Origin of the sequence: Nonomuraea antimicrobica, assembly GCF_039536965.1 — a bacterium.
Classification (GTDB): Bacteria; Actinomycetota; Actinomycetes; order Streptosporangiales; family Streptosporangiaceae; genus Nonomuraea; species Nonomuraea antimicrobica.
Map to the genome: position 1 here is coordinate 1 of NZ_BAAAZP010000111.1, position 55611 is coordinate 55611.

General features: G+C 72.6%; 56 protein-coding genes. 26 read left to right on the forward strand and 30 right to left on the reverse strand.

Annotated features, from left to right (window positions below):
• A partial coding sequence (locus ABD844_RS31465; RefSeq protein ID WP_344886319.1) for a PucR family transcriptional regulator ligand-binding domain-containing protein occupies positions 1-997 on the reverse strand: 997 nt, incomplete at its 3' end.
• Between the two features lie 95 nt (positions 998-1092).
• Here ABD844_RS31465 and ABD844_RS31470 point away from each other — a divergent pair.
• Positions 1093-3282: a molybdopterin cofactor-binding domain-containing protein gene (locus tag ABD844_RS31470; protein ID WP_344886321.1), complete on the forward strand. Its 2190-nt coding sequence runs from the start codon at positions 1093-1095 to the stop codon at positions 3280-3282.
• Positions 3283-3292: 10 nt separating this feature from the next.
• A complete protein-coding gene (locus ABD844_RS31475) occupies positions 3293-3526 on the forward strand; it encodes an EF-hand domain-containing protein (protein WP_344886323.1) in 234 nt (77 codons plus the stop codon).
• Positions 3527-3627: 101 nt separating this feature from the next.
• On the opposite strand, the gene ABD844_RS31480 is transcribed toward ABD844_RS31475, so the two are convergent.
• Positions 3628-4560: an excalibur calcium-binding domain-containing protein gene (locus ABD844_RS31480; protein WP_344886325.1), complete on the reverse strand. Its 933-nt coding sequence runs from the start codon at positions 4558-4560 to the stop codon at positions 3628-3630.
• Positions 4561-4711: 151 nt separating this feature from the next.
• Here ABD844_RS31480 and ald point away from each other — a divergent pair, with 151 nt between their 5' ends.
• Positions 4712-5827, forward strand: a complete 1116-nt coding sequence (gene ald, locus ABD844_RS31485) for an alanine dehydrogenase (RefSeq protein ID WP_344886327.1) — start codon at positions 4712-4714, stop codon at positions 5825-5827.
• A gap of 197 nt (positions 5828-6024) precedes the next feature.
• Here the strand turns inward: ald and ABD844_RS31490 are convergent, their stop codons facing one another.
• The gene (locus ABD844_RS31490; protein ID WP_344886329.1) at positions 6025-6735 is read right to left on the reverse strand and encodes a thioredoxin-like domain-containing protein; all 711 of its coding nucleotides are present in this window, start codon (positions 6733-6735) and stop codon (positions 6025-6027) included.
• 133 nt (positions 6736-6868) lie between these two features.
• Between ABD844_RS31490 and ABD844_RS31495 the strand changes: the two genes are divergently transcribed.
• The 5 genes from ABD844_RS31495 to ABD844_RS31515 all read left to right on the forward strand — a co-directional run bounded on the left by ABD844_RS31495 (position 6869) and on the right by ABD844_RS31515 (position 10969).
• Positions 6869-7510, forward strand: a complete 642-nt coding sequence (locus ABD844_RS31495) for a DUF305 domain-containing protein (RefSeq protein ID WP_344886331.1) — start codon at positions 6869-6871, stop codon at positions 7508-7510.
• 5 nt (positions 7511-7515) lie between these two features.
• Complete coding sequence (locus tag ABD844_RS31500) at positions 7516-8916, forward strand: phytoene desaturase family protein (protein WP_344886333.1); 1401 nt, start codon at positions 7516-7518, stop codon at positions 8914-8916.
• Positions 8917-9041: 125 nt separating this feature from the next.
• Positions 9042-10151 (forward strand): hypothetical protein, encoded by a 1110-nt coding sequence (locus ABD844_RS31505; RefSeq protein ID WP_344886335.1) that lies wholly within the window; start codon positions 9042-9044, stop codon positions 10149-10151.
• Between the two features lie 170 nt (positions 10152-10321).
• On the forward strand, positions 10322-10660 hold the full coding sequence (locus ABD844_RS31510) for a YbaB/EbfC family nucleoid-associated protein (RefSeq protein WP_344886337.1): 339 nt from the start codon (positions 10322-10324) through the stop codon (positions 10658-10660).
• A gap of 6 nt (positions 10661-10666) precedes the next feature.
• Positions 10667-10969, forward strand: coding sequence for a hypothetical protein (locus tag ABD844_RS31515; RefSeq protein WP_344886339.1), 303 nt, complete (start codon positions 10667-10669; stop codon positions 10967-10969).
• Here the strand turns inward: ABD844_RS31515 and ABD844_RS31520 are convergent, their stop codons facing one another.
• The 5 genes from ABD844_RS31520 to ABD844_RS31540 form a co-directional block, all read right to left on the reverse strand.
• Positions 10970-12028: a threonine aldolase family protein gene (locus tag ABD844_RS31520; RefSeq protein WP_344886340.1), complete on the reverse strand. Its 1059-nt coding sequence runs from the start codon at positions 12026-12028 to the stop codon at positions 10970-10972. It lies immediately after the preceding gene.
• On the reverse strand, positions 12025-12654 hold the full coding sequence (locus ABD844_RS31525; protein WP_344886341.1) for an SDR family NAD(P)-dependent oxidoreductase: 630 nt from the start codon (positions 12652-12654) through the stop codon (positions 12025-12027). Before ABD844_RS31525 ends, ABD844_RS31520 begins: the two co-directional genes overlap by 4 nt.
• Positions 12651-14726, reverse strand: a complete 2076-nt coding sequence (locus tag ABD844_RS31530; RefSeq protein WP_344886343.1) for a DUF6421 family protein — start codon at positions 14724-14726, stop codon at positions 12651-12653. Before ABD844_RS31530 ends, ABD844_RS31525 begins: the two co-directional genes overlap by 4 nt.
• A 142-nt stretch (positions 14727-14868) precedes the next feature.
• A complete protein-coding gene (locus tag ABD844_RS31535; RefSeq protein ID WP_344886345.1) occupies positions 14869-16473 on the reverse strand; it encodes a serine/threonine protein kinase in 1605 nt (534 codons plus the stop codon).
• Positions 16473-17936 (reverse strand): hypothetical protein, encoded by a 1464-nt coding sequence (locus ABD844_RS31540; RefSeq protein WP_344886347.1) that lies wholly within the window; start codon positions 17934-17936, stop codon positions 16473-16475. The genes ABD844_RS31535 and ABD844_RS31540 overlap by 1 nt, the downstream gene beginning before the upstream one ends.
• A 104-nt stretch (positions 17937-18040) precedes the next feature.
• Between ABD844_RS31540 and ABD844_RS31545 the strand changes: the two genes are divergently transcribed.
• Both ABD844_RS31545 and ABD844_RS31550 read left to right on the forward strand, forming a co-directional pair.
• Positions 18041-20068 (forward strand): hydantoinase/oxoprolinase family protein, encoded by a 2028-nt coding sequence (locus ABD844_RS31545; protein ID WP_344886349.1) that lies wholly within the window; start codon positions 18041-18043, stop codon positions 20066-20068.
• Positions 20065-21747, forward strand: coding sequence for a hydantoinase B/oxoprolinase family protein (locus ABD844_RS31550; RefSeq protein WP_344886352.1), 1683 nt, complete (start codon positions 20065-20067; stop codon positions 21745-21747). The genes ABD844_RS31545 and ABD844_RS31550 overlap by 4 nt, the downstream gene beginning before the upstream one ends.
• Here ABD844_RS31550 and ABD844_RS31555 read toward each other — a convergent pair.
• The 9 genes from ABD844_RS31555 to ABD844_RS31595 form a co-directional block, all read right to left on the reverse strand.
• Positions 21713-22318 carry a Uma2 family endonuclease gene (locus ABD844_RS31555; RefSeq protein ID WP_344886354.1) on the reverse strand — a complete coding sequence of 202 codons (606 nt, stop codon included), beginning with the start codon at positions 22316-22318 and terminating at the stop codon, positions 21713-21715. The genes ABD844_RS31550 and ABD844_RS31555 overlap by 35 nt on opposite strands.
• 63 nt (positions 22319-22381) lie before the next feature.
• Positions 22382-23023 carry an adenosylcobinamide amidohydrolase gene (locus tag ABD844_RS31560; protein ID WP_344886355.1) on the reverse strand — a complete coding sequence of 214 codons (642 nt, stop codon included), beginning with the start codon at positions 23021-23023 and terminating at the stop codon, positions 22382-22384.
• The gene (locus ABD844_RS31565; protein WP_344886356.1) at positions 23020-23793 is read right to left on the reverse strand and encodes an ABC transporter ATP-binding protein; all 774 of its coding nucleotides are present in this window, start codon (positions 23791-23793) and stop codon (positions 23020-23022) included. The genes ABD844_RS31560 and ABD844_RS31565 overlap by 4 nt, the downstream gene beginning before the upstream one ends.
• The gene (locus ABD844_RS31570; protein ID WP_425568699.1) at positions 23790-24824 is read right to left on the reverse strand and encodes a FecCD family ABC transporter permease; all 1035 of its coding nucleotides are present in this window, start codon (positions 24822-24824) and stop codon (positions 23790-23792) included. Before ABD844_RS31570 ends, ABD844_RS31565 begins: the two co-directional genes overlap by 4 nt.
• A 1-nt stretch (position 24825) precedes the next feature.
• Positions 24826-25794, reverse strand: a complete 969-nt coding sequence (locus ABD844_RS31575; protein ID WP_344886358.1) for an ABC transporter substrate-binding protein — start codon at positions 25792-25794, stop codon at positions 24826-24828.
• A 204-nt stretch (positions 25795-25998) separates the two neighbouring features.
• Positions 25999-26853, reverse strand: coding sequence for a Gfo/Idh/MocA family protein (locus ABD844_RS31580; RefSeq protein ID WP_344886359.1), 855 nt, complete (start codon positions 26851-26853; stop codon positions 25999-26001).
• Between the two features lie 131 nt (positions 26854-26984).
• A complete protein-coding gene (locus ABD844_RS31585) occupies positions 26985-28178 on the reverse strand; it encodes a cytochrome P450 (protein ID WP_344886360.1) in 1194 nt (397 codons plus the stop codon).
• Positions 28175-29131: a phosphotriesterase family protein gene (locus ABD844_RS31590; RefSeq protein WP_344886361.1), complete on the reverse strand. Its 957-nt coding sequence runs from the start codon at positions 29129-29131 to the stop codon at positions 28175-28177. The genes ABD844_RS31585 and ABD844_RS31590 overlap by 4 nt, the downstream gene beginning before the upstream one ends.
• A complete protein-coding gene (locus ABD844_RS31595) occupies positions 29116-29877 on the reverse strand; it encodes a phytanoyl-CoA dioxygenase family protein (RefSeq protein ID WP_344886362.1) in 762 nt (253 codons plus the stop codon). Before ABD844_RS31595 ends, ABD844_RS31590 begins: the two co-directional genes overlap by 16 nt.
• A gap of 89 nt (positions 29878-29966) precedes the next feature.
• On the opposite strand from ABD844_RS31595, the gene ABD844_RS31600 reads away from it, so the two are divergent.
• Positions 29967-30875, forward strand: coding sequence for a TIGR03621 family F420-dependent LLM class oxidoreductase (locus tag ABD844_RS31600; RefSeq protein WP_344886363.1), 909 nt, complete (start codon positions 29967-29969; stop codon positions 30873-30875).
• A gap of 38 nt (positions 30876-30913) precedes the next feature.
• Complete coding sequence (locus tag ABD844_RS31605) at positions 30914-31495, forward strand: histidine phosphatase family protein (protein ID WP_344886364.1); 582 nt, start codon at positions 30914-30916, stop codon at positions 31493-31495.
• Positions 31496-31528: 33 nt separating this feature from the next.
• Here the strand turns inward: ABD844_RS31605 and ABD844_RS31610 are convergent, their stop codons facing one another.
• The 6 genes from ABD844_RS31610 to ABD844_RS31635 form a co-directional block, all read right to left on the reverse strand.
• Positions 31529-31792: a sigma factor gene (locus ABD844_RS31610; protein ID WP_344886365.1), complete on the reverse strand. Its 264-nt coding sequence runs from the start codon at positions 31790-31792 to the stop codon at positions 31529-31531.
• Entirely contained in the window at positions 31792-32673 is an 882-nt protein-coding gene (locus ABD844_RS31615; protein ID WP_344886366.1) for a maleylpyruvate isomerase family mycothiol-dependent enzyme, read from the reverse strand. Before ABD844_RS31615 ends, ABD844_RS31610 begins: the two co-directional genes overlap by 1 nt.
• Before the next feature lie 20 nt (positions 32674-32693).
• The gene (locus ABD844_RS31620; RefSeq protein WP_344886367.1) at positions 32694-33452 is read right to left on the reverse strand and encodes a hypothetical protein; all 759 of its coding nucleotides are present in this window, start codon (positions 33450-33452) and stop codon (positions 32694-32696) included.
• A gap of 43 nt (positions 33453-33495) precedes the next feature.
• Positions 33496-33753 carry a hypothetical protein gene (locus ABD844_RS31625; protein ID WP_344886368.1) on the reverse strand — a complete coding sequence of 86 codons (258 nt, stop codon included), beginning with the start codon at positions 33751-33753 and terminating at the stop codon, positions 33496-33498.
• A gap of 87 nt (positions 33754-33840) precedes the next feature.
• Positions 33841-34077 carry a DUF397 domain-containing protein gene (locus ABD844_RS31630; RefSeq protein ID WP_344886369.1) on the reverse strand — a complete coding sequence of 79 codons (237 nt, stop codon included), beginning with the start codon at positions 34075-34077 and terminating at the stop codon, positions 33841-33843.
• Entirely contained in the window at positions 34078-34899 is an 822-nt protein-coding gene (locus ABD844_RS31635; protein ID WP_344886420.1) for a helix-turn-helix domain-containing protein, read from the reverse strand. It lies immediately after the preceding gene.
• A 220-nt stretch (positions 34900-35119) separates the two neighbouring features.
• Between ABD844_RS31635 and ABD844_RS31640 the strand changes: the two genes are divergently transcribed.
• Positions 35120-35623, forward strand: coding sequence for an ATP-binding protein (locus ABD844_RS31640; protein ID WP_344886370.1), 504 nt, complete (start codon positions 35120-35122; stop codon positions 35621-35623).
• A gap of 78 nt (positions 35624-35701) precedes the next feature.
• On the forward strand, positions 35702-38122 hold the full coding sequence (locus tag ABD844_RS31645; RefSeq protein WP_344886371.1) for a helicase-associated domain-containing protein: 2421 nt from the start codon (positions 35702-35704) through the stop codon (positions 38120-38122).
• 101 nt (positions 38123-38223) lie between these two features.
• Here ABD844_RS31645 and ABD844_RS31650 read toward each other — a convergent pair whose 3' ends face one another.
• Positions 38224-39480, reverse strand: a complete 1257-nt coding sequence (locus ABD844_RS31650; RefSeq protein WP_344886372.1) for an ArgE/DapE family deacylase — start codon at positions 39478-39480, stop codon at positions 38224-38226.
• Between the two features lie 50 nt (positions 39481-39530).
• Between ABD844_RS31650 and ABD844_RS31655 the strand changes: the two genes are divergently transcribed.
• Entirely contained in the window at positions 39531-40463 is a 933-nt protein-coding gene (locus ABD844_RS31655) for an endonuclease/exonuclease/phosphatase family protein (protein ID WP_344886373.1), read from the forward strand.
• 79 nt (positions 40464-40542) lie between these two features.
• Positions 40543-40863 (forward strand): GroES family chaperonin, encoded by a 321-nt coding sequence (locus ABD844_RS31660; RefSeq protein WP_344886374.1) that lies wholly within the window; start codon positions 40543-40545, stop codon positions 40861-40863.
• 19 nt (positions 40864-40882) lie between these two features.
• Here ABD844_RS31660 and ABD844_RS31665 read toward each other — a convergent pair whose 3' ends face one another.
• Together ABD844_RS31665 and ABD844_RS31670 are read right to left on the reverse strand one after the other, a co-directional pair.
• Positions 40883-41845 (reverse strand): hypothetical protein, encoded by a 963-nt coding sequence (locus tag ABD844_RS31665; protein WP_344886375.1) that lies wholly within the window; start codon positions 41843-41845, stop codon positions 40883-40885.
• 77 nt (positions 41846-41922) lie between these two features.
• On the reverse strand, positions 41923-42357 hold the full coding sequence (locus ABD844_RS31670; RefSeq protein ID WP_344886376.1) for a TIGR02611 family protein: 435 nt from the start codon (positions 42355-42357) through the stop codon (positions 41923-41925).
• Positions 42358-42527: 170 nt separating this feature from the next.
• Between ABD844_RS31670 and ABD844_RS31675 the strand changes: the two genes are divergently transcribed.
• The 4 genes from ABD844_RS31675 (at position 42528) to ABD844_RS31690 (ending at position 46134) form a co-directional block, all read left to right on the forward strand.
• Positions 42528-43439 carry a phosphotriesterase family protein gene (locus ABD844_RS31675; RefSeq protein WP_344886377.1) on the forward strand — a complete coding sequence of 304 codons (912 nt, stop codon included), beginning with the start codon at positions 42528-42530 and terminating at the stop codon, positions 43437-43439.
• Positions 43440-43496: 57 nt separating this feature from the next.
• Positions 43497-43886 carry a PPOX class F420-dependent oxidoreductase gene (locus ABD844_RS31680; RefSeq protein ID WP_344886378.1) on the forward strand — a complete coding sequence of 130 codons (390 nt, stop codon included), beginning with the start codon at positions 43497-43499 and terminating at the stop codon, positions 43884-43886.
• Between the two features lie 159 nt (positions 43887-44045).
• Positions 44046-45368, forward strand: a complete 1323-nt coding sequence (locus ABD844_RS31685) for a sensor histidine kinase (RefSeq protein WP_344886379.1) — start codon at positions 44046-44048, stop codon at positions 45366-45368.
• Positions 45369-45450: 82 nt separating this feature from the next.
• On the forward strand, positions 45451-46134 hold the full coding sequence (locus tag ABD844_RS31690) for a response regulator (protein ID WP_344886380.1): 684 nt from the start codon (positions 45451-45453) through the stop codon (positions 46132-46134).
• A 43-nt stretch (positions 46135-46177) separates the two neighbouring features.
• Here the strand turns inward: ABD844_RS31690 and secY are convergent, their stop codons facing one another.
• Entirely contained in the window at positions 46178-47467 is a 1290-nt protein-coding gene (secY, locus tag ABD844_RS31695; RefSeq protein WP_344886381.1) for a preprotein translocase subunit SecY, read from the reverse strand.
• A 91-nt stretch (positions 47468-47558) separates the two neighbouring features.
• Here secY and ABD844_RS31700 point away from each other — a divergent pair, with 91 nt between their 5' ends.
• Positions 47559-48143 (forward strand): P-loop nucleotide/nucleoside kinase family protein, encoded by a 585-nt coding sequence (locus ABD844_RS31700; protein ID WP_344886382.1) that lies wholly within the window; start codon positions 47559-47561, stop codon positions 48141-48143.
• 10 nt (positions 48144-48153) lie between these two features.
• Here the strand turns inward: ABD844_RS31700 and ABD844_RS31705 are convergent, their stop codons facing one another.
• Entirely contained in the window at positions 48154-48933 is a 780-nt protein-coding gene (locus ABD844_RS31705) for a putative hydro-lyase (RefSeq protein ID WP_344886383.1), read from the reverse strand.
• A gap of 240 nt (positions 48934-49173) precedes the next feature.
• On the opposite strand from ABD844_RS31705, the gene ABD844_RS31710 reads away from it, so the two are divergent.
• The 3 genes from ABD844_RS31710 (at position 49174) to ABD844_RS31720 (ending at position 52405) form a co-directional block, all read left to right on the forward strand.
• Complete coding sequence (locus tag ABD844_RS31710) at positions 49174-50355, forward strand: AAA family ATPase (protein WP_344886384.1); 1182 nt, start codon at positions 49174-49176, stop codon at positions 50353-50355.
• The gene (locus ABD844_RS31715; protein ID WP_344886385.1) at positions 50352-51635 is read left to right on the forward strand and encodes a vWA domain-containing protein; all 1284 of its coding nucleotides are present in this window, start codon (positions 50352-50354) and stop codon (positions 51633-51635) included. The genes ABD844_RS31710 and ABD844_RS31715 overlap by 4 nt, the downstream gene beginning before the upstream one ends.
• 68 nt (positions 51636-51703) lie before the next feature.
• On the forward strand, positions 51704-52405 hold the full coding sequence (locus tag ABD844_RS31720; protein ID WP_344886386.1) for a hypothetical protein: 702 nt from the start codon (positions 51704-51706) through the stop codon (positions 52403-52405).
• A 57-nt stretch (positions 52406-52462) separates the two neighbouring features.
• Here ABD844_RS31720 and ABD844_RS31725 read toward each other — a convergent pair whose 3' ends face one another.
• Positions 52463-52699: a hypothetical protein gene (locus ABD844_RS31725; RefSeq protein ID WP_344886387.1), complete on the reverse strand. Its 237-nt coding sequence runs from the start codon at positions 52697-52699 to the stop codon at positions 52463-52465.
• Complete coding sequence (locus ABD844_RS31730; RefSeq protein WP_344886388.1) at positions 52696-52923, reverse strand: DUF6158 family protein; 228 nt, start codon at positions 52921-52923, stop codon at positions 52696-52698. Before ABD844_RS31730 ends, ABD844_RS31725 begins: the two co-directional genes overlap by 4 nt.
• Positions 52924-53020: 97 nt before the next feature.
• Between ABD844_RS31730 and ABD844_RS31735 the strand changes: the two genes are divergently transcribed.
• Together ABD844_RS31735 and ABD844_RS31740 are read left to right on the forward strand one after the other, a co-directional pair.
• Positions 53021-53953, forward strand: coding sequence for a LysR family transcriptional regulator (locus ABD844_RS31735; RefSeq protein ID WP_344886389.1), 933 nt, complete (start codon positions 53021-53023; stop codon positions 53951-53953).
• A gap of 84 nt (positions 53954-54037) precedes the next feature.
• The gene (locus ABD844_RS31740; RefSeq protein ID WP_344886390.1) at positions 54038-55480 is read left to right on the forward strand and encodes a S1 family peptidase; all 1443 of its coding nucleotides are present in this window, start codon (positions 54038-54040) and stop codon (positions 55478-55480) included.
• Positions 55481-55611: the final 131 nt, after the last annotated feature.

Sequence of the window (55611 nt, forward strand, 5' to 3'; positions counted from 1 at the left end):
CCACTACGCCGTCGTCGCCGGCCGCCGCCACGACCTCGCGGCCGAGCAGCTCCTCCACGACCTGGCCGCCGAGCGTGGCGGGGTCGGGGCCGCGGGTGGCGCCCGGCCGGGGCGCGGTGGCGCTCACCACCGCGTACGGCTCCACCGCGTCGATGCCGCACGTGAGCAGCCGGGCGTTCAGCTCGGCGGCGACGGCCTCGACCAGCGCGGCCACGACGAGCTGCTCGGCCAGGCGGCGCTCGACCCGGCGGCCCTCCTCGATGCGGCTGCGTTCGAGGCCCACGCAGGCGGCCAGCTCGTGGCCGAGGTCGGCCCGGTCGGTGAGGTCGCCGTCGCAGGCCAGTGCCCAGCCCGCGGCCCGGTGGCCGCGCCCGACCGCGAAGACGGTGTGCCCGCCGACGTGCCCGCCGACGTGCCCGCCGACCCTGACCGGCAGCCGGGACGCCGTCAGGTAGGCCGTGGCCAGGCGTACCGGGTCGTCGGCCGCGCCCACGATCACCTCGCCGGAGGCGGACACGACGGCGCCGGTGACGCCCAGCTCGGCGGCGGTCAGCTCGAACAGCTCGCGCAGGTCGGCGCCCTCGGCGATGGCCGAGACCAGCCGGCGGTGGCTGCCGAGCACGTCGCGTACGTCGCCGGACAGCCGCCGCACGACCCGCTCGGCCAGCGTGCTGAAGGAGACCTCGACCGGCACCTCCACCAGCGGCAGGCCCGCGGCCCGGCAGGCGGCCACCAGGTCGGCGGGTACGTGGCCGAGCCGGGCGTGCCCGGCGCCGAGCGCGGCGACCCCCGCCTCGGCCAGCGCGGACACGAACCGGGCCGAGTCGCTGGGCGCCTGCCACCACATCAGCCCGGTCAGCACCAGCTCGCCCCCGCTCAGGTAGCGGCCGGGGTCGGGCAGGTCGGTGACGGTGACCCTGCCGAACTCACGGGCCGGGTCGCCGGTGAGCAGGGTCAGGCGCAGCTCGTCGATGGCCAGCAGGTCGGAAATGCGCACTTGGAGGAATATACAAGCCCGGCAGGGCAACCGCTGACCGGGATTTCACGTCGGGCGCATAGGACGGGCGGTCCGGCCGGTGCTCTACTCGGAAGATGACGCAGACGGCGGACACGATCCTGCACGGGGTCGGGCAGAGCGCGCGGCGGCCCGACGCCACGCTCAAGGTGACCGGCGAGTTCGCCTACGCCTCCGACCTGTGGCTGGACGGCATGGTGTGGGGGGCGACGCTGCGCAGCCCGCATCCGTCGGCGTGGATCCGCTCGATCGACGTCGGCCCCGCGCTGAAGCTGCCGGGCGTGCTGACGGTGCTGACCCACGAGGACGTGCCGGGCACGAAGTTCTACGGCCTGGATCGCCTCGACCAGCCGGTGCTGGCCATCGACGAGGTCCGTTACCAGGGCGAGCCGGTGGCGGTGGTGGCCGCCGACCATCCGGAGACGGCCCGCCGGGCCGCCGCGGCCATCGTGGTCGAGTACGAGCCCCGCCAGGCCGTCACCGACCCCCGCCTGTCGCAGCACTTCGTCCGCCACCAGCCGGTACGCCGCGGCGAGACGTTCGAGGCCGAGGTCGTGGTGCGCGGCGAGTACGAGGTCGGCATGCAGGACCAGGCGTTCCTGGGCCCGGAGTCGGGCCTGGCGGTGCCCGCCGAGGACGGCGGCGTCGACCTGTACATCGCCACCCAGTGGCTGCACGTCGACCGCGACCAGCTCGCGCCCTGCCTGGGCCTGCCACAGGACAAGGTACGCCTGACGCTGTCGGGCGTCGGCGGCGCGTTCGGCGCCAGGGAGGATCTGTCGATGCAGGTCCACGCCTGCATGCTGGCCCTGCGCCTGAACCGTCCCGTCAAGATCGTCTATGGCCGGGAGGAGTCGTTCTTCGGGCACGTGCACCGCCACCCGGCCGTGATGCGCTACGAGCACGGCGCCACCCGCGACGGCCGGCTCGTCTACGTCAAGGCCGACATCCTGCTGGACGGCGGCGCGTACTGCTCCTCCTCCCCCGCCGTCGTGGGCAACGCGGCCTCGCTGGGGGCGGGCCCGTACGAGGTGCCCAACGTGCGTGTGGACGCCATCGGCGTCTACACCAACAACCCGCCCTGCGGCGCGATGCGCGGCTTCGGCGCGGTGCAGGCGTGTTACGCCTACGAGTCGCAGATGGACCGCCTGGCCGAGGCGTGCGGCCTGTCGCCGGTGGAGATCCGGGTACGCAACGCCGTCTCCCAGGGCTCCCGCCTGATCACCGGGCAGGTGATCGACTCCCCTGCCCCGCTGGCCGAGATGTTGCACCGGCTGGAGGCCATGCCGCTGCCCTCCGAGGGCCCAGGCCGCGACCTGCGGGGGCTGCCCGGCGGGGTGTCCCAGACCACGCACGGCGAGTCCGTCCGCCGGGGCGTCGGCTACGGCGTCGGCATCAAGAACATCTGCTACTCCGAGGGGTTCGACGACTACTCCACGGCGCGCGTGCGGGCCGAACTGGTCGGCGGCGAGCCGCACGTGACCGTGCACACGGCGGCGGCCGAGGTGGGCCAGGGCCTGGTGACGCTCCAGGCCCAGATCGCGCGTACGGAGCTGGGCGTCGCCGACGTCACCGTGGCCACCGCCGACACCTCGGTCGGCTCCTCGGGCTCCTCCTCGGCCTCCCGGCAGTCGTACGTGACCGGGGGCGCGGTCAGGGCCGCCTGTGAGGCCGTGCGCGAACGGTTCGAGGGGTTGCCGGTCAGGGAGGCGCTGGAGCGCTTCGGGCCGATCGAGGAGACGCGCGAATACCGGCACCGGCCCACGTACCCGCTCGATCCGCGCACCGGGCAGGGCGACTCGCACACCCAGCTCGCGCTGTGCGTGCACCGCGCCGTCGTGGACGTGGACGTGGAGCTGGGCCTGGTGAAGGTGATCGAGCTGGCGGCGGTGCAGGACGTCGGGCGGATCATGAACCCGCAGGCGCTGGAGGGCCAGATCCACGGCGGCTCCGCCCAGGGGCTCGGGCTGGCGCTGATGGAGGAGATCCAGGTCCGCGACGGCCTGGTGCTGAACCCGTCGTTCACCGACTACCTCATCCCCACCATCCTCGACATGCCGCCCATGAAGCTGGAGATCCTCGAAAATCCGGACCCGGCGGCCCCGTACGGGCTGCGCGGAGCCGGTGAGCCCCCCACGCTCTCCTCCACCCCCGCCATCGCCGCCGCCGTGAGAGCGGCCACCGGGCTTCGGTTGACTCGTGTTCCGATGAGGCCGGAAGATATCGCCTTGTCCGAGACCGGAACGTTCGACGAGAGTTCGACTTAGGGGGCATCCGATGGCAAGCACGCACGAGGCGGCCGAGACGGAGTTCAGGCGCTTCGACACCGACGGCGACGGGCTGCTGACCGCCGACGAGATCAGGAAGGCCAACGAGGCGCTGGGCGGGCAGGGGGCCTCCGAGAGCGAGGTCGAGGCGTTCATCGCGGCGGCCGACAGCGACGGCGACGGGACGATCAAGCTCGAGGAGTTCGTCGCCCTGGTGGGCCGGGGCCGCCACCAGAAGGCGTGAGCCTCACCCCTGCCGGGTAGGCCATCCGGCGTTCCCCCTGGTCACGAGAGGGGAACGCCGGGTTCGCCGGAGCCCGGCCCCATTCCTCGCCCCGATCCCGATCAGCGGATGTCGCCGGGGTTGCAGGCCACGTTGTTGCGGTCGACGTCGGGATACCAGGTGTATTCCTCGTGCGTGCCCTTGTAGTAGGGCCCGTCGCCCGCGTCCACGGCCTCCTTGCAGCTCGCGTACCGCTGGTCGAGGGGCCGCTGCCCGCCGCCCGTCGCGGGGGCCGTGCCGCCCGTCGCGGGGGCCGTGCCCGCGGGGCCGCCGGTCGTGGTCAGGTCTGGCGCGGTGGTCTGGCCGCCCGTCCCAGTGGTGGGCCCAGTGGTGGGCGCAGTGGTGGACCCGGTGGAGGGCTGGGCAGGTGCCCCCGACGCGCCGGGGGTGGCGCCGGGCGGGCTGCCGACCAGGCGCGCCACCAGCGCGTCGGCCTCCTCCTTGGTGAAGCCGGCGATGCTCACGCTGTCGCCGTCCATCGGCTGGGTGACGATGGGCGCGGCCAGCACGGTCTTGGGCTGGTCGGCCTGCTCGGGCGCCAGCACGATCGCCACCGCGCGCCCGTCGGGCGCCATCTCGTCGATCAGGTCGACCAGCCGCTGCTTGAACGCCGGCGCGACCGCGATGCGCACGGAGTATTGCCCGTCGCGCTCGCGCAGCGGCTCGACCTGCTGCACGGCGCCGATCGTGACGCCGTTTTCGAGCAGGTAGCAGGTCGCCTGATCGGCGTCGAGCACGGCCGGGTCACCCGGGCAGGGCGCGGGCTTGGTCTCCTTGACCGGCGCGAAGTGGATCGGCACGTCGAGATAGCGCGGGGGCGGGCCGCCCAGCAGCGGCGCGTCGGGGCTCCTGGTCATCAAGACGGCGACCGTGCCCAGCACACCTGCGACGAGCACGACGAGGACGAGCGAGACGATCAGCACGATGGTGGTGAGTCTGCTGGCCCTCGGCTCCTCCGGGTCCGCCTGCGGCAGCGGCTCTTCCGGCTTGTCCATCGATGATGATCCCATCCTGACGTTCGGACTGCCGGTGAGCCTATCGAGGACAGGCCACGGCGGGGTAATCAGCCGGACAATCCTCACTCAACCGTGAGATGAGAGGAAGAATGAGGTAAGGATCGTCCGTCCGCCGGGAAGAGTTGGCAGCATGGACATCGGTGTGCCCCGCGAGGTCAAGAACAGCGAATACCGGGTCGCGCTGACCCCGGCCGGGGTCCACGAGCTGGTACGCCACGGCCATCGGGTCTTCGTCGAGCGCGACGCGGGCGAGGGCTCCTCGATCCCCGACGCCTACTTCACCGCCGCAGGAGCCGTCATGGTCCCCGCGGCCGACGAGCTGTGGGGCGTGGCCGACCTGGTGATGAAGGTCAAGGAGCCGATGGCGGAGGAGTACCACCGGCTGCGCAAGGGGCTGGTGCTGTTCACGTACCTGCATCTGGCCGCCTCCCGCGCCTGCACGCGGGCGCTGCTCGACTCGGGCTGCACCTCCATCGCGTACGAGACCGTGCAGACCCCCGGCGGCGCGCTGCCCCTGCTCGCCCCCATGTCGGAGGTGGCGGGGCGGCTCGCACCGCAGGTGGGCGCCTACCACCTGATGCGCTCGACGGGCGGCAGGGGCGTCCTGATGGGCGGCGTGCCGGGCGTGTACGCCGCGCACGTCGTCGTGATCGGGGCCGGCGTCTCCGGCATGAACGCCGCCGCCATCGCCCTCGGCATGCAGGCCGAGGTGGTGCTCCTCGACAAGAACATCGACAAGCTGCGCCAGGCGGACCTGATCTACCAGGGGCACTGTCGGACGGTCGCGTCCAACACGCTGGAGATCGAGCGGGCGGTGCTGGCGGCCGACCTGGTCATCGGCGCGGTGCTGGTGCCCGGCGCGCGGGCTCCTGAGCTGGTGAGCAACGACCTGGTCAGCCGCATGAAGCCGGGCTCGGTGCTGGTGGACATCTCGATCGACCAGGGCGGCTGCTTCGAGGACTCCCGGCCGACCACGCACGAGGAGCCGACGTACCGGGTGCACGACTCGGTCTTCTACTGCGTGGCCAACATGCCCGGCGCCGTGCCGCACACCTCGACGTTCGCCCTGACGAACGTGACGCTCCCGTACGCGCTGGCCATCGCCGACCGGGGCTGGCAGCGCGCGATGCGCGAGGACCCGGCCCTGGCGCACGGTCTGAGCACCCATGAGGGCCGGTTGACGAGTGGCCCGGTGGCACAGGCGCACGGCCTGGAGTGGACCCGGCCGCAGGAAGTACTCGGCTGAGCCCGTTGTCGGTTCCCCACCCGCCAAGTTACGGTAAGTAACAGTCAGCTACTTACCGTAGCGATCGGAGGGGTGATGTCGCAGCCGAACTTCCGCGCGAGCGCGGGGCGCAACTTCGACGACCTGGACGCCGACGTCTGAACGACCTTCCGGTAAGTGCCTCAGGGCCCTGCGGGGGCGGGGCCCTGAGGCTCTCATCACTGCTGCTGCTGGCTGGGCGAGGGGGAGGTCGTCTCCATCGGCGCCTGCTGCTGGTCGGTGGGCTCCGGCGGCAGCGGGGCCTGGTCGGCCGTCGTCGTGACCGCCTGCTCGCCGCCACACGTCGCGCCCGGCTCGGGCGTGTCGGCGCCGTTCTGGTAACGCTTGATGAACGCCCCGAGCTTCGGGTCCTGCGGATCGGTCAGCTTGAGCTGGTGGCCCCAGGAGGAGACCACGACTGGCGAGGACAGGTTGGGGAAGGGACTCATCAGCATGTAGTCCTGCTGCCCCGTCGAGCCCGCGACCTCCTTGAGCTGGTCGATCTGGGCCTTGGGCAGGTCGGGCCGGTAGGTGATCCAGACGGCGCCGTGCTCCAGCGAGTGCACGGCGTGCTCACTGTGGATCGGCTTGTCGTAGATCGCGCACTGCTGCCAGTAGTTGTTGTGCTCGCCGCCCACCGGCGGCGACTCCTTGTAGGTGACCGTGTTCCACACGTGCTGGCCCGCGTCGTACTTGACGCTGCTCACCGCGTCGAGCGAGGTCTCCCTGGCCTCCTTGATCAGGTAGAAGCCGACCACGCCGACGAGCACCACGATGATGAGCCCGCCCGTCCCCCACATGAGCAGCGCGGCGCGGCGTTGTTTGCGCCGCTGCTCGGCCCGCATCTTCTGCAGATGCTCGCGCCGCGCCTGCGACTTCTCCTTCGTCATCGTTCCTCCATCGGCGTACCAACTCCGGGTCACCCTATGCCCTACGGGCGTATGCGGAGAATAAGCGCGGCATAAGCGTCGGATCACGGATCACGCCCCAGGTGGGTACGCTGGACGGGCCATGGAAAAACCCGTGAGGAACCCGATTCTGATCGGCTGCGGCGTGCTGGTGCTCGCCGTGGCCGCGTTCCTGTTGTTCGGCCGCGGCGGCACGCCCGGCGACACCTCGCCGGAGGCCGGTTTCGCCCGCGACATGGCCACGCACCACGCGCAGGCCGTCGACATGGCATTCACGATCAGGGACAAAGGCCCCGCCGCTGAGATCAGAAACCTGGCCTTCGACATCATCAACACCCAGGCCAACCAGCGCGGCATGTTCCTGGGCTGGCTGCAGCAGTGGGAGCTGGGCCAGGCGACCGACCAGCCGACGATGGCCTGGATGAGCGGCCACGGCCACGGCGCCGCCGCTCCCGGGCTCGCCGCGGCGGCCGCCACGTCGGGCGCCATGCCCGGCATGGCCACGCCGCAGGAGCTGACCCGGCTCAAGGACGCGCAGGGCGAGCAGGCCGAGGTGCTCTTCCTGCAGCTCATGATCCGCCACCACGAGGGCGGCGTGCAGATGGCCGAGGGGCTGCTCAAGCTGTCCACCCGCCCCGAGGTCGTCAGCATGGCACAGAAGATCGTCAGCGGGCAGAGCGGTGAGATCAAGCTGATGACCGAGTTGCTCAGGCTGCGGGGCGCGCAGCCCTACCCGTCGATCATGAAGAGCCAGTAGGGGCCATGGGCGCCGACGCGGTCGTGGTGGGGTCGGGGCCCAACGGCCTGGTCGCCGCCGTCATGCTGGCCCGCGCCGGGTGCGAGGTGCTGCTGCTGGAGGCGGCCGACGGCTTCGGGGGCGCGCTGAGGTCGGGTGAGCTGACGTTGCCCGGCCGCGTCCACGACCTGGGCGCGACGGTGATGGCGATGGCGCTGGCCTCCCCGGCGTTCCGCGGGCTCGGGCTCAAGGGGGTCGAGTTCGCCCATCCTCCGGTGGCCGCGGCGCATCCGCTCGACGACCGTCCTGCGGTGCTGGTGCACCGCGACGCGGGGCATACCGCGGAGGGGCTCGGGCGTGACGGTGCCGTCTGGCTGGCCACCGCGGGGGCCGCGGCCCGTGCCGGGTTCCCGCTGGTCGACCTGCTGCTCAAGCCGCTGGGGCCGTGGCGGGCGTCACCGCGGGCGTTCGCGCAGGCCGCCAGGTTCGGGGCGGCGGCGGCGCTGCCCGCCACGACGTTCGCCAGGCGGGCGCTGCGCACCGTGGAGGGGCGCGCGCTGATCGCGGGCCTGGCCGCCCACTCGATGCTCGACCTTCGCTCCCCCCTCACGACCGGCTACGGGCTGATGCTGGGGGCGCTGGCCCATCTGGTGGGCTGGCCGCTCGTACGCGGCGGTTCGCAGGTGCTGGCCGACGCGCTCGTGGCCGAGCTGAGGTCGCTGGGCGGGCAGGCGGTGACCGGGCACCGGGTGCGCAGGCTGGCGGAGCTGGACGCGCCGATCGTGGTGCTCGACGTGACGCCCCGGCAGTTGCTCGCGATGGCCGACTGGCCGTCGGGCTACCGGCGAGGGCTCGAGCGTTACCGCTACGGGCCGGGCGTGTTCAAGCTCGACTGGGCGCTCGACGGGCCCGTGCCGTGGCGTGACCCGGCGGTCGCCGGGGCGGGCACGGTGCACCTGGGCGGGACGCTGGAGGAGATCGTGCTCAGCGAGGCCGAGACGACCGCAGGGCGGCACTCGCCCCGCCCGTACGTGCTGCTCGTGCAGCCGTACGCGGCCGACCCGGAGCGGGGCGGGCACACCCTGTGGGCCTACTGCCACGTCCCCAACGGCTCGCCGGTCGACATGACCGACGCCGTCGAGACCCAGATCGAGCGGTACGCCCCCGGGTTCCGCGACCGGGTGCTGGCCAGGCACGCGATGGGGCCGGCCGAGCTGGAGGCGGCCAATCCCAACCTGGTGGGCGGCGACATCGGGGGCGGGCTGACCAGCCTGGGGCAGTTCGTCCGCCGTCCGGTCTGGTCGCCCGCCCCGTGGCGCACGCCGCTGCCGGGGGTGTTCCTCTGCTCGTCCTCGACGCCACCGGGGCCGGGGGCGCACGGCGTGGGCGGCTGGCAGGCGGCCCGCCTCGCGCTGCGCTCCCGCTGACGGCCGGGCGCCGAGCCCCGCGTCCGGGGACAGACCGTGCGACGGTGGTCAGAAGGCGCCGGTCGGCGGTTTAATTGTCCCCGATGTGTCACCCCTGACTTCCGAGACTGGAGCGGTGTACGACCATGACTGCTGAGCTGGAGGCTCTCGGCTTCGGCGCCTTGGGAGTCCCGCGCCCCCCGGAGACGGCGGAGCTCGAACGTCAGTCCGGTGTCCTGGAATGGACGGTGCGCGCGCAGCGGGCGGTGAGCGACGCGGGCACGCAGGCCCACCGGCTCGCCGAGCACAATGCCGGCCGGGCGCAGGACGCGCTGGACGAGCACGTCGCGGGGAAGTCCGGTGTGCTCGTCGGCGCCGCCACCCGTGCGCTCGTCACCTCGGTGGCGGCGAGCGTGCTGCAGGTCACGCAGACCACGATCAAGTGGGCCGGCGGGCTGATCGTCGGGCTGGCCGGCCTCGCGGGCCTGGCGCTCGCCTTCCCACATACCCGGGCCCTCCTGATACCGCGGCTGCGGCAGTTCGGCCAGCGGGCGCAACAGTGGATCCGCACCGCCATGCAGTCCATCGGCCGCCTCTTCACCCAACTGACCGAGCGCTTGCGCGGGACTTCGGCCAGGCAACGCGCCGGCGACGCACTGGCCGCGGAACAACGACGGATCGCGGCCGGATCCCGGCTGAAGACCGAACAGCAGCAGATCAGGCAGCAGGCGTACAACAGCATGGCCGTACACACGAAGGCTGGGCACGCCAGGATCGCGGCGGGCCGCGTCGCCTCGACCCTGAACCGGCACGAGACCACGCTGAAGCAGGTCGAGACGTACGTGGCAGAGGCCAAGCGCAAGATCGCCGCCGCGGCCGACGAAGCCTACGCCCGCGGACGGATCGACGCGGGCACCCGCGCCCGGCTCTTGTCCACCGACCGCGGCCTGGCCAACCACCCCTTGCTGGACGACATGAGCAGATGGCATCTCTCTCAGCAGGCCCAGCGGGTGGAGCAGATCGAGTCGCGCCTCAGCGGACATGTTGTCGTCGGACAACTTCGTGAAGCCGGCCACCGGGTGAACGAAGGGCTGAATCTCGCCGGGACGAGAGGGGTGAGCACCAGAGAGCTGGACGATCTACAAGGCATCCTGAACGAGCAGGCCCTGCGCCGCCGCGAGATGCTGGACCGGGCCTGGCTCGCCCGCCAGGACCTCCGCGGCAACTACGAGATCCTGCCCATGTACCCACTCTGACTCCGGCCTCGGCGGCGGGCGACAGCCGATTCGAGCCCGCCCGGCGCCCCGACGATCCGCCGCCTTCGCCTCGCACGACGCAATCGTCATCATCGGTGGTCAGACCCCGCAAGCCAGCGGTTTAATAGCTCCGATGCGTCACAAGTGACTTTTGGGACTGGAGTGAAGTTATGGCCGCCAACGATCCAGAGCCGACAGGCGACGGAGAGGCCGCCGACGGTCTGGTGCGGGCCAGCGTAGGTGCGGACGGGCTGCTGGCCGGGCTGCGGCTGGACGCGCGGGCGATGCGGTTCGGCTCTCACGACCTGGCGGACCACGTCGTCTCCGCCGTACGGGCGGCGCAGCAGGACCGGCTGAGCAGGCTCGACAAGCCGGCCGAGCCGCCCGAGCCGCCCGATCTGAAGGAGTTCGTGCACCGGCTGGACGACCTGGAGGCGCAGGCGGCCCGCGACTTCGCCCAGTTGACGTCCCGCCTCGATGAGACGCTTCGCCGCCTGGATGAGGGGTGAGCCGCTTTGGCGAACGATGAGATCACCTGGGACGTGGCCGGCCAGCGGGCGTCCGGCCAGAGATTCCGTACGCTGGCCGACGAGCACGGGCAGTCCCACGAGGAGCTGCTGACGCAGTTGGGCGGCGCGAACCCGTTGCCGTATCCGGAGTTCGCCGGTCCCTACCAGGGGTTCGTCGCCGCGCTGGCAGGCGGCTCCGCGGAGACGTACGCCCAGCTCGGCCGGACGGGAGACGGCCAGGCCGCGATGGTGGCCACGAAGGAGCAGGCCGAGGCGGCGAACGAGACGGTCGTCGGCGACGACGGCTGATCAGGGGGACGGCTCGGCCAGTTCCTCGGCCAGGGCGGCGGCGAAGGCGTCGACGTCCTCCTCGGCCGTGTCGAACGCGCACATCCAGCGCACCTCCCCCGTGGCCTCGTTCCAGGTGTAGAACCGGTACCGCTTGCGCAGCCGCTCGGCGACCTCGACCGGCAGGACGACGAAGACGGCGTTGGCCTCGACCGGCCGGACCGGCCGCACGCCTGGGATGTCCCGCAGCGCGTCGGCCAGCCGCCGCGCCATCGCGTTGGCCCGGCGGGCGTTGCGCAGCCACAGGTCGCCCGACAGCAGCGCCTCGAACTGCACCGACACGAAGCGCATCTTCGACGACAACTGCATGAACGTCTTGCGCAGGTACTCGACCCCGGTGGCCGCGTCCGGGTTGAGCACGACGACCGCCTCGCCGTACAGCAGGCCGATCTTCGTGCCGCCGAAGGAGAGCACGTCGACGCCCGCGTCGGTGGTCAGCGCCCGCATCGGGACGTCGAGCGCGGCGGCGGCGTTGGTCAGGCGGGAGCCGTCGACGTGGACGAGCAGGCCCAGCTCGTGGGCGTGCGCGCAGATCGCGGCGACCTCGCCGGGGGTGTAGAGGGTGCCCAGCTCGGTGCTGTTGGAGATCGAGACCACCTTGGGCTGGGCCCGGTGCACGTCGCCGAACCCCCACGCCTGCCGGTCGATCAGCTCGGGCGTGAGCTTGCCGTCGGGCGTGGGGACGGTCAGCAGCTTGATGCCGCCGACCACCTCGGGCGCGCCGCCCTCGTCGGTGTTGATGTGGGCGCTCTCGGCGCAGATGACCGCCTCCCACTGGGCGGTCATGGAACGCAGGGAGACGACGTTGGCGGCGGTGCCGTTGAACACCGGCCACGCCCGCGCCCGCGCGCCGAAGTGCCGCTGGAAGACCTCCTGAAGGGCCTCGGTGTAGACGTCGTCGCCGTAGGGGATCTGGTGGCCCCCGTTGGCGGCGGCGATGGCCTGGAGGATCTCGGGGTGCACGCCGGCGTAGTTGTCGCTGGCGAAGGCCCTGAGCCGGGGGTCGTGCCGGGGAATCAAGAAGTGAGGTCCAATCGCGTGCCGTTGATCTGTGCCGCCGGTCGGTCGTAGAGGCCGCCGATGGCCGCGGCCAGGTCGTTGACGTCGGTGAAGCCGGGGAACCTGGCCTCGGGCCTGTCGGCCCGCATGGCGTCGTTGACCAGGGCCTTGACCACGAGGATGGTCGCCGCGCCGCCGGTGCCGGCGAGCGCGTCGGCCAGGGAGAGCGTCCACGCCTCCGCCGCGGCCTTGGCCGCCGCGTAGGCGGCGCCGCCCGCGGACGGGGACTGGGCCGCCTTGGCCGAGACGATCACGAAGCGGCCGTTCTCGCTGCGGCGCAGCAGCGGCTCGAAGGCCAGCGAGACGTGCTGGAGGGTGCGGATCAACAGGTCGTGCAGGAGGTTCCAGTCGTCGAGGCTGGTCTCGGCGAACGAGCCCGACCCGCGCCAGCCGCCCACCAGGTGCACCACGCCGTCGACGCGGCCGTGCTCGCGATCGATGCGGGCGGCCAGGTCCTGTACGGCGGCGCGGTCGAGCAGGTCGACGTCCTGCTTGTCGACGCCGATCACGGTGTGCCCAAGTTTCCGGAAATATCCGGAGACGGCCTGACCTGTCGGCCCGCCGGCCCCGGTAACCAGAATGATCATGCGCGGAGTCCCCTAGTCGATTCGACGACATCGGCCAGCTTACGGCGCAGCGCCTCGTAGAACATGCTCAGAGGGAACTCGTCCGGCAGCACCGCGTCCACCTTGGCCTTCTGCTCCTCCGGCAGCGCCTGGATCCCCTTGGCCCAGGTGGACGCGGGGTGCGCGGCCACGTACGTGCTGACCAGCTCGTACGCCGCCAGCCAGTGGGCCAGCTTGGACCTGTCGATGCTGTCGCGGTAGAGCTTCTCGACCTCACCGCGCAGGTCGGCCACGCCGTCGGCGACCCGCTCCCACTCGATCGTGAGCCGGTTGTCGGTCCACCGCACGACGTCGTTGCGGTGCAGGTAGGCGAACAGGAGCTGCCCGCCGAGCCCGTCGTAGTTCCGCACCCGCTCCCCGCTGATCGGGAACCTGAACAGCCGGTCGAACAGGATCGCGTGCTGCACGTACCGGGCGTGCGGCACCCCCCGCGCCTCCAGCTCGACGGCCTCGCAGAACGCCGTCAGGTCGCAGCGCAGCTCCTCCAGCGAGTACAGCCAGTACGGCATCCGCTGCTTGATCATGAACGGGTCGAACGGCAGGTCACCGTGGCTGTGCGTACGGTCGTGCACCAGGTCCCACAGCACGAACGTGTCCTGCGCGAGCCGCTGCGACTCCAGCAGCCGCTCGGCGTCCGGCGGCAGGTCGAGCTTGAGCGTCTCGGTGGCGGCCCTGGAGACCCGGCGGAACCGGGCGGCCTCGCGGTCGGCGAAGATGCCGCCCCAGGTGAACCGCGCGGGCGCCTGGCGCACGGCGACCGTCTCGGGGAACAGCACGGCCGAGTGCGTGTCGTAGCCGGAGGTGAAGTCCTCGAACGCGATCGGCACGAACATCGGGTTGTCGTAGCCGCCCGCCTCCAGCTCGGCGAGCCAGTCGGGCCAGATCGTCCGGATCCAGACGGCCTCGATGTTGCGGTCAGGGTTGCCGTTCTGGGTGTACATGGGGAAGACCACGACGTGCTCCAGGCCGTCCTGGCGCTGGGTGTCGGGATGGAACAGGTCGAGCGAGTCGAGGAAGTCGGGCACGCCGAGGCCCTGGGCGGCCCATTTGGCGAGGTCGTACTGGACGGCCTGGAGGTAGGCCGCGTCGTGCGGGAAGTGTCCGGAGATGTCGCTCACGCGGTCGGCGATCTCCGCGACCAGCGTCCCGGCCCGCTCCTTGGACTCCTCCGGCACGGAGCCGTCCTTGACCTGGAGCGGCCGCAACTCCTCCACGACCGCCTTGAGCCGCGCGAACGCCCGCGCCGTCGCCTCGTGACGCGCCCCGTTCCGCGACTCGGGGCCGGTGCGGGCGCCGGGGATCCTGGCGGCCCAGGTGATCACGTTGCCCCAGAGGGCGCGGTGGTCGTGGTCGTCGATCGAGTCGTCGCCGAACAGGTCGGAGTCGGCGAAGACGACCACGCGGCCCCGGCCGTGCCGGAGGGCGACGGCCAGCGGGGCGCCCGCCGGGTCGGCCGCCGCCGAGGTGCGGAACAACACGGTCGCCCCGTCCGCGACCAGGGTGCCCGAGCGGTAGAAGCAGGCCGTGTGCACCCCGGCGAGCAGGCCGGAGCCGGTGGAACGTTCCCCCAGCACCCAGGTGGCGACGCCCCGGTGGGCGTGCCCCGGGTCGCGTACGGTGGCGTGCTCGACGAACACCCCGAAGCGGGCGAGCAGCTCGTTGAGGTTGTTGCCGTACTTGTCCTGCTCCTCCTCGGCCAGGACCACGAGCCCGCCGCCGTCGGCGACGAACGAGGTGATCGCGTCCAGCTCGGCGGCGCCGAAGACTGGGCTGCCCTGCCCGGTGGTCCGCTCCCAGCGCTGCCCCGACGGGTGCGCGATCACCAGGACGTCCTGGCCGGCGAGCGTCTCGGGGTCGAGCGGGCCCGACGTGTGGACGGCGACCGTGTGCCCGAGGTGCCGCAGCAGCCTGGCCGCGCGGGCGTAGCTGTTGTCGTCGGGATGGGCCGGGTTGATGGCCTCCGCCAGCTCGCGCCTGACAGTCCAGGACTCGCTGTGCGCCTCGTCGAACAGCACTCGCGGGAACGATCGCATGGAATATCTCCTGTTTCTACCGCCTTCTGATGAAAAATATACACACGGTTGGGGTGTGGACCACCAAACCCTCCCGAGCCATGGGAAGCAGGTGAAGCGGCGTCGACGCGGGCGCGCGAGCCGGGCACACGTCAGTGCCGCGTCACGACACGTGAACGCTCTGCCTGATGCGGGTCTGGGCGGCGTCGTCGCAGGTGGTCTTGGCGCAGAAGTACATGACGAGCATGGTCTTGGGCTCGCGGTCGATGACGTAGCTCACGAAGCCGAGCCGGGCGCCGGAGCCGGGGTCGTGCAGGGAGCCGTCGAAGCGGGTGGCCGGGCTGTTGCCCGCCTGGTCGGGGACGGGCCTGCCGAGGTCCACCTCGCCGGGCAGCAGCGCCTCCATCTTGGCCTTCATCAGCTCGGAGGTGCCGTTGGCGTCGAGGGTGTCGGAGACCTGGACGTACACGCCGGAGGCGCTGCCGGGGTCGTCGGCGACGATCTCGGCGACCCGCGTCCAGTCGGCCCCCGGCCCGGCCACGAAGAGCTGTTCGAACTCGGGGGCGTGCGGGGAGGCCACGGCGAAGAGGTCCTGGTGGGTGCGGACCGTCCAGTCGCCCGGGTACTCGAACGTGAGCGGCGCGGCGGCGCTGGCCCGGTAGCGCGCCCAGGTGTCGCCGCGGTGGTCCATCACGATGTACGCCACCAGCGCGAGCGCCGCCGCGGCGGCCCCCAGCGTGGCGGCCACGATCGCGATCCGCCCCGGCCGCCGCCGAAGAGCGCCACCGGGTGGGCGCGACGGCGACTGCGCGGGCCGGGTGGGGTGCACGGGCTCCCCGACCGGTCCCGTGGTCGCCTGGGGCTGCTCCGGGGAGAAGGCGGCGGCCTGCCGCGGCACGGGGTTCCGCAGCGGGTACGGCCCCGAGTGCGGCCCGCCGATCACCTCGCGCAGCGCGGTCACGAACTCGGCGCAGGTCGCGTACCGCTGCTCGGGCGACTTGGCCAGGGCCCGCATCATGACGGCGTCCACCTGCGCGGGCAGTTCCGGCCTGACCTGCGACAGCGGTGTGGGCTGCTCGGCCAGGTGGGCCCACAGCAGCGCGATGTCGTTCTCGCGCTGGAACGGCAGCCGCGCCGACAGGGCCTCGTAGACCACGCAGGCCAGCGCGTACTGGTCGCAGCGGCCGTCGATGTGCTCCTTGTTGATCTGCTCGGGCGACATGTAGCGGGGAGTGCCGATGAACTGGTCGGTCTGCGTCAGCCCTGAGATCGAGGAGCGGTGCTTGGTGATGCCGAAGTCGGTCAGGTAGACGTGGTCGCCCGCCAGCAGGATGTTGGCCGGCTTGACGTCGCGGTGGATCAGGTCGTGCGCGTGCGCGGCGTCGAGCGCGGCGGCCACCTGGGCGAAGATCTGGTTGGCCTGGCCGAGGGGCAGCGGGCCCCGGTCGTAGATGAGCCGGCGCAGGTCGAGCCCGTCGACGTAGCGCATGGAGATGTACAGCACGCCGTCGGCGTCGGCGTTGGCCTCGTAGATGGGGATGATGTTGGGGTGCTCGATGCTGGCGACCGTCCTGGACTCCAGGATGAAGCGCTGCCTGAACCGGTCGTCGACGCTGAGCACCGGGTTGAGGATCTTCAGTGCCACCCGGCGGCTCAGCCTCGGGTCGAGTGCCAGGTAGACGACGGCCATGCCGCCCTTGCCGACGACGTCCTCGATGTAGTACCCGGCCACCTCCTGGCCGATGAGCGATCTTTCGTTCAATGGCATCACGTCTCGATGGAGTGGCCGCAGTAGCCGCAGAAGCGGTGCGCCGGTCCGAGTCTCATGCCGCACGAGGTGCAGTACTTGATCGCCGGGTCCGGTGCCGTCATCACCTGCTGTCGCTGCGGGACCATGGGGAACGACTGGGAGCGCCGTACGACGACCGTCTGGTCGGCCCCGTCGTCGAGCGGCGGGCCGGCCGCCGGCGGCTGTGGCGGTTCTGTCGGTCTTTCAGGAGTGCGGCGGCGCCACAGCAGATACGTCCCGCCCGCGGCGACGGCGAAAAGCACCACCGCCGCCACGACGAACGGCCACAGCGGCGTCGAGCGCTCCGGCGCGCTCACGAGCCGTCTGGTCCCCTGGTCCTCGGGGCCGCCGCGCTTGGCCAGTGAGGTCTTCAGCAGCGCGGCGGCCACCACGTTGCCCGGGTAGAGCTCGAGGACGCGCTGGAAGCCGGGCGCGGCCTCGGTGTAGTACTTGGTGTGGTAGCGGGTGAGCGCCGCCTCGAAGGCCGTGTCGATCGCGCCCCTGCGCGGCACCACCTTGGCGGCGGCCAGGAGGCCGGTGACCTCGCGGACCCCGATCATCCTGCCGTCCTTGCCACCGCCGACCAGCAGGCCGATGACGTGGCCGTCCTTGTCGCCGATCACGGGAGCGCCGGCTAGGCCCTTGTCGGCGAGGCCGCCGAGTTTGACCGGCTCGTCCACCTTCTTCTCGGGATCGGCGAACGGCCGGCCGCCCTCTCCTCCCGCGCCGCCCCTGCCCAGGTGGGCGATCTCGACCGTGTGCGTGACGTTCGGGCCGGGCCGGCCGAGGAAGCCGGCCACGTTGGTGGGCGCGCCCTCCTGCTCGGGCATCTTGTCGGCGAGCGGCGCGGTCGGCATGCCGACGCCGCCCGCCGCCGGGGTCACCGGCACCAGCACGGCGGGGCTGTCGGGGCCGGAGCCGGCCTTGATGCACTTGACCTTGAAGCCGTCGGGGCTGGCCGGTGACACGTTGGGGAAGGCCGTGATCTCTGTGGTGACCTCGACGATGCAGGTGGCGGTGTCGCTCTCGGGCGTGTAGCACTGCTGGAGGTGGCGGTCGAGCACGGCGTCGTCGAGCCGGTGCTTGGCGTAGTCGGCCGGGATGTCCACGTCGTGGTGCTCGGCGAAGATCTTGTTGGCGGCGTAGACGGCGACGTCGTCGGGGTTGATCGCCAGGCGCCTGAGCGTGACGATCGTGCCGTCGGGGCTGACGACGGTCCCCGTCCCCTGGCCGAACTTCAGGTCGTAGGACCGCTCCACATGCTTGAGCTCGCCGACGTGGTCGAGCAGGGTGATCTCCACGTGGGACACGGCCTCCAGCCGTACCACGGCCGGGCTCACCAGGTCGGTGATGCCGCTGGGGTGCTCGTGCGCCGCGACCGGCACGGCGGTGAGCGCGAGCGTCACCGCGATGCCGCCGATCAGAGCTGTCAGGCGCGCCATCTCCGCTCCAAACGCAAGGACTACGACCAGGGTCCCAAGCGCATGCCGTAAGTCAATAGACCACCTCATAGACAAGCGCTTGCTCGGGGGACTAACGTACCTGGATGGGCTACGTGATCGGCGTCGATGTCGGCGGCACCTTCACCGATGTGGTCCTTCGCGGCACGTCCGGCGAGACCTGCGCGGCCAAATGCCCGAGCACCCCCGACGACCCCATCGCGGGCATCCTGGCCGGCGTTACGCGCGCGCTCGGCGACCGGGACCCGGCGCAGGTCACGCGGGTGGTGCACGCCACGACGCTGGCGACCAACGCGGTGCTCGAACGCAGGGGCGCCCGCGTCGCGTACGTCACCACGCGGGGCTTCCGCGCGGCCGTCCCGCTCGGCCGCTACGCCCGGGTCGAGGAGGACCGCTACGACCTGCGCTTCACCCCGCCCCCTCCCCCGGTCTCCCCCGGCGACTGCTTCGAGGTGACGGAACGGGTGTCGGCGCGCGGGGAGGTGCTGACCCCGCTGGACGAGGAGTCCGTACGCCGCGTCGCGGCCGTGATCGCCGCCCGCGGCATCGAGTCGGCGGCCGTCTGCCTCCTGCACTCCTACGCCAACCCGGCCCACGAGCGGCGGGTCGCACAGCTCCTGCGCGAGACGGTGCCGAACGTGGTGGCGTCGTCGGAGATCTGGCCGGAGATCCGCGAGTACGAACGCGCCACGACCACGATCGTCTCCGCCTACGTCGGACCGCTGATGGCCTCGTACCTGTCGCGGCTGCGGGAGCGGCTGGCGGAGCTGGGGATCCGCGCGCCCGTCCACGTCATGGAGTCCGGCGGCGGCGTCATCTCCGCGGAGCTGGCCGCCCGGCGGGCGGTCGCCACCATCGAGTCGGGCCCGGCGGCCGGGGTGCTGGCGGCGGCGGGGGCCGGGTTCGCGGACGCGATCTCGTTCGACATGGGCGGCACGACCGCCAAGGCGTGCGTGGTGCGCGGCGGGCGGCCGGAGGTCACCCGCGAGTTCCACGTCGGGGGCAAGGGCAGCTTCGGCGGGCGGCGGGCGGGCACGGGCGTGCCCATCAAGACCCCGGCCATCGACCTGGCGGAGGTGGGCGCCGGCGGGGGCAGCGTGGCCTGGCTGGACCCGGCGGGCGCGCTGCGCGTGGGCCCGCGTTCGGCCGGGGCCGCGCCGGGGCCCGCCTGTTACGGGCTGGGCGGGTCCGAGCCGACCGTCACCGACGCGAACCTCGTGCTCGGCTACCTGTCGCCGGCCCTGTCGGCGGGTGCGATCCCGCTGTCCCCCGCGTCGGCAGGCAAGGCCCTGGACCGGCTGGCGGAGCCGCTCGGGGTGTCGCGGGAGCGGGCGGCGTACGCGGTGCACGAGATCGTGAGTGCCGCGATGGCCTCCGCCGTGCACGTGGTGACCGTGCAGCGCGGCATCGATCCGCGCGGCTTCACGCTGGTGGCGTTCGGCGGGGCGGGGCCGATGCACGCGGCGCGGGTGGCCGGGCGGTTCGGGATCGCGACGGTGGCGGTGCCCGCGTACTGCGGGGTGGCCTCGGCGCTGGGGCTGCTGTCGGGGGAGCTGTCGACCGACCGGGTGCTGTCGCGCCTGGACGCGCGGGACCCTGCGGCGATCTTCGACGCGCTGGCCGCGGAGGCGGCGGCCGACCTGGGGATCGCGCTCTCGGGGCCGGGCGTGCGGGTGTCGAGGGCGGTGGACGTCCGCTTCCAGGGGCAGTCGCACGACCTGACCGTGGAGTGGAGCCCCGACAGGGCGCGGCTGGAGTCGCGTTTCTTCCGCCGCTACGAGGAGGTCTACGGGATCGCGCAGCGGGGCCGGGTGGAGCTGGTGAGCTACCGCGTACGGGTGACCACGCCGGCCGGGGCCGACCCGCCCGCCCCCGAGGCGGGCCCTCCCGGCGGCCTGTCGGGGCCCGTCGGGGCGCGGCGGGCGTACTTCCCCGAGCGCGGCGGGTACGCGGAGGTGCCCGTGCACACCAGGGACACCCTGCGCCGGGCGGGCGGCCTCGACGGCCCCGCGATCGTCGAGGACGCGGAGTCCACGATCGTCGTGCCGCCAGGCTGGGCCGCCGTCCTCGCCCCCGATCTGGCCGTGCACCTCACCAGGGGAGGGCGCGCATGACCGACCCGCTGACCGCCGAGGTGCTCAGGAACGCGCTGGTCGTGGCCGCCGAGGAGGCCGGCATCGTGGTGGTGCGCTCGGCGTACTCGACGTTCATCGTCGAGGGCTCGGACGCCTCCGCCGCGCTCCTCGACGCCGACGGCCGGCTGATCGCGCACTCCATGGCCACCACGCTCATGAACAGCATGGCGCTCAAGGTCGCCCTCCCCGAGCTGCTGCGGGACCACCCGGCGGACACCATGCGCCCGGGCGACGTGTACGCGCTCAACGACGCCTACCGGGGCGGCGTCCACACCAACGACCTGCTCGTCTACCGGCCCGTCTTCACCGGCGGGACCCCGGCGTACTTCACCGCCACCATGATCCACGTCTCCGACCTGGGCGGGCTGTCGGCGGGCGGCATGGCCCCGCTGGCCACGGACATCTTCCTGGAGGGCCTCCAACTCCCCCCGGTGCGCCTGGCCACGCGCGACGGGCTCGAACCGGCCGTCGAGGCCATCCTCAGGGCGAACAGCCGCACCCCGGACAAGGTCATCGGCGACGTACGGGCGCTCGTGGCGGGCACCGCGGTGGCCGCCGCCCGGCTGGAGTCCCTGATCGCCGAGTACGGCGAGCGCGGCCTGGCCGACGGCGTCGCCGCCTACCTAGACCACACCGAGGCCAGGACCCGGGCGGCGCTGGCGGAGCTGCCCAGGGGCCGGTACGAGGCGGAGTACCCGATCGACGACGACGGGATCGAGCTGAGCCGGTCGCATCGCGTCCGCGTGGCCGTCACGCTCGGCGAGCGCGCGGTGCTCGACTTCGCCGGTACGGACCCGCAGGTCCCGGCGGCCGTCAACGCCTCCGCCTCGCAGTCGCTGGCCGCCGCCGTCTTCGCGATCCGCTGCTTCCTCGACCCCGCCATCCCCATGAACGAGGGCTGCCTGCGCGCCGTCGACGTGCGCCTGCCGGAGGGCTCCCTGCTCAACGCCCGCTCCCCGTACCCGTGCGGCGGCCGATACGTCCCCATCTATGCCGCCATGGAGGCCGTCTTCCAAGCCCTGTCGGACGCGGTGCCCGAACGGGCCATCGCCGCCAGCGGGATCCTGCAGCCCTTCTCGATCGCGGCGGTGGGTGCGCCGTACTGGATCCACCTGTCGTACGACTTCGGCGGCGTGGGCGCGCGCCGGGGCCTCGACGGGCCGGACGCGACGGGCGTGCACTTCGGGATCGGCCGGAACTCGGTGCCGCAGGCCGAGCCGGTGGAGAGCCGCTGCCCGCTGATCGTGGAGTCGATCGAGACGATCCCCGACTCGGGCGGGCCGGGCCGTCACCGTGGCGGGCTGGGGTCGCGGACGGTGTACCGGTTCCTGGCGGACTGCCACGTCACCACCAGGGGCGACCGGCTGCGGCTGGCCCCTCCGGGGCGCGAGGGCGGCCTGCCGGGGCGGCTGGGCGGCTTCTACCGGCGGCGCCTGGACGGGACGGCGGAGCGGCTGGCGTCCAAGGTGAACAACGTGCGGTTCGCGGCCGGGGAGGCGTTCATCGTGGAGACGACGGGCGGCGGCGGCCTCGGGCCTCCGGGGGAACGGGCGCGGGACGCGGTGCTGGCGGACCTCGACGCCGGGCGCGTCTCGGCGCGAGGCGCAGCCCGCGACTACGGACTCAGTAGCCGATCAGGTCGGCCGGATCGAAGCTGACTGGGTAGGGCTTCGAGATGACGGCCGTAGTGCCGGGCTTGTGTGGGACCGGCCCTCGATAGGACTCCCCGTCGAGTTCGTAGACGTAGACCGTCGGTCCCTCGTCGAGTTCTACCCGCCAGTACAAGGGAATGCCCGCTTCGGCGTATGCCGCCACTTTGGTCGCCCGGTCGCGGGTCCTGGTGCTTGGGCTGACGACCTCCACGGCGAGCAGCACGTCGTCGGGCGCGAGCATGAGCCGCACCGACTTGGCCCGCTCTATGGGCACCACGACGAGGTCTGGAATGAAGAGGTCCTTGTCGGACGCGCGAAGGTTGACCGTCGTGAACACCCGCATCTGCGACGGCGCAGCTCGCTGGAGAATCGTGTGCAGCAGGTAGATCACGTCCTGGTGCCGGAGGGAAGGGGCAGGGCTCACTAGCAGGCTCCCGTTGAAGAGCTCGTAACGGTTCCCGTCGTCGGGAAACTTGAGCAGGTCGTCGACAGTGAACGGCGGCGCACCGGGGAGAACCGTGCGCCTCGTGGTCGGCTCTTCAGCGGCCGTGCCGGTCTTCGGTTCGATCGTCGCCATTGCGGTCACCCACTCAGTATCGGGAGTCACGCCTTCGCCCACATGCTACTTCCCCAAATTCCCTCACTTTAAGTGACGAGGCCGCCACGCCTCGGCTCCCCGGCGCACCGCCACGTGGACGGCTCGCGCGATCCGGGCGCCCCACTCCGAGCGGGGCCCGCCGAACACCTCGCGCGCTCCCTCGGCGGGCGCGGCCACGCAGACCGCGTCGGACGCCGTGCCCGTGCCCGCGAACCCGGCCTCGATCATGGCCTGGGACTTCGCCTCGGTGACCGTCATCACGGTGTTCACCAGCGCCGCGTCCGTCATGGCGACCGGTACGACGACCACGATGTTGATCGTCCCGACCCGGATGGGGGCCAGCTCCGGGTCCTCGTACCCCTCCGGTACGGCCGCCCAGGTCGGCACCCGCAGCCCCACGGTGGCCACGGCCTCGACGCCGCCGTCCGTGGCGCGTACGTAGCGGTCGACGGAGGCGGCGGTCATCATCCCGACCCCGTCACCCCGCGCGGGCCCGAGCGACACCAGGTGATCGACCGGGTCCATGCGCGTGTACCCGGCCACCACCTGGGCGTTCAGCACCCACTCCCGCGCGCCGATCCCGCCGCCCAGCAGGGCCGAGGAGATCATCCGCCACCCCGGCCCGAACTCCCACAGCAGCGACCCGAGCCGAGCCCCCTCCTCCACCCGGTACGTGAGCTTCACGGCCCTCCCCTGACCAGGTGCACGACCGGCCGGCCGTCGGGACCTGGCTCGATCTTCACGTGCGCCTCGAAGTGCCGCCCGACCAGGTCCTCGGTCAGCACCTGGGCGGGCTCGCCCGACGCGGCGGCCCGCCCGCCGGCCAGCAGCAGGAGCGAGTCGGCGTAAAGACCGGCCACGGTGAGGTCGTGCAGGGTGGTGACGACGGTGAGCCCGTCGGCCCGCCGCAGGCGGTCCACCAGCTCCAGCACCTGCTGCTGGTGACCGAGGTCGAGCGCGGTGGTGGGCTCGTCCAGCAGCAGCACGGGGGCCTCCTGGGCGAGCGCCCTGGCCAGCACCACCCGCTGGCGCTCCCCGCCGGACAGCTCGCCGACGCGCCGCATGGCCAGCGCCGTCAGGTCCAGCCGATCCAGTACGGACTCCGTCACCGCCCGGTCGTGCCCGCTCTCGCGCCCCAGGTAGGGGATGTACGGGGTCCGTCCGAGCAGCGCGTAGTCGTAGACCGTCAGGTCGGGCGGCAGGGCGGGCGTCTGGGGCGCGTACGCGACGAGCCTGGCCCGCTCGCGCGGCTTGAGCGTGGCGGCCGGCCGGGAGTCGAGCACGACCTCCCCCCGGTGCGCGACCAGCCCCATGACGGCCTTGAGCAGCGTGGACTTGCCGGCCCCGTTGGGCCCGATGACGGCCGTCCACTCGCCGCGCCGCACCCGCACGTCGACGCCGGTGAGCACCTCGCGCTCCCCGAGCCGCACCGACAGGCCGCGCACGCCGATCACGTGACCACCCGCCTGGTCATGCGCAGGACGGCCACGAAGAACGGCGCCCCCACGAACATGGTCACCACCCCGATCGGCAGCTCGGCCGGCGCGATCACGGTACGGGCCACGAGGTCGGCCAGCACCAGGAACGCCGCCCCGCCGAGCAGCGACAGCGGCAGCACGGCCCGGTAGGAGCCGCCCACCAGCCGCCGCACGACGTGCGGGATGACGATGCCCACGAACCCGATCAGCCCGCTCACCGCCACGGCCGCCGCGGTGGCCAGGGAGGCGGCAGCCAGCACGGTGAAGCGCACCCGTGCCGCCCGCACCCCCAGGCCGGCGGCCTCCTCGTCGCCCACGGACAGCACGTCCAGCATGCGCCCGTGCAGCAGGAGCAGCACCGCGGAGACGGCCGCGTACGGCAGGACCAGCAGGAGCTGGTCCCACCCGCCGCCGACGTCGCCGAGGATCCACGAGTAGATGCGCTGCAGCTCCTCGACCTTGAACTGCTGGATGAACGTCTGGATCGCGGTCAGGAACGACGTGACCGCCACCCCGGCCAGCACCAGCGTGGCCGTGCCGCCCGCGCGCCCGGCCGTGTTGCCCAGCGTGTACGCCAGGAACACCCCGCCCACGGCCCCCAGGAACGCGGCCACCGGGATGCTCCCCGCCACCGACGGCAGCAGCACGATGGCCCCGGTCGCCGCCAGCCCGGCCCCCGCCGCCGCACCCAGCAGGTACGGGTCGGCCAGCGGGTTGCGGAAGACGCCCTGGTACCCGGCCCCCGCGACGGCCAGCAGCCCGCCCACCACGGCGGCGACCAGCACCCTGGGCAGCCGCAGCTCGAACAGCAGCCCCTGCTCCACGGGTGTCAGGCCGGAGTCGACGCGCGTGAACGGCAGCCAGTCGGCCACCTGGAGCACGACCTGCCACGGCGAGATGTCGGCGGCCCCGTCGAGCAGCCCGGCGATCATGGAGACGGCCAGCACGCCCAGGGCGCACACCACCCACACGGGTCTGGCCCTGGACGGGCCGGCCTGGCTCACCACGTCAGCTCGCGCCCGCCTTGGCCACCGCCGCGCCGATGGTCTCGGCGAGCTGGACGACGCGCGGCCCCCACCGGGAGGCGATGTCGTCGTCCAGCTCGATCACCCGGTCGTTCTTGATGGCCGACAGGCTGCCCCACCCGGGCCGCGCGGCCAGGGTCCCCTTGTTCTGCGCGCAGCACTTGACGTCGGCCAGGAAGATCAGGTCGGGGTCGGCCTGGGCCACGAACTCGGCCGACAGCTTCGGGTAGCCGCCCGCCGGGTCGGGGGCCTTGTCGGCGATGTTGGTCAGGCCGAACAGGCCGTAGATCTGGCCGATGAACGTCTGGGACGTGGCGGCGTACGGCGTCTGGTCGAGCTCGTGGTAGAAGGTGAGCCCGCGGTCCTTGGGGGCCTCGGCGGCGAGCTTGTCCAGGGCCGTCTTCATGCCGACGACGACCTCGTCGGCCTTGGCCTGGTTGCCGGTGGCGGCGCCCAGCTCGGAGATCTCCTCGTACGCGTCGTCCAGCTTGGTCGCGGCCGGCTGGACCAGGACGGGCACGTTGACCTTGCCCAGCTCGGCGACCACCTTGTCGAGGTCGTCGGAGACGATCACCAGGTCGGGCTGGTGGGCGACGATGGCCTCGACGTTGGGCTTGAAGCCGGACAGGTCGGTCTTGGGGGCCTCCGGCGGGAAGTTCGACCGGTCGTCCACGGCGACGACCTGGGGGCCGGCGCCGATCGCGAACAACGTCTCGGTGTGGGTGGCCGACAGCGAGACGATCCGCTCCGGCTTCTTGGCGATGGTGACCTGGCCGTTCCCGGCCTCGACGGTGACAGGGAAGTCACCGGTGGCGGCGGTCGCCCCAGTGGTGGCGGGCGCGGTAGGGGGCGCGGTGGCGGGCGGGGAGGCTGTGGTGCCGGTCTGGCCGCAACCGGCCAGGACGAGCGTTCCCAGCAGCGCGCCCGCGAAGGCCATACGTACGGGCCTCACGAGAAGTCCTTTCACACTGTTCGGAACCGAGAGACCCGCATCTGTGCGACGGATCACCCTTTTCCACGAGGGTTGATGACGTCAGCGCGGAGGCAGGCGACCTGGCTATGACAGTTGCGGGACAGCGCCGGACTCGCACCGGACTTCGCTGCGCTCTGCGCGTGAGTAAATCGAAGGTTATCAATGCGTCATGGGCCGCCCTCGTCAAGGGGCGAGTTGGGCCTCCGCCTCGGCGATGATCCGCTGGAGTCTGAGCCCGTGGGCCGCGTCGAGGGGGTGGCCGCCCTCGCGTACGGTCCTGGCGAACTCGGCCACGACCGTGTCGAGGGGGTCGTCCTCGAAGGCGGGCAGGACGGCGTTGCCGTCGCGGCCGTACACCGCGATCGTGGCCGGGGGCAGGTCGCCGGCGGCGGCCATGCACAGCGACGCCTCGCTGACGGCACCGCCTTCGTGGTCCAGCAGCAGTCCGGTCCAGCCGAGCGGGTTGCCGTGCGCGCGTACGCCGGTCACCGGGCCGAGCGCGGCGTCGAGCAGGTCGATCACGTGCGGGCCGACGTCGAGCAGCGCGCCGCGTTCGAGCCGCCAGGGGGTGGCGAAGGGGTGGTCGCCGAGGAGGACGCCGGAGATGTTCGCGGCGTGGCCGCCGAACGGCCGGATCTCGGCGCAGCGGGCGAGGAAGGCCCTGGTCTGGGCGGCGTAGCGCAGGGTCAGCACCATCTGGGACGGCACACCGGCCGCCGCCACGGCCTCGGCCACCCGCTCGGCGTTCGCGACGGAGTCGGCGAGGGGCTTCTCCAGCAGCAGCGCCTTGCCCGCGCGGGCGGCCAGGACGGCGTACTCGGCCTGGACGGCGGGCGGGACGCAGAACGCCACGGCCTCGCAGTGGTCGAACAGCTCCTCGATCCTGGAGTAGACGGGGGCGCCGAGCAGCTCCGCGCTCTCCGGCCGCCGGGCCCAGACGCCGGCCAGCCGCGTGTGCGGGCCCTTGGCCAGCATCGGCCCGTGTGCCATCCGCGCCCAGGGGCCCGCCCCGACCAGCCCGACCGCCACCGGCTCCATGTGTCCTCCTCCTCGGTACGACGCTGAGGCCACCTTATGCCGGAAGAATGCCGGAAGATCCACCTAAGGTCTGGTTTGTCGCTACTCCTCCCGTCGAAATCGCGCGGACAGGGACGCCGATCAGCGCCCGCTCACCACTCGACCTCCAGCGCCGCCAGGCCCCGGCCCACGATCGACCTGCGGTACGCGACGGCCCGGCCGGGCACCAGCCGCAGCCGTGGCAGCCGCCGCCCGAGCACCTCCAGCGCGGTACGCAGTTGCAGCCGCCCGAGCGCCGCCCCGACGCAGAAGTGGATGCCGTACCCGAAGACCAGGTGCTCGGCGGCGTTCGGCCGGTCGATGACGAACCGGTCGGGGTCGGGGAAGACGCTCTCGTCGTGCCCGGCCGAGTCGGTCGACAGCAGGACGAGCGCCCCGGCCGGGATCGTCACGCCGTGCAGGGTGACGTCGGCGGTCGCGTACCGGAAGGAGCCCAGCGACGCGCCGTCGATGCGCATGCACTCCTCGGAGGCGTTCGCGACCAGCCCGGACGGCACCGGCCAGGCGTCCTCCGCGAGCAGCCGCAGGACGGTGTTGCCGAGCTGGTTGGGCACGGTGTCGTTGCCACCGAGCAGGATGGTGGAGATCAGCTCCACGACCTCCCTGTGGGTCAGCTCGTCGCCGATGAGGGAGGTCATCAGCGAGGTGAAGTCGTCCCTGGGGTCCTTGGCGCGGGCGGCGACCAGGCGGTCCACGTAGTCGAGGTAGGCGAGGAAGCTGTCGGCCAGCTCCAGTTGCCTACGCGGCGGCTGCGGCGACAGGAAGAGCTGGAACCAGTCCTTGACGTGCGACTGGACGAACGCCTCGTCCGCCTCCGGGACGCCGATGAAGCGGGCGGTGAGCTTGACCGAGGGCTCGTGGCCGAGGTCGGCGACGAAGTCGGCGTGCCCGCGCGGGGCGATCCGGTCGAGGAGGTCCTCGTTGAGCCGCCGGAACTCCCGCTCCAACGCGGCCACCGCGCGCGGCGTGAACGCCCTCGACACCGACCTGCGCAGGCGGGTGTGGTCGGGCGGGTCGACGTTGGCCACGAAACTGGACAGGAACGAGCCGTGCTCCCCCAGCTTCTCCCGCGTCTCGCCGGTCAGGCTCCGCGAGATCGTCAGCGAGCCCTTGGAGGAGAAGCGCCGGGCATCACCGTACGCGGCCCGCACGTCGGCGTGGCGGCTCAGCACGTACGCGCCCAGGTGCTCGCTCCTGAACACCGGCGCCCGCGCGCGCAGCCCGGCCAGGAACGCGTACGGGGCGGCCACGTGCCAGTCCGAGCCGACGTCGAAGTCCTCGGTCATGCGAAGATCCTCCGTGGGTTGCCGACGAGCATCTGGTGGATCTGGTCCTCGGTGACGCCCCGCCCGCGCAGCGCGGGCAGCACGTCGCGGGAGATGTGCAGGAGGTGGTAATCGGGGTGGCGCCGCCGTACGACGTCGGCGTCGAAGCGGTCGTTGAAGCAGTACGAGTCGTGACCGAGCACCATCCGCCCCGCGTGGCCGCGCTCGCACATCTCCGCCACCACCGCCACCCGCCGCTCGAACGGGCTGATCGAGTCGATGCCGAACCGGTCCATGCCCAGGTACGAGCCGTTCGCGACCAGCTCCTCCAGGTAGGCCACGTCGGTGGAGTCGCCCGCGTGCCCGATGACCACCCGGCTCAGGTCCACGCCGAGCGAGGCGAGCAGCTTCTGCTGGTCGAGGCCGCCCCTGGAGGCGCTGTGGGAGTGCGTGGTGATGGGCGCCCCGGTCGCCAGATGGGCCTCGGCGACCGCGCGGAACACCCGTTCGCAGCCCTTGGTCAGGCCCAGGTGGTCGGAGGCGCACTTCAGCATGGCCGCCTTGACCCCGGTGCGCCCGATGCCCTCGGTGAGGTCGCGGACGAAGAACTCGGCCAGCCGGTCCGGCCCTCCGAACAGCGACCCCGGCCCCCGGTTGGCGAAGTACGGCGGCAGCGCGTCGTAGGTGTAGAGCCCGGTGGCGGCCACGATGTTCACGGAGGTCAGCTCGGCCACCCGCTGGACGGCGGGGACGTACCGGCCCAGGCCCACCACGGTGAGGTCCACGATCGTGTCGACGCCCGCGCCCTTGAGCGCGTCGAGCTTGGCGGCCGCCTCGCGGGCCCGCCGCTCCTCGTCCCACCCTTCCGGGAGGTCCGGCCAGTTCCACAGGATCTCCGGGCTCAGCCCGAAGACGTGCTCGTGCATGAGCGTCGCCCCGAGGTCGGCCACCGGGCCCTTCACGGTCTCGGGCACGGGAACCTCTCGTGCTCGAACGGCTGGTTGACGCGCAGTCCGAGCCCGTCGGTCTGGCGGTAGGGCAGGCCGGTGTAGAGGGCGTCGGCGTCGAAGTACGTGACGGCGAACGACAGGCGCGGGCGGTCGCGCCGGTTGGCGGGGGCGCCGTGCACGGTCAGGGCGTGGTGCACGGTCGCGTCCCCTGCCTGGAGGTCGAGCGGCGGCGACAGCGCCAACTCCTCGATCCAGGGGTGCTGGCTGAGCTGGTCGTCGCCGGGGCGGGTGAAGCTGCGGCCGAGCACCCCGTGCCGGTGCGAGCCGTCGTAGAAGCGCAGCGACCCCATGTCGGCGGGCACGTCGGCCAGGGCCAGCCAGACGGTGAGCATGCCCGAGCGGTCCATCGGCATCCAGGGGAAGTCCTGGTGGAACTCGGTGGCGCCGTGCTCCCCCGCCTCCTTGACCAGCAGGTTGGTGACCTGCACGCGGACGGCGCGGACGCCCAGCAGCCGGACGGCGGTGCGGCCCATGGCGGGGCTCGTGGCCAGCGCGCCGAACGCCTCGTCGACCGCCCCGACGTCCCTGGACTGCCCGAACGCCTGGTCGATCGGGCCGCCGCCGCCGGAGCGGGCCCGCAGGTGGCCCATGGCCCGCTCGCGCAGCCCGGCGGCGGCGCCGGGGTCGATGAGGCGGCCCAGCAGGACCCAGCCGTGCTCGGCGAAGAACGCCGCCTCGTCGCCGGTCGCCTCGCGCGCCTGGATCTCCATGTGCCACAGTCTGACACTTGAGCAAGCGCTTGGTAAGACCTCGATGAGTGACTACGATCTCAACCGAGCACGTGGTCTGGAGGTGTGCCGTGCGGCGGTTCAGGTTCGGGGCGGTGGTACGCGAGGCCGAGTCCGGCAAGGCGTGGGCCGAGAAGGCCAGGCGGCTGGAGGCGGCCGGGTTCGACGTGCTCGTGGTGCCCGACCACCTCGTCGGGGCCAGGTTCGCGCCCGTCGCCGCGCTGACGGCCGCCGCCTGCGCGACCGACCGGCTGCGCGTGGGCACGCTGGTGTTCGCCAACGACTTCCGGCACCCTGCCGTGCTGGCCAAGGAGTGCGCCACGCTCGACCTGCTCTCGGGCGGGCGTCTGGAGGTCGGGATCGGGACCGGGTGGCTGGCGGGCGACTACGCCGGCGCCGGGCTGGCGCTGGAGCCTCCGGGTACGCGGGTCGGCCGGTTGCGGGAGGCCCTGGCCGTGCTCAAGGGGCTCTGGGGCGAGGGCGCGTTCGGCTTCGCGGGCGAGCACTACCGGATCTCGGGCCTCGACCAGCGTCCCAAGCCCGTGCAGCGCCCGCACCCGCCGCTGGTGCTGGGCGCGGGCGGGGCGCGCATGCTGCGGCTGGCGGCCGAGGAGGCCGACGTCGTCAACCTCGGGCTGCGGGTGCGGCCCGACGGGAGCGGCCCCGACCTGCGCGACGGCGGGCTGAACGCCTGGCTGGCCAAGCTGGACACCGTACGGGCGGCGGCCGGTGACCGCTATCCCCGGCTGGAGCTGGGCACCAGCGTGCTGCAGGTGGGCGAGCGGAAGGCGGAGGAGTCGTGGAGCGCGGCCGACAGCGCGGCGCTGGAGGAGACGCCACAGGTCCTCCTCGGTACGCGGCACGACATCGCCGACAAGCTCCGCCACTGGCGGGACACCCATGATGTTTCCTATTTCGTCCTTCATCACGAACGCGACCTGGCCGCCTTCGAACCCGTCGTCGAGGACCTGGCGACCTGACCGCAGGCCGACCGCGGCCGTGCCCGATGATGGGTCCCATGAACGAGATGCTGCTGCTCCGGCACGGCGAGACCGAGTGGAGCAAGGCGGGCAGGCACACCGGGCGTACCGACCTGCCCTTGACGGAGTACGGCGAAGAGCAGGCAAGGGCGCTGGCGCCGCTGGTCAAGGAGCCGTTCGAGCTGGCGCTGGTGTCGCCCGCCCGGCGCGCCCGGCGTACGGCCGAGCTGGCGGGACTGACCGGCTACGAGGTGGACCCCGACCTGTGGGAGTGGGACTACGGCGGCTACGAGGGCATCACCACGCCGCAGATCCGCGAGCGGCGGCCCGGCTGGTACCTGTGGCGCGACGGCGTGATCCCCGGCGACGCCGAGCATCCCGGCGAGAGCGCCTCCGAGGTGGCGGTGCGCGCCGACCGGGTGATCGAGCGGGCGCGGCGGGTGGACGGACGGGTGGTGCTGGTGGCCCACGGGCACTTCCTGCGCGTGCTGGCGGCCCGCTGGCTGGGGCTGGCGCCGGAGGAGGGGCGGATGCTCAGGCTGGACACGGGCACGTATTCGCGGCTCGGCTTCGAGCACGCCGAGCCCGTCCTCCTGACCTGGAACGCCCCCGCCGGCTGAGCGCCCATGGACCGCCTCGGGGAGGTGTGCCCGTCAGCCGACCTCGGCGCGTAAGGCGGACTCGTGCAGGGCCCGGCTCACCAGCCAGCCGCGCAGCGACCCCAGGCCGGGATCGTACGACTGGGGCCGCTCCCAGAGCGCGACGAACACGTTCTGGGTGATCTCCGCCGCGTGCACGTGGTTGCCGGTGACCTTCACCGCGACCCCGTACACGGACGATCCGTGCTGGTCGTAGGCGTCGACCAGGGCGTCGAGGTCGCCGGCCGTCAGCCGGGCGCACAGGTCCATGTCGCTCATCAGTCGCATCCCAGCGTCGCTGCGGCGTGGATCAGGTCGCGGGCGAGCGTGGGGTCGCCCTCGGCGGCGTACGGGAAGAAGCCGGGCGGCCACCGGCCGGCCAGCAGCCGGCAGAAGTCCACCACGTCCGCCGAGATCAGCACGCCGACGTGGTCGGAGGCCGGGGAGAGCGGGATCGTCCAGGTGCCGCCGCCCGGGCCGGTCAGCACGATGGTGGCCGAGACGTCGCGGCGCGGCCCTCTCATCGCGCGCGGCAGCAGCGCGAGCCCGAACTCGGCGATCAGGTGCGTGTGCTCGGGGCGGGGCGCGGCCTTGGAGCGGTCGGTGGCGGCCCTGATGTCGTCGGCGTGCGTCCAGGTCTCGAACGTGCGCTGGACCATGGCCTGGCGCAGCGGCGCGCGGGCCGGTCGCGCCCCGGCCAGCGCCACCTCCACGCCCAGCAGCACCTCGCTGCCGCCCGACACCCGCTCCAGCAGCGCCCCCGCCTGCTCGCGCCAGCGCCGGCGCGGCGGCGCCCCTCTCAGGCCGGGCACGCCCAGGAACCCGGCCACGGTGGCGTCGTTGGCCGCCAGGTGCTCGACCAGGCCCTTGACCGTGCCGTGCCCGGCGATCGGCGCCGCCCACTGTGGCCCGCTCAGCTCGGCGAGCAGATCGTCCATGAGCGCGACCTGCTCGGCGTACGGGACCGCCACGAGCGTCACCGCGATCACGGCCGGGGGGCGGCGGCGTCGTGCCTGGGAGAGCACGGCCTCGCGCAGCGCGGGCGGGGGCGCGATCGCGGCGCCGGGCTCGTCGAGCAGCGCGATCGCCGCACCGCAGTCGGGGCACGAGGCGACGTGGTCGTCTGGGCTCCGCCCGTCGTAGAGGGATGAGTCCGTCATGGCCACCTCCGCAGCCGACGCTAACCCGGCCTGCCGCCCGGTGCCAGGCGGCAGCCGGGGAACGGTGCCAGCAGCGTCTCACGCCAGGGGCCTTCGAGATAGTCGCGGGCCCGTTTCCCCCAGTCGAGCAGCCGGGGATCGGGCGTCGTCTCGTCGTCGAGGCCCAGCGCGGCGTCACGGGCGCGCTGGGTGGCCAGGTGGTCGTCGAGGGAGACGGCCCAGAGGGTGACCGCCTCGGTGTCGCAGAACAGCACCTCGTACAGGCCGGCGAGGGTGTGGCCGTGCTCGGCCAGCAGGGGCGCGCGCTCGGTGCGTACGGCGTGCAGGTAGTCGAGGGCGGCGCCGGGGCGTACGCGGGCGTTCTCGAAGAGGTAGAGCTCGGCGGCGGGCGCCCGGGCGAGGGGCGGGCAGCCGGGCGCGGCCCCGAGCGGCCGGGAGAAGGCGGAGAAGCGCAGGTCGTCGATGTCCGACAGGAACAGGCGCCGGTCGACGCCCTGGTAGATCTCCATCATCTGCCGCCAGCCGCCGTCCCAGCCGCCGTGGCAGTCCCACAGGGTGACGGCCTTGAACTGCGGATGGCCGGTGATGCCGACCGCGTAGAAGGCGCCCACGAGGTCGATCTCGCGGGAGCGGACGGACATGCCGGAGGTCAGCTCGGGGGCGGTGCGGGACTCGTCCTCGCGCTTGTAGCGGGTCAGCCAGGTGAGGTACTCCAGGGGGCGCCCGGAGTTCATCGGCCGGAAGTCGACCTCCTCGATCAGGTGGATCGCGCGCCGCACCACGCCTCCTCTACCAAGCGGTTGCTTGGCCCGAGGATAGCGATCAGGTGGACGCTTGGGAAGGCTGGGGCCCCCGTCCGGTGAGCCACTCCAGGACCCTGCGGTGTCCCGAGGCGGCGTCTTCGAAGTGGCCCCAGTGCCAGTAGCGCGGCTGGTCACGCAGGCCGGTCACCCAGGTCCGGTAGGAGACGGCGGCCCCCGTGGCGGTGGGGGCCACTCCATATGTGCGGATCACGACCTTGCCGCCCGGCGCGAACAGCACGTCGTCGGCGATCGGATACAGGGTCATCTGGTCGAGCATGTCCCGATACTCACCGGACGACGAGGCGGGCCGGTTACGCCTCCGGCGCGCCCCCGTTAAGCGGGCGCGCCGGAGGTAAACACGCTGTTACACGAGCAGGCCGTCGAACTCTCCGTCCTTCACCCCGAGCACCAGGGCCCGGATCTCGTCGCGGGTATAGATGAGGGCAGGGCCGTCGGGGAAGCGCGAGTTGCGTACCGCGATGCCCCCGTCGGGGAGCTTCGCGAGCTCGACGCAGTTGCCCTGCGAGTTGCTGTAGCGGCTCTTGCGCCAGGCGACCTGGGTCAGGTTCGCCGCCGGCATGCCGTTGTAGGTCTGGTTCATCTACATCTTTCTGAGAAGACCGCCGATGAGCTCGACGGTGCCCCCTGGCGTGGTGCTCTCCACGCACAACTGCTCCATGGCCGTGAGGTACGGGTCGATGTCCTCACGCTTGTCCAGGTACAGGGCACCCCAGAGCTGCTCGACGTAGACAACGTCCGACAAATCGGACTCGGGAAACCGTAAGATGCTGAACGCGCCACCTTCAGCGGCGTGCTTGCCGAATCTGAAGGGCATCACCTGAATGGTGATGTTGGGAAGGGCGGCGACCTCCAGCAGATGCTGGAGCTGCTCGGACATGACCTCTCGCCCGCCTATGGTCCGCCTGAGCGCTGCCTCGTCGATGACGGCCCACAGGCGGGGTCCGTCTTTCTGGGTGAAGCGCTCCTGGCGCTGCATGCGCATGTGCACGCGCCGTTCGATTCTGTCGGGACCCGCGTCGGCGTTGCCGAGCTTGAAGACCGCCCGCGCGTACGAGGCCGTCTGCAGCAGGCCGGGCACGAACTGCACCTCGTAGGTGCGGATCACGCTGGTGGCCTCCTCCAGACCGATGTACGTGGAGAACCATGTCGGCAGCTCGGCCGAGTATTTGTGCCACCACCCGGGGGTGTTGGCCTCGCGCACCATCTCCAGCAGGGCACGGCGTTCGGCATCGTCGACGACGCCGTACAGGGTGAGCAGGTCTTCCACGTCACGTGTCTTGAAGCCCACGCGGCCGAGCTCCATGCGGCTGATCTTGGACTCGGACGCCCGGATGTGGAATCCGGCCTGTGCCCGGTCGAGGTCGCTGGCTTCGCGGAGGCGCCGCAGGCTCGCCCCCAGCATGATGCGCCGAACGGTCGAACCGGTACCGGGCGGATCAATGGACACGTGCTGCTCCTTGGTCGTTTCCTTGCCACAAGTGTGTCACTTCACGGCCGAAAGATCATGGGCCGCGGACAAGATCCCCTTTCCCCCATATTGACCATTTGAGGAAACCGTAGCGTGTGCACGAGTTGTCTGCACGTGCATTCGCTCTTGCACCTGCACGAGAGTTTGGCGCAGAATGATCTACGTGCAACCCACCACGGCGCACGGCGAGTGGACCACGTTCGACTGGTGGCCCCCGGTCGGATGGTGGCCGGAGGCGGCCCACGATCTGCTGGTCCCGGGGCCGTCCGCGAGTGCCACGTTCGTGCTACCGCCCGCCGCCACCTCGGTCCACGCGGCCCGCAGCTTCACGGCGGGGGCGTTGACCGGCTGGGGCCTCGGCGAACTGGCCGAGAACATGGAGCTGGTGGTCTCCGAGCTGGCCACGAACGCGCTGCGCCACGGCCTCTGCCTCGACGACCCGCGCCGCCAGCACGCGGTCCACATGTCACTCGTACGCCGGGGCCCCCTCGTCACCAGCGCCTTCACCGATCCCGGATCCTCGGTGCCGGTGCTGCGCTACCCCGGCCCGCTCGACGCCGGCGGTCTCGGGCTGCACATCGTCGAATCGCTCAGCCTCCGTTGGGGCTGGTCCGCGCTCGCGCCCCAGGGAAAGATCGTCTGGGCAGTCCTCTCCTGACCGGGCGTGATCTGCATTACCGTGGATGGTCATGGCTCACGGAGAGTCCCGCGCGCGACCCCATGAGAGTGCTGACCGATGGAAGATCACCTGCTCGGCTGGCTGCGAACACTGGACGAGGACCGGCTGGGCCGCGTCCTCGCCAACCGACCCGACGCGATCGCCGCTCCCTGGCCCAGGCGGCTCGACACCCTGGCCCAGCGGCTCGGCAACGGCTTCGCCGTGATGGAGACCCTGCGCGGCCTGCCGCTGCCCTGCCTGCAGCTCGCCGAGGCGGCCCTGGCCATGACCCGCCCCACCGCCGAGTCGCTGGCGCGCTTCCTCGACGTGCCTCCCGGCGACGTGACCCCCTGGCTCGACCACCTCTACGAGCACGCGCTGGCCTGGCCCGGCGACGACGGCGTCATCCACCTCGCCGAGGGCGTGACGCGCTACTGGAACGCCCCGCTGAGCCTGGGCGAGCCGCTCGAGCACTACCTCAACTCCTGGTCCATCAGCAACGACGCGCTGCACGCCCTCTCCCGCGCACTCGGGCTGCCCGTGCACGGCAACAAGCGCCGCATGATCGCCCGCGTCATCGAGACCCTGGGCGACGCCGAGCGACTCAAGGCGCTCATGCGCAACGCCCCCGCCGGCACCGTGCCCCTGCTCGACCGCTTCGCCTGGGACGGCCCCACGCTCGACGTCGACGGCGGCCGGTTCGTCACCCCGGGCACGCCCGAGAAGTGGTGCGCCGACCACGGCCTGCTCTTCCGGCCGAGCTGGCACGTCGCCGAGATCCCCCGCGAGGTGGCGATCCGGCTGCGCGGCCCCGGCTACCACCCGGCCTACCGGCCCGTCGCGCCCGAGGTGGCCACGATCCCGGTCGACCCGGAAGAGGTCGACCACCTGATGACGCTGGCCGCGCCGCACGTGGTCGAGCGGTGCGCGGCCCTGCTCGACAACACCTCCAAGACCCCGCTACCGCTGCTCAAGACCGGCGGCGTGGGCGTGCGCGAGGTCCGCAGGATGGCCAAGGAGACCGGCTGCGACGAGGACGAGACGCGGTTGCTGCTCGAAGTGTGCGCGGTGGCCCGGCTGCTGGCCTGGGACGAGCCGTCGGGCGGCATGATCCCCACCGAGCGCTTCGACCGGTGGCGGCTCGACGAGGGCTCGGCCCGGCTGCGGGTGCTGCTGGCGGCGTGGTGGCGGATGGAGCGGTCGTCGCTGCGCAAGATCGACGGCAAGTACGGCACCGTGCTCGGCGACGACCCCCTCGGCGGGTCGCTGGCCCAGATCCGCCGGGCGGTCCTGACGGTGCTGGCCCACCTGCCCGCCGGCACGGCCTTCGCCGACCGCGACAGCCTCATGAGCAACGTCCACTGGCACGCGCCGCTGATCGACGTACCGCTGCTGCGCGAGTGCGCGCCCGCGGCGCTCGACGAGGCCAGGCTGCTCGGGCTGCTGGCCAACAACGCGCTCACCGACCTCGGCCGGGCGCTGGCGGGGCTCACCGCCCGGCCCGGCGACGAGAACGACGACGCCGTCCCCATGGTCGAGCACGACCCGATGCTGGCCGAGGCGGCCACCCGGGCGCTGGCCGCCGTACGCAGGAGCGCGCTGTTCGGTCCCGACCTGACCGCGGTCGTCACCGGGCCGCCCTCCTCGGAGCTGGCGGCGCTGCTCGACCGGGTCGCCGAGCGCGAGTCGCGGGGCGCGGCCTCGGTGTGGCGCTTCACGACCGAGAGCGTGCGCCACGCGCTCGACCAGGGTCACGAGGCCGACGACCTGCTCGACGAGCTGGCCACGGTGGGCACTATCCCGCAGCCGCTGGAATACCTGGTACGCGACACCGCCCGCCGCCACGGCGAGGTCACGGTCACCACGGTCGGCTGCATCGTGCAGGCCACCGACCCGGCGCTGCTCGCCGAGATCGCCGCGCACCGGCGGCTGGTCCGGCTGGGCCTGCGGGTGCTGGCCCCCACGGTGCTGGTGAGCACGGCCCCGGCCGAACGCACGCTGGCGGCCCTGCGCGAGGTCGGCTACTCCCCCGTGCCCGTCGCCGACACCGGCGAGATCACCATCCACCGGGCCAGGCACGAGGAGCCGTCGAACGGCAAGCTCGTCCTGCTGCCCGGCGGGCAGGTGGCCGAGCTGTCGGAGTTCCCGGACGTCACCGAGTTGCAGGCGCCCGCCCACATGTTCGCCGAGCCGCCGCCCGACCCCTACGAGCACGCCCGCCGCCTGATGGCCACCGGCCGTCAGGAGGGCGACAGGAGCGGGCGCACCTGGGCGATCATCGGCAGGATGGCCACGCGGCTGCCGACGGCGCAGCAGTCGCTGCTCGGGTTCGTCGTCGACCGGGGCGTGCGGGCCGGCATCACGCTGACCGACGGGCTGACCGCCACAATCAGCCACGGCGAGCTGAAGGGCGGTGCGCTCGACGCCTGGTGCGAGGAGGCGGGCGACTACCTGGAGTTCCCCCTCGCCGAGATCGTGGAGGTGCGCGGGGCCTACTGAGGCACCCGCGCCACCGCCACCGCCACCGCCTGCCCTGCCGCCTTCGCCTTCCCTGCCGCCTCTGGTACGGCCCGGCCCTGTGCCGATCAACCCCGTGCCGGTCAGAGTGCCGCGCAGCGGCGCACCGCGAGCAGGGCCAGGGCCCGGGTGACCTCGTGCAGCTCCCGCAGGTCGACCTGTTCCCTGGGGGCGTGCGCGTACCGCACGTCGCCGGGGCCGTAGTGCAGCGTCGGGATGCCGCCCGCCGCGTAGAGGCGCAGGTCGCTCCCGTACGGCGCCGCCGACTCCACCGGACGCCCGCCGGAGGTGTCCGCCACCGCGCGGCGCACCTGCCCCAGCAGCTCGTGCCCGGCGGGCAGCCGCCCGCTGGCGAACTGCCCGCCCGGCCAGGTCACCACCGGCGGATTGGCCCGCAGCCACGGGTCGGGGAGCCGCGCGAGCGCCTCCTCGAACGCCGCCCGCGCCTCGGCCGGGTCCTCGTCCAGCCGCACCCCGAGCCGTCCCTCGGCGACCAGCAGGTCGGGCACGGTGCTGGCCCAGTCGCCTGCGCGTACGGTGCCGACCTCGATCGGGTACGGCATCGCGTTGCCGCCGAAGATCTCGGGAACGTCCCGGTTGCGCTCGGCCTCCAGACGCCGGATCGCCTGGAACACCGGCAGGAACGCCTCGATCGCGTTGACGCCCTCGTACCGGGTGGCGCCGTGCGCGGCCCGCCCGGCGACCTCCAGCCGGAACGTCAGCGCCCCCGCGTTGGCCGTGATGACCGCGCCGCCGGTGGGCTCGGTGATCACCGCGGCCTCGGCCGTGTGGCCCCTGGCCAGCGTGGCGAACGCGCCGAGCCCGCCGTCCTCCTCGCTGATCACGCAGTGCACCGCCAGCGGCCTGGCCAGCCTGATCCCGGCCCGGTGCACGGCCCTGGCCACGGCCAGGTTCGCGACGAGGCCGGCCTTCATGTCGCAGGCGCCCCGGCCGTGCAGCACGTCGCCGGTGATCCGGGCGGCGAACGGGTCGCTGCCCGCCCACTTGGCCAGGTCGCCGGTCGGGACGACGTCCACGTGGCCCTGCAGGGCCAGCGCGGGCGGGCCCTCGCCGCCGGGGGTGACGGCGGCCAGGCCGTACCCCTCGGTCCTGGGCGCCTCGGTGCCGGGGAAGCCGGGGCGGGCCCCGAGGTCGTGGAGGTCGAGCTTCCAGACGTCCACCTCCATGCCGGCCTCGGTGAGCAGGCGGGCGAAGCGGTGCTGGAGATCGGACTCGGCGTCGGTGCCCGTGACGCTGGGCACCCTCACGGTCTCGGCCAGCAGGTTGACGGTCTCCGCCGGGTCGATGGCGTCGAGGACCCGGGCTTCCACGTCGTGCATGGTGCACACCTTCTCATGAACCCGGATCGGGGTTCGTGGCGATACAGGGCGTGCGTACCTGGATGTGCTGGATCGTGGTGGTGCCGTTCGCCGGATGGGCGGCGGTGCGCTTGAGCGGGTTCGAGCCGGACTGGCCGTGGGTGCCGGCGGTGGCGTACACGCCGTACGCGGTGGGGGCGGCCGTGCTCGCGCTGGCGCTGGCCTGCGCGTTGCGGCGGTGGGCGGCGGGCACGGTCGCGCTCGTGGCCGTGCTGGCCATGACGCCCGTCGTGCTGCCCCGCGCGCTCGCCGACGGCAACCCCGGCGCGCGCGGGCCGGGACTGCGCGTGCTCGCGGCCAACCTGCTGGTCGGGCAGGCGGACCCGGCCGAGCTGATGGCCCTGGTCACCCGGTTGCGGCCGGACGTGCTGACGTTGCAGGAGCTCACCCCGAACGCCCTGCGCCGCCTGGAGGAGGCCGGGATACGCCGCGTGCTGCCGCAGGCCGTGACGCGTCCCGCGCCGGGGGTCGGCGGCTCCGGTGTGTACGCGCGGCACCCGCTCCAGGCCGGGAAGCTGATCAACCTGGGCGGGTTCGGCCAGGCCAGGGCGTGGCTGAGCCATCCAGGCGGGGCCCGGGTCGAGATCGTCTCGGTGCATCCCTGCGCCCCCAAGCGGTACGGACGGCAGCCGTGCTGGCGGGCCGGGCTGGAGGCGCTGCCGCGCGGCGGCGGGGAGCTGCGGGTGCTGGCGGGCGACTTCAACGCCACGCTCGACCACCTGCCGATGCGCGACCTGCTGGCCTCCGGCTACCGGGACGCGGCCGACGTCATGGGGCTCGGCCTGCGGGCGACGTGGCCGCAGGCGGGATCGGGGACGCGGCTGCCCGGCGTGGCGATCGACCACGTGCTGGCGGACTCGCGGATGGCGGTGCGGGGGTTCGAGGTGCTGTCGCTGAAGGGCACCGACCACCGTCCGGTCTTCGCCGACCTCAGGCTGCCGTGACGCGGGCCGTGTGGCGGACGTTAAGGGAGAGGCGACGTCCTGGACTGCCGCGCGTCCGCCTGCTCGTAAACTTGAGCCTGTGGTAGAGCCCAAGTTCGAGATTCAGATGCTGCACGACCGGGTCATGATCAGGTTGGAGCAGGAGGCCGAGGAGCGGCGTAGCGGCTCCGGGATCGTCATCCCCGCGACGGTCAAGATGGCCAACCGCCTGGCCTGGGGCGAGGTCTGCGGCGTCGGCACGAACGTGCGCTCGGTGAAGGTGGGCGACAAGGTGCTGTTCAACCCGGAGGAGCAGTTCGAGGTCGAGGTGCACGCCAGGGTCTACCTGGTGATGCGCGAACGCGACCTGCACGCGGTGGCCACCCAGGAGACCGACCACGGCACGGGCCTCTACCTGTGATCAGACAGCCATGACCCCGCTATGACGCCGGCTTCGGCGACGGCACTCGGGTGAACGAGAGCCACAGGTCCTGGCGCCACGTGCCGGCGGGCAGTTCGGCGAGCACGCGCGTGACCTGGCCGCCGAGGCCCAGCACCGCCAGCCGGTACGCGCTCCCCTGGGCCGTGACGGCGATGAGGTGGCTCTCGTCCCACCAGCCGAACAACGCCTCCGCCCGCCCGGCCACCCGCTGGACGATCTTGCCCGTCGCGGTGTCCACCAGGCAGACCTGCTCCTCCGGACGCGACGGGCACCAGGTGGCCAGCCGCCTGCCCGACGGCGAGAAGGCGTCCTCGGGGCCGGTGGGCAGCCCGGCGGCGGCGTACGTGCGCACGACGGCCCCGTCGGACGACCGGTGGACGCGCAGGCCGATGCCGTGCCTCGACACGAGGTTGCCGTCGGGGCTCCACCAGAAGCCCGCCTCCCGGCTGAGGCCGGAGAGCCGCACCGTGCGCGCGCTCTTCGTGGTGACGTCCACGATCGTGAAGCCGACCGCCCGCCAGGCGCCGCTCACCTTCTGCTCGACCGTGAGGGCGACCCGCTTGGCGTCGCGCGACCAGGAGACGTAGGAGGCGGTCAGCGGCTTCCTGACGGTGCGGACCCTGGAGGTGCGTCCGGTGGTGCGGTCGGTGACGAGCAGGGTGTCGTAGCCGGACAGGTACGTGCCCGGCACGCCGGCCGCCAGGCGTCCGCCGGGCGCGACCGACACCTCGGACAGCTCCTTCTCCCAGGTGAAGGCGTTGCCGGTGGCCGTTCTCAGGTAGGTGCGCTTGGTGCCGAGGCCGTACGCGGCCAGGCGTACGGGGTCGCCCGCGTTCTCGCGGTACTTCACCCCGCCGGTGCCGGGCAGCGTCAGGTCCGTGCGCGCTGCGGCGGGCACAGCGGCAGGCACGGCGGTGGGTGTCACGATCAGCGCGAGTGCGAGGGCGAGTTCAGCGATCACGCCCGCAGAATAGACAGCCGATCACCCCGAATCCGGCCGTGATAACGACCCGGTCTGGATGCGGGCGGGCGCGGGCGTCAGATGAAACGCTGGGCGATCTCGAGGACGTCGAAGCCGAGCGTACGCAGGCCGAAGTAGACGATCACCCCGGCGGCGGCCAAGGTGACGACGAGCACGATGACGCGCACGGTCCAGCCCTGCCGCTTGTACCACTCCGTCCAGACGTGCAGCGTCCGCTTGCCGAACTCCAGCACCTTGTGCGCCCAGTGGAACTCGGTCGCCAGCACCGCCAGGCCCGCGAACACGACCAGCCATCCCGGCCCGGGGAACGGCACCATGACCAGCCCGCCCACCACCATGACGGTGCCGATCAGGCCGATCACGATCTTCAGGGTGAGCGCGCCCGTGCGGGTGGACCTGACGCCGTCCAGCCACCCCTGGATCCCGGTGCGGCGGCCGGGCATGCCGGACCGATCGGCGGCCTCGTCCTTGAACACGTCGGCATCGCCCATGTCAGAGTCCTGCATCGCCACAATTCCCCCCGCGCGTTGCTGTGCCACCCAGAATACGGCGCGGCCCCCCGTGGCCACTTGCCGACGAGTAGCAAAGCACCAAACCTCGCCCAGAGTAAAACTTCACCCCTGATCAGGCGGCTTCCGGCAAACATCGGTTAATGTCTGTTATGCCCGAGGTTCTGCTCCGCACCGTCACCGGCCCTGTACGCGTGGCCGCCATCGAGGGTGCCGTACTCCCCCATGAACACCTGCGCACCGACATGCGCTGGGCGGTCGGGATCGACTCCGACCCGTACCGCTGGCTCGACGAGGAGGCGGCCGTCACCGGCGAGCTCCGCGAGCTGCGACAGTCGTCCGGGCAGCTCGGGCTCGTGGTCGACCTCACCTGCCTGGGCATGGGCCGCGACGCCGCCGCCCTGGCCCGCATCGCGGCCGGCAGCCGGGTGCCGGTGATCGCCTCGACCGGCCTGTACGCCGAGCCGTTCACGGACGCCGGAGACGCCGACGTGGACACGCTCACCGCCCGGCTGATGGAGGAGATCCTCAGCGGCGTGGACGGGACCGGCGTGTTCCCCGGCGTGATCGGCGAGGTCGGCTGCTGGGGCGCCGAGCCCACGGCCAGGGAGGAGCGCTGCCTGGTCGCCGCCGCCCGTACCTCCCTGCGTACGCGGCTGCCCGTGGCCACGCACGGCAAGAACAGCCTGGCGCTGCTGGAGATCCTGCTCGGCCAGAACCTGCCGGGCTCGCGGGTGGCCGTCGGCTACGCGGGCACCGAGCTGGGCGCGGCCAGGAAGATCGCCGAGGCGGGGGCGTACGTGAGCCTGGGCGTCCTGGGGCTCGGCCCGGACCAGGTGGCCAGGATCGCGCTCGGCCTCATCGAGGACGGCCACGCCGACCGGCTGCTGATCAGCACGGGACTGAGCCGGGTGGCGCAGGTGCACCGCTACGGCGGGCCCGGTTACGGCCACCTGTTCCACGCGCTGCTGCCACGCCTGCGCGCGGCGGGGACGAGCGAGGACGTGATCCGCCTCGTCACCCACGACAACCCGCTCCGCTGGCTGACCGAGGGCCTCGCCTGACCGGGGCCGTCCGCGCCGGTTGACCTCCACCTATGTCAAGGTTGCAGACTTGGGCGCATGACTTTCACTTCAGCGGAGCTGGACTATCTCGCCGGTCAGCCGCTCGCCCGGCTGGCCACCGTCTCGCCCGGCGGGCAGGTGCAGAACAACCCCGTGGGGTTCTTCGTGGACGCCGAGAGCGGCACGATCGTCGTCGGCGGGCATGCGCTGGGCGAGTCCAAGAAGTTCAGGAACATCCAGCGGGGCAGCACGGTCTCCTTGGTGGTGGACGATCTGGCCTCGGTCGATCCCTGGGTCGCGCGGGGCATCGAGATCCGGGGCACGGCGCAGGCCCTGACGGACGCCGAGCCGCCGGTGCCGTACTTCTCGCGGGAGATCATCCGTATCACGCCCAGCAAGATCATTTCTTGGGGACTGGACGGGCCCCGGGAGAGCCGCACGGTGTGAAAGCTCGCTAGGATCGGGGCTGCACGAGCCCGAACGGGCTCGGTCCGGCCTTCATGGGCCTGAGCGGGTGGGGGGATGGCGACCGAGGGCGCGCGAAGCGACGACACAGGTGAGGGCGACCCGCTGAGGGGCGAACCGCACGGCCCGTGGGAGGGTTGCGTGCCGGTGGGTGACGCGCGTGAGCGTGAGCGTCCTCGCGGGCGGCTGGGCGTGCTGTCCCGCCTGCGGTCGCAGGACCCTCAACAGTCGCGGCCGCGGTCACCGGACACTCAGCCATCGCGGCTGCGGTCCAAGGACCTCCAGCCGTCGCGGTTGCAGTCGCAGGACGCTCAGTCGTCACGGTTGCGGTCGTCGCGCGACCCGCTCTCGGGCCCTTCGTTCGCGCGGTTGCGCCGGGTGGGCGACATCCCGGTCGTGATCATGCTGGCGTGGGCCGGGTGGCTGGCCGTTCCGTGGTCGTTCAGCGGTCTCGCCCAGGCTCGCGCCGCCGCGGCGGCGGCCGCCGACGCCGAGCCGCCCCAGCTCCAAGCTCCGGCCGAGTCGTCCCACGAGCCCCCACAGTCCCCCGCCTCACAGTCCTCTGCCTCACAGTCCCCCGCCCTGCAGTCCCCCGCCTCACAGCCTCCCGCGCCGCGGTCTTTCGCCAGGCAGGCGTACCGGCAGGGCGCCACGACGGCGGCCTCCAAGCAGACCGCCGCCTACCCGCGGTCAGCCGCTTCCACACGGGCGGCGTGGGGCATCCCGGCCGCCCAGAGCAACCACGTCGAGACCGTCCGCCCGTCCCACCGCGACGACCTCTGCGGCGACCCGTCCGTGCCGGTCACGAGCCGGCCGGACCCAGAGCCGAGCGCGGCGAGTGCAAGGGACGCCCGGAATGGGGTGGATGCCTGGGGTGGGGCGGATGTCGTGGCGTCGGAGAGGGCGAGGATCGCCGGGGAGGTGCATGACGCTGCGGGGCACGGGCTGGCCGCCATCGCCATGCAGGCCGGGATCGCGCTCGTGACGCTCGACGACGACCCCGAACAGGCCCGCGCCTCGTTGCGGGCGATCAGGGAGACCAGCACGACGGCGCTGGCCCAACTCCGGGCGGCGCTCGACGGGATCGACCCGCCGGGCGCGGACCTGGCCGGGCTCATCGACGGGGTACGCGCGGCGGGCCTGCCCGTCGACCTCGAACCGCCCCACCTCACCGTCCCCGCCCACCTCCAGGACACCGTCTACCGGGTGGTGCGCGAGTCGCTCACCAACGTCCTGCGGCACGCGGGCCCGACCAGGGCTCTCGTGCGCGCGACCGGGGTACCAGGGGAGTTCGTGCTGGAGGTGGCCGACCGGGGCGCGGGACGGGCTGGGCCGGACGCCGAGGGGCGCGGGCTGGCCGGGATGCGCGCCCGGGTGACCGAGTCCGGTGGCCGGTTCGCGGCCGGGCCCCGTCCGGGCGGCGGCTTCCAGGTGGTGGCCCGCTTCCCCCGCCCGACGGCATGATCACGGCCGGGACCCGGGAGACGGCCTGGGCACGGGTGCTGGGTGAGCGTGCGGTCAAGGGGTGCTGGGTGAGGGGTGCTGGGTGAGCGGTGCGGGCGCGGGGGGCGGTGAGGTGATCAGGGTCGCGGTGGCGGACGATCAGGCCGTCGTGCGCATGGGGTTGCGGACGTTGCTGGAGCGGGAACCCGGCATGGAGTGCGTCGGGGAGGCGGGCGACGGGCGGGAGGCCCTCGCGCTGATCGGCCGTACCCGGCCCGACGTGCTGCTGCTCGACATCCGCATGCCCGGCATGGACGGGCTCGCCACCCTCCGGGCCGTCGCCGGAGACCCCGAGCTGAGGAGCACGCGGATCGTCGTGGTGACGACGTTCGCCGTCGACGAGTACGTCTTCGCCGCCCTCCAGGCCGGAGCCAGCGGTTTCGTGCTCAAGGACAGCGCCCCCGACGAGCTGGTCAACGCCGTCAGGGTGGTGGCGGCCGGTGAGGCGCTGCTGTCACCCGCCATCACCAGGAAGGTGATCGGCCTGTTCGGACGACACGGCGCCGAGCCGGTCGAGGGGATCGAGACGCTGACCCCGCGCGAACGGGAGCTGGTGGCGTGGGTGGCCACCGGGCGCTCGAACGAGGAGATCGCCGGAGAGCTGACGATCAGCCCCGAGACCGTACGCACCCATGTCAGCCGGGCCATGGTGAAACTGCACGCCCGCGACCGGGCCCAGTTGGTGGTGTTCGCAATGCGGGCGGGCCTGACCCTCCCGGCCTCCTGATGGCGCCGCCGCGCTTCCCCGACAGCGCCGCCCGCCGAGGTGGCTAGCGCAGGAAGCCCTCGTAGTTGCGCTGCTGGAGCTGGGCCTCGATCTGCTTGACGGTCTCCAGCCCGACCCCCACCATGATCAGTACGCTCGTCCCGCCGAACGGGAAGTTCTGCTGCGTGCCGGGATCCCGCAGGATCGCGAACGCCACCAGCGGCAGCAGCGCCAGCACCCCCAGGTAGAGCGCCCCTGGAGCGGTGAGCCGGGACAACACGTACGCCAGGTACTCGGCCGTCGGACGTCCTGGCCGGATGCCGGGCACGAACCCGCCGAACCTGCGCATGTTGTCCGCCACCTCCACCGGGTTGAAGGTGATCGACACGTAGAAGTACGCGAACCCGGCGATGAGCAGCACGTACACGGTCATGTACAGCGGATGGGCCCCCGACGTGAGGTTGAGCTCCACCCAGGTCCGCGCCTCGTCCCCGAGCAGGGGGGCGGCCAGCGTCGGCAGGTACAGCAGGGACGAGGTGAAGATGACCGGCACGATGCCCGCCTGGTTGACCTTGAGCGGGATGTAGGTGTTGCTCCCCCCGTACATGCGCCGCCCCACCATCCGCTTGGCGTACTGCACCGGCACCCGCCGCTGCGCCTGCTCCACGAACACCACGGCCGCCACCAGGAACAGCCCGGACGTGATCATCACCACGAAGCTCATCGGGCTCAGCACGAAGATCCTCGACATGTACCCCGGGAAGATGGCCACGACCTGCGTGAACATCAGCAGCGACATGCCATTCCCGATCCCCCGGTCGGTGATCAGCTCACCCAGCCACATGACCGCGCAGGCCCCCGCCACCATGGTCAGCACGATCACGGTCACCGACAGCAGCCCGTCGTCGCGCAGCAGCGGCTGGGCGCAGCCGGGCAGGAGCTGCCCGGAGCGGGCGAGCGCGACGACCGTACCGGCGTTCAGGAGGGCGAGGCCGACGGTCAGGTAGCGGGTGTACTGCGTGATCTTGGCCTGGCCGCGTTGCCCCTCCTTCCTGAGCACGTCGAGCCGGGGCACCACGACGGCCGAGAGCTGCATGATGATGCTGGCCGTGATGTACGGCATCACGCCGAGCGCGAACACCGACAGTTGCAGCATCGCTCCCCCGCTGAGCATCTGCATCATGTCGAACACGCCACCCTTGGCCGCGCCCACGCACGCGCGTACCGCCACCACGTCCACGCCCGGCGCGGGCAGGATCTGTCCCAGCCGGAACAGCCCGATGACGGCAAGGGTGAACAGCAGTTTCCTACGCAGCTCCGGCACTCGGAACGCCCTGGTCAACACGGTCAGCATGAGCATGAAGTCTGGTGCGGGCGGGCGCCGGGGTCGTCCGCAGACAGGAGGCACCGGTGTACGCAGATCCGCGTACGGCTACGTTGAGCGCATGAGTGCGGTGTGGGTGATCAGCGGGCCGCCGGGCGCGGGCAAGTCCACGGTCGCGGCCGAGCTGCTCGCCCGTCTGTCCCCCGTCCCGGCCCTGCTCGACAAGGACACCGTGTACGGCGCCTTCGTGGCCGAGCTGCTGCGGGCCCACGGGCGCCCGGACGGCGAACGCGAGGGCCCCTGGTACGACGAGCACGTCAAGCGGCACGAGTACGCGGGCCTGACGACGCTCGCCCGGCAGATCCGCGAGCGTGGTTGCCCGGTGGCGCTGGACGGGCCGTTCACCACGCAGGTGCACGACGCCGCACGGTGGGCCCGGTGGGTGGATGAGCTGGGCGGTCCGCCGGTGCGGCTGCTCTGGGTGCGCTCCGACGGCCCGACCTTGCGCGAGCGCCTGGTGGCCAGGGGGTTCGGGAGGGACGCGGGCAAGCTGGCGGCGTTCGCGGACTATCTGAGGAACATCCGGGTGGACGAGCCGCCCGTCGTACCGCACCTGGAGATCGACAACCGGCGGGACGCGTCACCGGTCGGGCGGCAGCTCACGGCGGCGGGCATCCCACCGCCGTCACGCCCTGCCGCCGGTTGACGCGGCTTTGTCAGGTGACCTGGTAGCACTCGTCCCGCACGTCCATGATCGCCATGTGGCCCGGCAGGTGGCCGATCGCGAACTCGACGCCGCTGGCCAGCACCGCCGCCTGCGGCGTCACCCCGCAGGCCCAGAACAGCGGCACCTCGCCCTCCCGCACCTCCACCGGGTCGCCGTAGTCGGGTCTGGCCAGGTCGCGGATGCCGATGGCGGACGGGTCACCGGTGTGCACGGGCGCGCCGTGCACCATCGGGTAACGCCCGCTCACCTCGACGGCCCGCTCCACCAGGTCGCCGGGGACCGGCCGCATCGACACCACCAGCGGGCCCGACAGGCTGCCGGTCGACTCGCAGGGGATGTCGGTGACGTACATGGGGACGTTCCGGCCCGTCTCCAGGTGCCGCACCGGCACCCCGGCCGCGAGCAGCGCCCGCTCGAAGGTGAAGCTGCAACCGATGAGGAACGGCACCAGGTCCGCACGCCACTCCGCCACCACCTCGTCGAGGTCGGCGGCGGCCCGGCCGTCGCGGTAGAGGCGGTAGCCGGGCAGGTCCGTCCGCAGGTCACCGGAGAACAACCGGGTGGACCACGCCCCGGGCTCGCCCACGTCGAGCACCGGGCACGCCTGCGGGTTGCGGTGGGCGAACAGCAGCAGCTCGTATCTCAGCCGCTTGGGCACGGCGATGAGATTGGCCTGCGTCCAGCCCCGGCACCAACCGGCGGTGGGCACCCGCTCGCCGGCGCGGAAGCGTTCGCGCGCCTGTGCGGGGCTCAGATCGGCGACATCCACACGTTCGACATTAGGAGTGCGGCGTTCACCGGTCCACCATCTGGACAGCGGGTCTCACCGATCGCCCTGACTTTCGGCCTCCCCGGCAGCCTCGGCGTGGCACTCCAGGAGGCGTCCGAGGTGGGACCGTCTTTCGCGCGGCGCCCCTGAGGTGATTTGACATCCGACCACACGTCAACCTACGTTGACTCTAGTCGCGTCAATCAAAGTTGACGCTTCCTCGTTGGGGGATGTGATTTCGTGGACGCGTTGTCCGTCGCGGTGGCGGCGAACCTGCCGGTGATCCTCTGGGGCTCGCCCGGGACCGGGAAGACGTCGGCCGTACTCGCGCTCGGGGAGCGGCTCGGGCTGCCGGTGGAGGCCGTGGTCGGCTCGATCAGGGAGCCGAGCGACTTCGCGGGGCTGCCGGTGCTGCGGGAGGGCCGGACGTGGTTCGCGCCGCCGCGCTGGGCCGAACGGCTGGCGTCGTCGGGGACGGGCATCCTGTTCCTGGACGAGCTGACCACCGCGCCGCCCGCCGTACAGGCCGCGATGCTGCGGGTGGTGCTGGAACGGGCGGTCGGGGACCTGGTGCTGCCTGCGTCCGTACGGATCGTGGCGGCGGCGAACCCGCCCGAACAGGCGGCCGACGGGTGGGACCTGTCGGCGCCCCTGGCCAACCGGCTCATCCACCTGGACTGGAAGGTGAGCGCCGCCTCGGTGGCGGAGGGCTTCACCACGGGGTTCACCGCGCCCTCCCTGGCAGGCTGGGACCCCGCGGCGATCGCGGCCGTCACCGGTGGTGGCGATGGCCGGGGTGATGGCCGGGGTGCGTGCGGTGACAGCCGTGCCGGTGGTGGTGGGCGCGGTGGCACGGGGGCCGAGGGGCGGGCTCGGGCGCTGGTCGGGGCGTTCTTGCGGGTGCGGCCCGAACTGGTGCTCGCGGTGCCGGACGGGCCCGCCCGCGCCTGGCCGAGCCCCCGCACGTGGGAACTCGCGGCCAAGGCCCTGGCCCGCACCTCGGACCCGGCTCTCGCCCCCGGCGCGTACGGGGCGGTGGGAGCCGACGGGGAGCGGGTACGGGCCGAGCTGGTGGTCGGGGCGGTCGGGGAGGCGGCGGGGTTCGAGCTGCTGTCCTGGCTGCGCGACCTCGACCTGCCCGACCCCGAGACGTTGCTCGCCGACCCCACCGCCCCGCTGCCCGACCGCGTGGACCGGGTGCACGCGGTGCTGGGCTCGGTCGTGGCGTACGTGACGGCCGACGGGAGCGCGGACACCTGGCAGCGTGCCTGGACCCTGATCGGCCGGGTGGCCGGGCGCACCCCGGACGTGGCGGCCGGGGCGGCCCGTTCCCTCGCCGCCCGCCGCCCGCACGGCGCCGCTCTCCCCACGACGGTGCTGGACCTGGCCCCGATCCTCCGCGCCGCCGGGCTGATGCCATGAACCGGGCAAGCGACGAGTGGGCAGCCGGTGAGCGCGCGCCCGTCGAGCGGGCAGCCGTCGAGCGGGCAGCCGTCGAGCGGTTCGCCGGGGCGCGGTTGTGGGCCGCCACGCGGGCGCCGTACCTCGCCTCGGCGCTCTTCGCACTCAACCCGCTGCCCCACGACGGCGCGCCGTCCCGTCCCTCGGCCGACGAGCACTGGAACGTGCACCTCGACCCGGCCGCCACCGCCGCCACACCCGTGCCCGAACTCGGCTGGTGGCTGCTGCACCAGGTGGGACACCTCCTCAGGGACCACCACGCCCGCGCCGAGCCGTACCGGGAACCGGACCCGGCCCTTCGCTGGGCCCGGGCCGCCGACGCCGAGATCAACGACGACCTCGGCGAGGACGCCCCCGGCGACGCGATCTCACCCGAGACCCTGGGCCTGCCGGACGGCCTGCTCGCCGAGCAGTACGCGGAGCTGCTCGACCTCATCGACGTCCCGCCCCACCTGACGCCCTGCGCCCGCCCTCCGTTCACCGGGCCGGGCGCGATGACGGCGCTGGAGCGCGAACTCCTGGCCAGAGCCGTGGCCGCCGAGATCGAGGCCCGTGGTACGGCCCCGGGCGGCTGGCGGCGCTGGGCCGAGGACACGCTGCGTCCCGAGGTGGACTGGCGGGCCCGGCTGGCGCGGCTGGTCCGCCGGGGTCTGGCCCAGGCGGCGGGCCGGGTGGACTACAGCCACTCGCGCCCGTCCAGGAGGGCCGCCGCCGTGCCGGACCTCGTCCTGCCCGCCCTCGTACGGCCCCTCCCCCGGATCACCGTCCTGGTCGACACCTCGGGCAGCGTCGGGCGTACCGCGCTGGAGCAGGCCCTCGGCGAGCTGGACGGCGTACTGCGGGCGACCGGGCACCGCCGGATCGACGTGATCTGCTGCGACACCGCGGCGTACCCGCCCCAGCGCGTACGCCGGGCGGCCGAGGCCGAATTGGTCGGCGGCGGCGGCACGGACCTCCGCCCCGGCTTCACCGCCGCCGAAACCGGCTCCCGCCCCGGAACTCGGGCCCGATCTGGAGCCCGGGTCCGATCCGAAGCCCGATCCGGAACCCGGGCCCGATCCGGCACCCGACCTGGGACCCCGGCCGGGACCCCCGCCGACCTGCTGATCGTGTTCACCGACGGTGACACGCCGTGGCCTGAGCGGCGGCCCCGTCCGCGCGTGGTCGTCGGCCTGTTCGGGGACCGTCATCCGGCGCCGCCCTGGGCGGAGACGGTCCGCATCCCCAAGAGATCCCCGTGAGATCCCCATCAGACCCCAGAGAAATCCCTGACGAGACCCCCGACGGCCGCACCGGAAGGAGCGGCGGCATGACGGAATGGGACGGCGACCTTCCCCACGGGTTCACCCAGGGTGAGGTGCGGCGGTGGCGGGCGGCCGGGTTCGGGCCCGGGGAGGCGGCGGACTGGCGCGCGGCCGGTGTGACCGCCCCCGCCGACGCCCGTCTGTGGCGCACCGCCTCCGCCACCCCCGCGACGGTGATCGCCTGGCAGCGGGCCGGCATGACGCCGAAGGAGGCCGTACGCTGGCACGAGCTGGGCGTGGCGGCCCACGACGCCGCCCGCAGGCACCTGGCGGGCGAACGTCCACGCCGCGTCTCGTGGCTGGCCCGGCTGGCCGCGCCGGAGCCCGGGGAACACTGCGACGCCACGGTGGCGGCGACCCTGCGCCGGCTGTTGCGTGCCGACGTGCCCGCCGACGTGGCCCGCGCGTACGCCGACGCGGGCTGGGACGGCGCGGAGGCCGAGCAGTGGGCCCGGCGGCGCGTGGACCAGGGCGACGCGCGGGTCTTCCTGGCCCTGGGCTTCACTCCCGCCGAGGCGGCCCGGATCGGCCTGCCCGCGGTGGAGGTCATGGCCGCCTGGTGGGCCGCCGTGCCCCTGGCGGAGGTGGCGGCCTGGTGCTGCGCGGGGCTCTCGCCCGAGGAGGCGGCCGGTCAGCGGGCCGCGGGCGTCACGGCGGAGCAGGCAGGCGTGCTGCGCGCCCTGTCGGCCGCGGACCCCGGCTCATGACCTCACGGGATCCTCCGCTGCCCATCAGTCACGGGATCCCCGGTGAGCACGGTCGACTCAGTATTCGACCTCGAACGTGTGCGGCCCCAGCACGTACCCGTCGCCCCTGGGCACCACGTACCCGTGCCCGACCAGCGTGGCCAGGCTCCAGCGCACTTCCTCCTCGGTCAGCCCGCACGCCCGTACCAGGCCGTCGAAGTAGGCGCCGCCGGTCTCGACGCACTGGGCCGCCACGGCCTCGTACACGTGGATGTCCACGTCCGACAGGGCCTGGACGTCGTGTCGTTCGGTCATGATCGCTGCCTCGCCCCCTCCCTCAGCCGGAGGGGATCGACCTCCCGTGCGGGGTGGCGCCGGAGATATTCCGCCTCGAGTTCGCCGGTACGCTGCGTGTGCACGGCCAGCGCGTCGTCGGACCCGTGGAAAAAGGTGTCGCTCCGGGTGAGGTGCAGTTGGCGCACCTCGCGTACCAGGTCAGCGTCGCTGAGCTGGGCCGGATCTATTCCCATCGCCGTCATGCGCTCCCCCTACCCTAGGAAGCCCCGGACAAATATCTGTCACATTTCCTGACATATAGGCATTGTTTGCAAGAGATCGTCGCCTTACCTTCCCGTTATGGACCTCGAGCTCAGGCACCTCAGGATCGTCCGCGCGGTCGCGGACGCGGGAAGTGTGAGCAAGGCCGCGTCCCTGCTCGGGCTGGCACAACCGGCCCTGACCGCACAGCTCAAGCGCATCGAGAGGGTGCTCGGCGGCGCCCTGTTCGAGCGCGACCGCCACGGCGCCAGGCCCACCCGCCTCGGCGAACTCGTGCTCGCCAGGGCACGGGTGCTCCTCCCCGCGGCCAAGGAGCTGCAGGAGGAAGCCGTACGCTTCGCTCACGCCCCCTCCCCCGGCTTCCGCATCGGCGCCACCAACGGGCCGATACTCGGCGGCCTGGTCGACCGGCTCGCCGCGGAGCGGACGGTCAACACGTACACGTCCTGGTCGACGCACGAGCTGAACAGCATGGTCGAGCTCGGTCGCCTCGACTACGTGCTGACCGGCGCCTGCGGCGACTCCGGCACCCCCACGGGCACTCTCCTGTGGGAGACGATCAGCCTCGACCCCGTCTTCTGCCTGGTCGCGGAGGACCACCCGGTCGCCGGCGAGAAGGAGGTGGAGCTGGCCGACCTGGCCGACGAGCAGTGGGCGGTGACACCGGGCGACGGCTGTTTCGCCGACTGCTTCGCGATGGCGTGCGCGCGGGCCGGGTTCACGCCCGGCACGATCTACGAGACCGACGTGCCGACCTGCACCCACCTCGCGCAGGTCGGCCGGGCCGTCGTGCTCTGCCAGGCCACCCACCAGGCCGCGCAGGGGCTGGTCATGGTCCCGCTCGTGGGCGCGCCGCTGCGCTGGCGGCAGCTCCTCGGCCGCCATCCCACCGCCCCCGAAGCCGCATGGGTGGTGGCGCAGGCCAAACACGCCCACATGGACGCCGTACGCCGCAGCCAGATCTACTACGACTGGCTGGTACGTAACCCGGGTTACGGCACCGCTCCATAACACAGTGATAGGGGCAAAGTAATACTCCTCCCCGCGCGGGCCCGCCGTTACCGTGACGGCACCCCCAGCAGCGAGGAGACAACCATGCTCCGGACTCCGGCGCTGATCGCGATCGCGGTCGGCGCGTTAGTCATGACGGCGACCCCCGCCGTCGCGACCGCGAAACCGCCCTCCGGCGTGGTCGACGCCCTGCAGCGCGACCTCGGCATCACGAAGGAGCAGGCGCTCGCCCGCCTGGCCAACGAGGCCCGCGGCAACGCCGCCGCACCCGGTCTGGGCAAGAGGCTCGGCGACCGCTATGCCGGCACCTGGTACGAAGGCGCCGAGAGCGCGCTGGTCGTGGCCAGCGTCGACCCCGCGGACACGGCCGAGATCACCCGTGCCGGCGCCCGCGCGCGTGTCGTGTCCCGTTCCCTCGCCCAGCTCACCGAGGTCAAGGAGGGCCTGGACCGGACCGCCCCGCCGGCCTCCGTGCACTCCTGGGCCGTCTCACCGCGTGACAACGCGGTCGTCGTCCTGGCGAGCGACGAGCGGGCGGCCCGCTCCTGGGTCGCGGCCAGCGGCATGGACGCCGCCGCCGTCACGTATGAGGGGTCCGCCGAGCGCCCGCGCCTGTTCTACGACATCCGTGGCGGGGACGCGTACTACACCTCGGACGGCTACCGCTGCTCGGTCGGGTTCGCCGCCCGGCGCGGCACCCAGCTCGGCTTCACCACCGCCGGCCACTGCGGCGCGACCGGCATCACCACGACCGGCTACAACCGGGTGTCGCAGGGGACGTTCCAGATCTCGTCGTTCCCCGGCAACGACTACGCGTGGGTGGCCACGAACGCCGACTGGACCGCGCCCGGCGTGGTGAACGGCTACAGCGCCGGCATCCTGCCCGTACGCGGCTCGGCCGTCACCCAGCCCCAGGGCTCGATCTGCCGCTCGGGCTCCACCACCCAGTGGCACTGCGGCACCGTCCAGGCGCTCAACTCCACCGTCAACTACCCCGAGGGCACGGTGTCGGGCCTGACGCGGACGAACGTGTGCGCGGAGGGCGGCGACTCGGGCGGCTCGTTCATCTCGGGTGACCAGGCCCAGGGCATGACCTCGGGCGGGTCGGGCAACTGCTCGGCGGGCGGGACGACGTACTTCCAGCCCATCGGCGAGTTGCTCTCGGTGGGCGGCCTGACGCTGGTCACGGCCGGTGGCACGGAGCCGCCGCCGACCGGCTGCCAGGGGTACGAGGAGACCTACGGCGGTTCGCTGACCTCGAACCAGAGCGTCTACCAGCCGAACGGGTCGTACTACCAGGCCACGGTGTCCGGCACGCACGCGGCCTGCCTCGACGGGCCCGCCGGCGTGGACTTCGACGTCTACCTGCAGAAGTGGAACGGCTCGACCTGGACCGTGGTGGCCAGAGGCGACAGCCCGAACCCCGACGAGACCATCAGCTACAGCGGCACGGCCGGGTACTACCGGTATCACGTGCACGCCTACAGCGGATCGGGCTCGTACACGCTGGGCGTGAACCGCCCGTAGAAAGCCAGAAGGGGCGGCGAGCGCGGGCATCCCCTCCCCGGGAGCCGACGGCCGAAGCGGACACCCGCAGCGGACACCCGCAGCGAACATCCGAAGCGGACGGGGTCTCCGGCGGAGCACCCCCACCCACA

What these genes read in the sequence shown, in the direction of transcription:
- ABD844_RS31525 (WP_344886341.1), bottom strand. Translation starts at nt 12,654, where the DNA reads ATGATCATTCTGGTTACCGGGGCCGGCGGGCCGACAGGTCAGGCCGTC.
- ABD844_RS31490 (WP_344886329.1), bottom strand. Translation starts at nt 6,735, where the DNA reads ATGACGAAGGAGAAGTCGCAGGCGCGGCGCGAGCATCTGCAGAAGATG.
- ABD844_RS31595 (WP_344886362.1), bottom strand. Translation starts at nt 29,877, where the DNA reads ATGGAGATCCAGGCGCGCGAGGCGACCGGCGACGAGGCGGCGTTCTTC.
- ABD844_RS31580 (WP_344886359.1), bottom strand. Translation starts at nt 26,853, where the DNA reads ATGGAGCCGGTGGCGGTCGGGCTGGTCGGGGCGGGCCCCTGGGCGCGG.
- ABD844_RS31505 (WP_344886335.1), top strand. Translation starts at nt 9,042, where the DNA reads ATGACTGCTGAGCTGGAGGCTCTCGGCTTCGGCGCCTTGGGAGTCCCG.
- ABD844_RS31640 (WP_344886370.1), top strand. Translation starts at nt 35,120, where the DNA reads ATGATCTACGTGCAACCCACCACGGCGCACGGCGAGTGGACCACGTTC.
- ABD844_RS31535 (WP_344886345.1), bottom strand. Translation starts at nt 16,473, where the DNA reads ATGCCATTGAACGAAAGATCGCTCATCGGCCAGGAGGTGGCCGGGTAC.
- ABD844_RS31545 (WP_344886349.1), top strand. Translation starts at nt 18,041, where the DNA reads ATGGGCTACGTGATCGGCGTCGATGTCGGCGGCACCTTCACCGATGTG.
- ABD844_RS31585 (WP_344886360.1), bottom strand. Translation starts at nt 28,178, where the DNA reads ATGACCGAGGACTTCGACGTCGGCTCGGACTGGCACGTGGCCGCCCCG.
- secY (WP_344886381.1), bottom strand. Translation starts at nt 47,467, where the DNA reads ATGCTGACCGTGTTGACCAGGGCGTTCCGAGTGCCGGAGCTGCGTAGG.
- ABD844_RS31615 (WP_344886366.1), bottom strand. Translation starts at nt 32,673, where the DNA reads ATGACGGACTCATCCCTCTACGACGGGCGGAGCCCAGACGACCACGTC.
- ABD844_RS31635 (WP_344886420.1), bottom strand. Translation starts at nt 34,899, where the DNA reads ATGCTGGGGGCGAGCCTGCGGCGCCTCCGCGAAGCCAGCGACCTCGAC.
- ABD844_RS31680 (WP_344886378.1), top strand. Translation starts at nt 43,497, where the DNA reads ATGACTTTCACTTCAGCGGAGCTGGACTATCTCGCCGGTCAGCCGCTC.
- ABD844_RS31725 (WP_344886387.1), bottom strand. Translation starts at nt 52,699, where the DNA reads ATGACCGAACGACACGACGTCCAGGCCCTGTCGGACGTGGACATCCAC.
- ABD844_RS31500 (WP_344886333.1), top strand. Translation starts at nt 7,516, where the DNA reads ATGGGCGCCGACGCGGTCGTGGTGGGGTCGGGGCCCAACGGCCTGGTC.
- ABD844_RS31605 (WP_344886364.1), top strand. Translation starts at nt 30,914, where the DNA reads ATGAACGAGATGCTGCTGCTCCGGCACGGCGAGACCGAGTGGAGCAAG.
- ABD844_RS31630 (WP_344886369.1), bottom strand. Translation starts at nt 34,077, where the DNA reads ATGAACCAGACCTACAACGGCATGCCGGCGGCGAACCTGACCCAGGTC.
- ABD844_RS31625 (WP_344886368.1), bottom strand. Translation starts at nt 33,753, where the DNA reads ATGCTCGACCAGATGACCCTGTATCCGATCGCCGACGACGTGCTGTTC.
- ABD844_RS31555 (WP_344886354.1), bottom strand. Translation starts at nt 22,318, where the DNA reads ATGGCGACGATCGAACCGAAGACCGGCACGGCCGCTGAAGAGCCGACC.
- ABD844_RS31700 (WP_344886382.1), top strand. Translation starts at nt 47,559, where the DNA reads ATGAGTGCGGTGTGGGTGATCAGCGGGCCGCCGGGCGCGGGCAAGTCC.
- ABD844_RS31645 (WP_344886371.1), top strand. Translation starts at nt 35,702, where the DNA reads ATGGAAGATCACCTGCTCGGCTGGCTGCGAACACTGGACGAGGACCGG.
- ABD844_RS31650 (WP_344886372.1), bottom strand. Translation starts at nt 39,480, where the DNA reads ATGCACGACGTGGAAGCCCGGGTCCTCGACGCCATCGACCCGGCGGAG.
- ABD844_RS31735 (WP_344886389.1), top strand. Translation starts at nt 53,021, where the DNA reads ATGGACCTCGAGCTCAGGCACCTCAGGATCGTCCGCGCGGTCGCGGAC.
- ABD844_RS31530 (WP_344886343.1), bottom strand. Translation starts at nt 14,726, where the DNA reads ATGCGATCGTTCCCGCGAGTGCTGTTCGACGAGGCGCACAGCGAGTCC.
- ABD844_RS31720 (WP_344886386.1), top strand. Translation starts at nt 51,704, where the DNA reads ATGACGGAATGGGACGGCGACCTTCCCCACGGGTTCACCCAGGGTGAG.
- ABD844_RS31715 (WP_344886385.1), top strand. Translation starts at nt 50,352, where the DNA reads ATGAACCGGGCAAGCGACGAGTGGGCAGCCGGTGAGCGCGCGCCCGTC.
- ABD844_RS31510 (WP_344886337.1), top strand. Translation starts at nt 10,322, where the DNA reads ATGGCCGCCAACGATCCAGAGCCGACAGGCGACGGAGAGGCCGCCGAC.
- ald (WP_344886327.1), top strand. Translation starts at nt 4,712, where the DNA reads ATGGACATCGGTGTGCCCCGCGAGGTCAAGAACAGCGAATACCGGGTC.
- ABD844_RS31740 (WP_344886390.1), top strand. Translation starts at nt 54,038, where the DNA reads ATGCTCCGGACTCCGGCGCTGATCGCGATCGCGGTCGGCGCGTTAGTC.
- ABD844_RS31610 (WP_344886365.1), bottom strand. Translation starts at nt 31,792, where the DNA reads ATGAGCGACATGGACCTGTGCGCCCGGCTGACGGCCGGCGACCTCGAC.
- ABD844_RS31540 (WP_344886347.1), bottom strand. Translation starts at nt 17,936, where the DNA reads ATGGCGCGCCTGACAGCTCTGATCGGCGGCATCGCGGTGACGCTCGCG.
- ABD844_RS31475 (WP_344886323.1), top strand. Translation starts at nt 3,293, where the DNA reads ATGGCAAGCACGCACGAGGCGGCCGAGACGGAGTTCAGGCGCTTCGAC.
- ABD844_RS31480 (WP_344886325.1), bottom strand. Translation starts at nt 4,560, where the DNA reads ATGGACAAGCCGGAAGAGCCGCTGCCGCAGGCGGACCCGGAGGAGCCG.
- ABD844_RS31730 (WP_344886388.1), bottom strand. Translation starts at nt 52,923, where the DNA reads ATGACGGCGATGGGAATAGATCCGGCCCAGCTCAGCGACGCTGACCTG.
- ABD844_RS31675 (WP_344886377.1), top strand. Translation starts at nt 42,528, where the DNA reads ATGCCCGAGGTTCTGCTCCGCACCGTCACCGGCCCTGTACGCGTGGCC.
- ABD844_RS31470 (WP_344886321.1), top strand. Translation starts at nt 1,093, where the DNA reads ATGACGCAGACGGCGGACACGATCCTGCACGGGGTCGGGCAGAGCGCG.
- ABD844_RS31670 (WP_344886376.1), bottom strand. Translation starts at nt 42,357, where the DNA reads ATGGGCGATGCCGACGTGTTCAAGGACGAGGCCGCCGATCGGTCCGGC.
- ABD844_RS31550 (WP_344886352.1), top strand. Translation starts at nt 20,065, where the DNA reads ATGACCGACCCGCTGACCGCCGAGGTGCTCAGGAACGCGCTGGTCGTG.